Genomic DNA, 49,467 nt, shown 5'->3' on the forward strand with positions numbered 1-49,467 from the left:
GTCCCGGAGAACCCTGCTCCCCGGCCGGTCACGGACCTCAACGTCACCTCGTCGGTGTTGTCACTCTCATGCTACGAGTGCCAGCCTCATGTTTAGCACTCGGGGTGGTCGAGTGCAAACAGTTCCGCGCCAGGCCGGTACGAGCACGAGTGCCGCGGCTACTCGATGAGCCTGACCGGCTCACCCTCGATCTTGGCCGTCCACGTGGTGGAGTCGTTCACAGAGGACCCGGAACCGAAGTCGACCTCCACGCGGAACCAGCAGCCACCAGCACTGCTCGTGTCGCACGTGTACGTGCTCGGGATCGGGACTCGGATCTGCTGGGACTTCCCGTTCCATCCAGCGGCGCTGGAGATACCGGTGATGCGGCAATTCGTCAGCGCACCCGTGACCTTGCCGGTGCCGCGACAGCCCGGGATGTTCGAGGCCATGTTCGAGTCGGTGGGTGGAACGACCCGCATGGTGCCGCCGGTCGCCGCCTCACCGACGTCGAAGAACCCGAACACCAGCGTCTTGCCCGCGGCGGCCGGGATCACGCGGACCAGGTTGAAGACGGTGGTCGCACCGGTGGCGTTGGCATAGATCGGCATCCGCTCCCACGCCGAGACCGAGATCGCGCCTGCCCCCACCCCCGATGAGAACGCGCGGATCGCAAACCGGTTGGCGCCCCCGCCGCCGACGCTGGTGTCGTCGCCGGTCTGGGTGAACACCTGGGTGTTGCCGGAGTAGCCGCCGTTCCCGTCGGGCGTGCTGGTGCTCAGCTCCACGTTGGTCCGCACCTGGATGAAGTGGTCCCCGGCCTCGGAAGGCGTGAAGGTGCACATCGGGACCCACTGGTGGAACACCCGCGCGAGGTTCTGGTTGTAGGCGCTGCTCGTGCTGCGGAGGGCACTGCGGCTGAGGTCGGACGCGGCGTACCCCGGGTACTGGCGCACACAGGACGTGATGGGCGGCGCCTTGCGGGCGTCGTTCAGGTCGGTCGGCCCACGCAGCCCGAAGGAAGTCACCGTCGGCGCGGTGGTCGTCGCTACGTCACCGGTGCAGAACGTGTTGGTCGACGTGCTCGACAGCTTCCTGTACCGGTTGATGGCGTCGGTCGTCGCGTAGGGGTTCCAGTTGTTGTTGTCCACGGCGCTGCCGCTCGGCCCGGTCTCGCAGTAGTCGCCCTGCGCCACGAAGGCGGGGTCGTAGAGCTGGATCGTCACGGGCTTGCCCACCGCACCGGGTCCGATCCGCACCAGGTAGAAGTAGCCCTGGGGATCGAACTCCAGGTTCGTCGTACCGTCGCACCCGTCGACCCCGCTGGTGCAGGTGCGGGTCATGAACTGGTCGCCGTTGCCCTTGGGCCAGTCGGGACCTCCGATGTTGCTCCAGAACTCCGGGTTGGTCGAGCACGTCGCGCCCGAAGGCACCAACAACTGGCTCGCCACAGGTGGGCGCCCCGGTGTGCCGGCCGGCTCGTTCCCCATGGTGTTGCACGGGCTGCCCATCGGGGCAGGCCCGTTGTAGTCGGCCACGGCGGTCCGCGCCAGCACCGTGTCCACGACGCCGATCGCAGCACCGAAGCCGTTGCCGACCTTCGATGCGACGGTGACCTCCAGCTGGGTCGGCTTCTCACCGACCGTGACAGTGACGCTGCTGGCTCCCGTGTTGGGGAAGCCGTTGTCCTCGGCGATCTCGATCGCACGTTGTCGCGCCTTCTCGAAGTCGTCGGGCATGTACGTCACCCCCGCGGTCGCCGCGGCGTCGGCCGCGGCCTGGACACGCTCGAGCTCGACGTACCACCGCGCGACGTCGACCGAGATCGCGGCCAGCGGTAGCGCGAGGGCCGCCACGAACGATGCCACCAACACCGCGGCGGCTCCGACCTGGCTCTTGACGCGCCTCCTAGCCATGGCGCTGGTCCTCACGCATGTGCGTTCGCCGTGCCGGGCTTGCACCGGTCGGCCTCGAGCGGCTCGAACTGCATGACGGTGCGCTCCTGCATGGTCATGCCGTCACCGAACATCCCGGTCAGCCAGGTGTGATCTGCCTGCATGCCGATCCCGACCGTGTGACGACCGGGGTCGTTGACGCAGGCATTGACGCTGGCGGAGGCCCAGCTGCCCGATGAGTACCGGAACTTGCCGAGGCCTGCATCCCACACGTAGATCACGCAGTTCGAGCTGCACGTCAGGGTGGACTGGCCCAGGGGGAAGCCGTTCGTGCCGGCTTCGTACACCATCAGCCACTGGATGTCCTCGCGCGGCATGGCAGTACCCGCCTGCTGGATGGTGTCAGCCGCAGCCTGAGCGAACGCGGGGACGCTTGTCGGCGTGCACGGCGGCGGGCTGGGATCGCTCGCCTCACACGTCCCGGGCCCGGCGTCGGCGGCAGCGGACGCGGTGCGCGCGCCGGCGCGGACGCTGCTGCTCAACGAGGAGTAGTCACGCATCAGGAAGGTCATCTCGATGATGCCGAGCAGCAGGATCACCAGGATCGGCACGACGAGCGCGAACTCGACAGCGGAGGCGCCCCGCTCGTCGGTGCGCCTGTCCCCGCATTTGGTTGTTCTGCCCACGCGAGTCTCCCCCGCCAGTCACGGACGACGACCCGCAGGTCGGCGCTCCCACCCGTGAACTCCGAAGGTTAGGGACGCCTCATCCGGCACCGCAGACGAAACCGAGACATTTTGCCTGGCGAGTGAGCACCGGTGCTCAGGCGGGCGGGCAGGGTGCGGCCCATGCTGACCGCATGACCACCTCACCGACTCTGGACCGGCCGCCACTGCGGCCCGCCAGCCCCTCTCAGCTCAGCTGGCTCCGCACCGAGCTGGCCGCCTGGCAGCACGAGGGCCTCATCGACCCTGCGCTCGCCGCTACGCTGGCCGCCCGCTACCACGAGTCCCGGCGGTTCTCGGTCGGCCGGCTCCTGCTCACCCTCGGCGCCGTCTTCGTCGGCGTGGGGCTGATCTGGCTCGTCGCAGCCAACCTGGACCAGCTCCCACCCACCCTGCGGTTCGTCGCCGTCGCCGCCATCTGGGTGGCGCTGCTGGCGGCCGGTGAGGCGTTTGCTGCGCGACACCAGCGGCAGCCGGGCATCCCCCGGCCGCTGGTGTTCTCGGTCCGGCTGTTGGCGGCGCTGGCCCTGGGCGCGGTGATCTTCCAGGCCGCCCAGAGCTTCCAGGTCCCTGCATACGAGCCCCGCCTCGTGGGGCTGTGGGCCGCCGGCGCCCTCGTTCACGCCTACGTCGTCCGCGGTGCGGGTCCGCTCCTCGTGGCGCTCGCCGCCGGTAGCACCTGGTTCGTCTGGCAGGTCCTGTGGGATCAGCCGAGCGGGCTCGGCGCAGTACTGGCGCTCGCCGTCCTCGCGTGCGTCGGCGTGGCGGCGGCGTCGCTCCACACGACCGGTGCTGCGGGCGAGCAGGCCAACGATCGGTTCGCGGCCCCGTGGCGTGAGGTCGGCGCGGTGTTCGCGCTGGCGGCGCTGTTCGTGGCGGCGCTCCCCTTCGTGGGGCTCGCGGACTTCGAGTGGAACGCGTGGCTGGTCGGTGGCCTCGTCGTCGCCGGCGTGATCACCGCCGTGGCGCTCGGCCGGGCCGGAACGGCGATCGACCGGATGGAGGCGGTGGCCGGTGTCGCGGTCGCGGTCGTCGCGATCGCCCTCGCCGCCTGGGAGACCAGCTCGGACGTCGACCTGGTCGGGCCGGCCGAATGGGCCCACGCGGCGGTCAGCGTCACGGCGTACGTCGCAGCGGCGATCGGCGTGGCACTGCTCGGGACCCGACACGACAGCTGGCGGCTGACCGCGTCGGCGACCGGGGCGTTGGTGGTCTTCACGACGTTCCAGAGCTTCGCCGTGTTCGCTCCGATCATCGAGGGCGCCTGGCTGTTCGTCGTGCTGGGCCTGATCTTCCTGGGCACCGGCTTCACGTTCGACCGAGCCCGCCGGCGCCTCGCCGCGGCTCTGGAAGGAGAGGTCCGATGATCAGCATGGTCCGCAAGGTCGGTGTGGTGTCCGTGACCGGGCTGGCGCTGGCTGCGGTCGCCGTCTACCCCCAGCTGTCGGCGCGGCTCACCGGTGAGGAGATCCGGCTCCGGGTCGCGCCGGTCGACCCGATCGATCCGTTCCGGGGCGCGTACGTCGACCTGCAGTACCCGGACCTCCGGCTCGGTGGCCCGGACCCGCGCGGGATCGACGACGGGGACTCGGGCGACGTGTACCTCACGCTCCGCCCGAAGGGCGACGTCTGGGTCGCCGACTCGTGGACCCGCACCCGACCCGAGGACGGCACCTACCTCGCGTGCACCGACCACACCTGGCGGGTGCGGTGCGGGATCGAGAGCTGGTTCCTGCCGCAGGACGAAGCGGCCGAGATGGAGGAGGCCGTCGGCGACGGCGCGATCGCGACCGTCCGGGTCGACGACCGCGGGCATGCAGCGCTGGTGGACGTCGAGGGCTAAACCCCACTGCCTCGTGTGCCTGAGAGTGCGTCAGAGCGCACTCTCAGGCACACGCCGCGGTCAGGGGCTGCGGTCAGGAGCCGCCGGCCACGGCCGGGATCACCGAGATCTGGGTCCCCTCCGGCGTCGGGGTCTTGAGGTTGTCGAGGAAGCGGACGTCGTCGTTGCCGACGTACACGTTCACGAACCGGCGCAGCTCGCCGCTCTCGTCGACGATCCGGCCCTTGAGGCCGTTGAAGTTGCCGTCGAGGTCGTCGAGCACCTCCGCAAGCGTGGTGCCGTCGGCGGTCACTTCGGACTCGCCGTCGGTGTAGGTGCGCAGGATGGTCGGGATGCGGACGGACACGCTCACGGTCTCTCTCCTCTGCTGCGTCGGGTCACGCGATGCCGGTCGCGGCGAACGCGGTGTAGGACGGGTCGATCGTCGCAGCCGCACCGACCTGGTCGGCCACCGCGTCGAGCGTCTTCAGGCCCATCCCGGTGTTGATGATGACAGTTTCCAGCGACGGGTCGAGCTGGCCGGTCTCGACGAGCTTCTTGAGCACCGCCGTCGTGGTGCCGCCGGCGGTCTCGGTGAAGATCCCCTCGTTCCGGGCGAGCAGCAGGATCCCGGCACGCACCTCGTCGTCGGTGACGTCCTCGACCGCGCCGCCGGTCTGCCGGCAGATGTCGAGCACGTAGATCCCGTCGGCGGGGTTGCCGATCGCCAGGCTCTTGGCGATGGTGTCGGGCTTGACGGGTCGGATCGCGTCCACGCCGGCCTTGTACGCCGTGGAGACGGGCGAACAGCCGGCGGCCTGTGCCCCGAACACCCGGTAGGGCTTGTCCTCGACCAGCCCGAGGGCGATCAGCTCCTGGAACGCCTTGTGCACTTTGGTGAGCTGGGACCCCGACGCCACCGGGATCACGATCTGGTCCGGCAGCCGCCAGCCGAGCTGCTCCGCGATCTCGAACCCGAGGGTCTTGGAGCCCTCGGCGTAGTAGGGCCGGACGTTGACGTTGACGAACGCCCAGCCGTCCTCCTCACCGGCGATCTCCGAGGCCAGCCTGTTGACGTCGTCGTAGGACCCGTTCACGGCGACCAGGGAGTCGGTGTACACGGCGGAGTTGACCTGCTTGGGCTTCTCCAGGTCCGCGGGGATGAACACGACCGTCTTGATGCCGGCGCGGGCGCCCGCCGCGGCGACGGCGTTGGCGAGGTTGCCAGTGCTCGGACACGCGAACACCTTCGCGTGCAGCTCGCGGGCCGCGCTCAGGGCACAGGCGACGACCCGGTCCTTGAACGAGTTGGTCGGGTTCGTGGAGTCGTCCTTGACCCAGAGCGTCTCGATGCCGAGCTCGCGCCCCAGGTTGTGGGCCCGGAGGAGGCGGGTGAAGCCGGGCTCGGTGTTGGGCGAGCTCTCGATGTCGGTCGGCACCGGCAGCAACGCCTTGTAGCGCCAGATGTTGCGCGGACCGGCCTCGATCTCTTCGCGGCTGACGGCGCGTTCGCCGTACGCCACCTCGAGCGGGCCGAAGCACTCGGGACAGGCGTAGAAGGGGCCGAGCTCAACCTCGTGACCGCACTCGCGGCACGACAACGCGCGGGCGTTGCCGAAGGCGCCCTCGCGGAGCCCGGGTCGGGTGGTGGTGTCGGCGTCCTGGGTGACCTCGGACAACGTCGCGCTCACGGATTCCTCCTCCTCATCTTCCCCGGACGACTCTCGTCCGGGCCGGAATTGGCACCGTTTCCGCGACCGGATGGATGTGGAGCTGGTCGTGGCGGTTGCCGGGACGTCGACGGGCCGTTCCCTCAGTCCCTCTCGATGAGCTGGTCAGGACTCTACGGGAGCCGTCTCACGATGCGTACGGCGGTCCCGAATGCTGGATAGGCGGCGCTGCCTCGGCCGGTAACGGACCCGTGGTGGCGCTCCGACCCCGTTGCACCGGGGTGGGAGCGCTACGGAGGCGCCGTTACGCAGTGGTGGTGGCGCGCCGGGTCAGGTCGCGAAGCAGGTCCAGGACCCCGGTCGGGCCGGGGACCAGGACGTCGGCGCGGGCAGCGAGGGCGGACTCCTCCTCCGAGAGGGAGCACACGAGGAGGGTCGGCAGTCCCTGGTCGCGCAGCTCCGTCACGGCGTCGAACGCCTCCAGGTCGCCGAGGTCGTCGCCGGCGAACAGCACCCCACCGGCCTCCTGCTCCGACACCAGGGTGTGCACGGCGTGCCCCTTGGTCATGCCCGGAGACCGGACCTCGATCACGTTGCGGCCGGGCTCGAGCGTCAGCCCGTGTCGGTCGGCCAGCGAGCGCAGCGGCTCGAGCAGCCGATCGAAGGCGGCGGTCGGATCGGGCAGTCGGCGGGTGTGCACGGCGACCGCCAGTCCCTTCTCCTCGACGTACGCCGCCGCGGCATCGGACCGGCGCAGCACTCCCGGCAGCTCGCGCTCGAACGACGACAACCCCTGGGGCGGGCGTGGCGACACGATCCGTCGCTGCGTGGACGACCACCGCTCGTTGCCGTACTGGCCGAACACGAAGAGCTCCTTTCCGCCAGCGTGGATCTCACCGCCGACCTCGTCGAGACCACCGAGCGCGATCGCCTGCCGGGCTGGGCGACCGGTGATCACGGCGACGGCGCGCACGACCTCGGCGAGCTGCACGAGGACGGCTGGGGCATCGGGGTGGATGTAGGCCTCCGACGGCTCGTCGACGATCGGCGAGAGGACTCCGTCGAAGTCCAGGCCGACGACGACACGGGCAGCGGCGGCGACCAGGTCGGCGTACCGCTGCTCGGCCTCCGGCGAGGTGAACTCCATGAGCTCACCCAACCACGCGGCCGGGCAGTCGGGCCGAGGGATCAGGCGACGTCGGCGGTGAGGACCACCGTGAGCCGGTCGCGGCGCATCGGCCCGGTGGCCGGCATCGTGCGCTCGAGGCCGAGGTCGAGCGCGAGCAGCTTGGCGGCCGCCTTGAGCCGCTCGGGGTAGTAGACCGTGGACGCCGGGATCGTGCCGTACCAGTTGTCGGACCCGACGACCTGCCAGCCGACGTCGGTCGCGACGCCGGCGACCCGGCTGGCGAGGCCGGAGATCCCGGAGTTGTTGTAGACCTCGACGTAGACCTCGCCACGGACGACCTGCGGCTCGATCGGCTTCTGCTTGGCGGTGGGCAGCGGCTGCTCGGGCGTGGGCTCTGGCGTGGGCTCGGTCTGCGACGGCGTCGACACCGTACGGACCTCACGCTCGGTCGGCGGTTGGTCCTTGGTCGCGACGTAGGCGATACCGGCCATCGCCACGGCGATGACGCTCAGCATGGCTACCGGCGAAGGGAAGGCGACGCCCCGCTGGCCCCGCGTCGACCGGATCCCGGGTTTCCAGGCTCGCTTCGCTCGCACCTCAACCACCAGCTAGACCTCGAAGCCGAGGCGGCGCGCGGAGCGCTGCCGCTGCCGGGCAGCCCGCAGCCGTCGCAGCCGGCGGACCAGCAGCGGGTCGGCCTCGAGAGCCTCCGGCCGGTCGATCAGGGCGTTGAGGACCTGGTAGTAACGGGTCGAGCTCATGTCGAACTTCTCGCGGACCGCGGTCTCCTTGGCGCCGGCGTACTTCCACCAGTGGCGCTCGAACTCCAGGATCTCGCGGTCGCGGTCGCTCAGGCCGGGCTGCTCGCCGGCCGAGTGGCCGTGGAGTGCGTTCGCGGCGTCCATGCGGTGGGTTCTCCTGGTCGGTCCGGGGTCGTGCGCCCACTGTAGGTGACGAACCACAACGATGTCATTCGTTCCGGCGCGAGTCGCCCAGCGGGTGTCGAGCGGGGTCTCGAGCGGGTCTCGAGCGCCGTGCCGATCGGGTGAGCAGGCCGTTCTCGGCGCCCCCTAGGGTGGAAGACGTGACCCAGTCCGACCAGCTCGTCATCGTCGCGAACCGGCTGCCGGTCGACCGGGTCGAGCTCCCGGACGGGTCACCCGGGTGGCGACGCTCTCCCGGCGGCCTCGTGTCGGCGATGGATCCGGTGATGCGCACCCGGAACGGCGTCTGGATCGGGTGGCCCGGCGGTACGGAGACCGACCTCGAGCCGTTCGAGGACGACGGCCTGTCGCTCGTGCCGATCTCGCTGACCGCTCAGGACGTCGAGGAGTTCTACGAGGGCATGTCGAACGCGACCCTCTGGCCGATCTACCACGACGTCGTCGCGAAGCCGGAGTTCCACCGTGAGTGGTGGGACTCCTACGTCGACGTCAACCGTCGGTTCACCGAGAGGGCCGCCGAGGTCGCCGAGCAGGGGGCGACGGTCTGGGTGCACGACTACCAGCTCCAGCTCGTCCCCCAGATGCTGCGCGAGCTGCGCCCGGACCTGCGGATCGGGTTCTACCTGCACATCCCGTTCCCGCCTGCCGAGCTCTTCGCCCAGCTCCCCTGGCGGCGGCAGGTCCTCGAGGGGCTGCTCGGCGCCGACCTCGTCGGGTTCCAGCTGCCCGGCGGGGCGGCGAACTTCGTCCGTCTCGTGCGGCAGCGGGTCGGCCACAAGACCCACCGCGACATCGTCTACCTCCCGGACGGTCGGAAGGTCCGGGCGGCTGCGTTCCCGATCTCGATCGACACCCGGGCGTTCGAGGAGCTGGCCCGCCGCGAGTCGGTCGTCGAGCGCTGTGCGGAGATCAGGAGCGCGCTGGGCAGCCCCACGAAGGTGTTCCTCGGCGTCGACCGGCTGGACTACACCAAGGGGATCATCGCCCGGTTGCGCGCGTTCAGCGAGCTGATCACCGACGGCTCGCTCGACGCGGACGAGGCGGTCTTCGTGCAGGTGGCGACGCCGTCGCGGGAGCGGGTCGCGCAGTACCGACTGCTGCGCGACGAGATCGACCGGCTGGTGGGTCGGATCAACGGCGACCTCGGACGGATCGGGCAGCCGGCGATCCACTACCTCCACTCGTCGTACCCCCGGGAGGAGATGGCCGCGCTCTACCGGGCCGCCGACATCATGGTCGTCACCCCGTTCCGGGACGGCATGAACCTGGTCGCCAAGGAGTACGTCGCCTGCCGCTACGACGACGACGGCGCCCTGGTGCTGTCGGAGTTCGCGGGCGCCTCCAACGAGCTGCGACAGGCGTGGCTGGTCAACCCGTACGACATCAACGGCATGAAGGCCGCCCTGCTCGAAGCCTGCCGCGCCGACGACAAGGCACGGTCGAGGCGGATGAAGGCGATGCGCCGGACCGTCCTGAGGAACGACGTCGCCGCCTGGGCGGACGGGTTCCTCGAGAGCATGGCGGAGGTCGGCCGCAGCGAGTGAGCGCGCGATGACCATCGAGGTCTCCACGGACCCGGACCGGCTCGACGTCGACCGGATCCACCGGTGGCTGTCCGAGGACGCCTACTGGGCGCTGGGCCGGCCGCGCGAGGTCGTCGTGAGGTCGATCGCGGGGTCGGTCAACTTCGGCGCGTACGTCGGGGACGAGCTGGTGGGCTACGCCCGGCTGGTCACCGACCGGGCGACGCACGCCTGGCTGTGCGACGTGTACGTCGACCGCCCGCACCGAGGGCGGGGCGTGGGCTCGGCGCTGCTCGCCGCGGTGGACGAGCAGCTGGCGTCGTACGGCGTCGGGCGGGCCGTGCTGGCCACGCACGACGCCCACGACGTCTATGCCCGGTTCGGCTTCGCGCCACTGACCCACCCGGAACGGTGGATGGCGCGGAGCTACCAGGAACCGCGGCCGTGAGAGTCCCGACCGTGACGCGTGACCCCCGAACCCGGCACAGTCAGACCAGGCTCTGCGTCATCAGCCGCTCGATCTCCGCACGGTCGGTTGCGGAGGGCTGGCCCCACCCGGGTCGGTAGCCGTAGACCTCGCCGAGCGACCTCGACGACAGCACGCCGTCGAGGATGTCGATGTCGTTCACGTCGATCAGCCCGGGGTGGACCACGCCGCACGCCTCCGAGACCTTGAGCAGGTCGCGGCGGAGGGTCCTGATGTAGTTCGCGACCCGGATCGACTTCAGGGTCGGGTCGAGGCCACGGGTCAGCCACGCGTTCTGGGTGGCCACCCCGGTCGGGCAGTGGTCGGTGTGGCACTCCTGCGCCTGGATGCAGCCGAGGGCCAGCATCGCGCCACGCCCGGTGTTGATCAGGTCGGCGCCGAGGGCCATCGCCACGATCGCGTTCTCCGGGAGCCCGAGCTTGGCAGCCCCGATGAACGTGATGTCGTCGGTGAGGCCCTTCTCCGCGAAGAGCTTGTAGACGGTCGTGAAGGCGAGCCGGAAGGGCAGCGCCACCGAGTCGCTGAACACCAGCGGCGCCGCTCCCGTGCCGCCCTCGCCCCCGTCGATCGTGATGAAGTCGACCGCGCGCTCCTTCGACATCTGCTCGGAGAGCTGGTGCCAGAACTGCATGTTGCCGACCGCCGACTTGATCCCGACCGGAAGGCCGGTCTCGCTCGCGACCAGCTCGACGAAGTCGAGCATGCTGTCGACGTCACGGAACACCGAGTGCCGCGAGGGGCTCGAGCAGTCCACCCCCATGGGGATGCCGCGGATGTCGGCGATCTCCTGGCTGATCTTGGCTGCCGGCAGCATCCCGCCCAGGCCGGGCTTGGCGCCCTGGCTGAGCTTGATCTCGATCGCGCAGACCGGCGCGGAGGCCACCACGTCCTTGAGCCGGCCGAGGTCGAACTCACCCTTTTCGTCACGGCACCCGAAGTACGACGTTCCGATCTGGAACATGATGTCGCCGCCGTGCCGGTGGTGGGGCGACAGGGCGCCCTCGCCGGTGTTGTGGAAGCAGCCCGCCAGCTTCGCTCCCTTGTTCAACGCCTCGACGGCGGGAGCGGAGAGCGAGCCGAAGCTCATGCCCGAGATGTTGACGACCGAGGTCGGGCGGAACTTGAGCCGACGGCCGCGGGCGCCGCCGAGCACCTTGGCGGACGGGATCGGGATGTCCTCGCCGATGTGGACCCCGGTGTGCGGGACGACCTCGGAGAACGTGCGGTGCCTGATGATCGGGTAACCGACGGTGTGCTCGACGTCGTTGTCCGTGCCGAACCCGAAGTAGTTGTTCTGCAGCTTCGCGGAGGCGTACACCCACCGCCGCTGGTCACGGCTGAACGGCCGCTCGTCGTCGTTGTCGGTGATGATGTACTGGCGCAGCTCGGGCCCGATGCTCTCGAGCATGTACCGCAGGTTGGCGATCACCGGGAAGTTGCGCTTCAGCGCGTGCTGCTTCTGCACGAGGTCGTGGACCGCGACCGCGCCGATGGCGGCGGCCCCCGTTGCGGCGATGGCCTTCCAGCTCATGGCCTGTGTCTACAGCGGCGCGTCGGCCCTGTCGAGGTCGGGTACCTTGCGAAGCATGGATCTGGTCCCGAAGCCCGATCAGGTCGTGGCCGCGGCGGGGAACGTGGCGCGCCAGGTTCTCTACGGCGGTCTGGCAGACCTGCGCCCGATGCGGCGCGACCTGGTCGGCGAGGGGACGCTGCGCGAGGTCTACCACTACCGACCCGCCGGCACGGACGGGACCGGCGACCCGGTGCTCCTGGTGAGCCCGCTCGCGGCGCCTGCCCGGTGCTTCGACCTGCGCCGGGGCTGCTCGCTGGTGGAGCACCTCGTGGGGGGTGGCCGTCCGACGTACCTCGTGGAGTACGGCGCGGTGTCGCTCAAGGACCGCAACCTCGGCATCGACCACTGGGTCGACGACGTGCTGCCCACGGCGATCCGCGAGGTGTCGGCGCACGCGGGGGGTCGGCCGGTTCACGTCGTCGGGTGGTCCCTCGGTGGGATCTTCACGCTGCTGACCGCAGCCGACGACCCCGGCCTGCCGATCGCGTCGCTCGCCGTCCTCGGTACGCCGATCGACGTCAGCCGGGTCCCCATCGTCGCCCCGCTGCGACCCCTCCTGACCCTGCCGTCCGGGTGGGCCCCTCCGGGTCGCGGGATCGTCACTCGCGCCTACCAGGTGGTCGGGGGCGCGTCCAAGCCGCTGGTGGGGTGGGCCTTCCAGCTCTCGTCGTTCCAGAGGCTGGTGACCAAGCCGCTCGCACTCGCCGTGAACCTCGACGACGCGGACTTCCTGGCTCAGGTCGAGGCGGTCGACCACTTCAGGGACCAGATGGTCGCCTACCCCGGTCGCACGTTCGGGCAGCTCTACCACCGGTTCATGAAGGGCAACGCCCTCGTCGAGGGCGAGCTCGACCTCGGTGACCGGAAGGTCCGGCTCGCCGACGTCACGGCGCCGGTCCTGGTCTTCGGCGGCGCGACCGACGGCATCTCGCCGATCGCGGCGGTGACGCCGGTGGTGCCGCTGCTGAGCGGATCGCGAGAAGTCCGGTTCGAGGTCGTGCCAGGCGGCCACCTCGGCGCCCTGACCGGCCGCGCCGCGCGTACGTCGACCTGGCCGGTCATCGACGAGTGGCTCGACCAGTGGTCGTCCGCGGAGCAGGGAGCGCCCGGCCCGCCGCGGTCGCGTGGACCGTCCCGAGGGACGATCGGCTCCAACCCGAGGCGACGCCACGGATCGGCCGGCTCCCGCGCCCTGTCCCGCTGACGCGGGTGCGCGAATTCACCGAACCCACCCGGCACTAGTCTGCCGACATGCCGGCCAGCGAGACCCTGCCGCGGGGCGTCAGGTTCGGGTACGGGTCAGGGTCGGTCGCGACGGGCGCCTTCGGCACCGTCCCGGGCCTGATGCTGCTGCCGTACCTCACCGACAGCCTCGGGATCGCCGCCGTGTGGGCCGGCGTCATCGTGTTCGCACCGAAGGCCTGGGACGTGGTCCTCAACCCGATCGCCGGCCGGATCAGCGACCGTACCGTCGACGAGCGCGGCCCCCGGCGGCCGTGGCTGCTGAAGGCGGGGCTCGCCCTGGCAGCCTGCTTCGCGCTGATCTTCGCGGGCCCGGACCTCGGGTCGCAGGGGTTCGACGCCCTGTGGGTCCTCGTCTGCTTCTTGGCCGCCGCGTCGGCGTACGCCTTCTTCCAGGTGCCCTACGTCGCGATGCCCGCCGAGATCACCGACTCCTACGACGAGCGCACCCGGCTCATGACCTGGCGGGTCGCCATCCTCGCGTTCACGATCATGCTGGCCGGAGCCACTGCCCCGTTGATCCGGGACGCGGTGGGCGGCCGTGCGGGATACCGGGTGATGGGGGTCGTGATGGCGGCCGTGATCCTGGTCGGCGTGATCAGCGCCTACCGCGGCACCCGCGCGGCTCCGGTCGGTGCCGTCCGACCCGGCGCCGGGACGCTCGCCGACCAGCTGCGCGTCGTCGCCGCCGCACCTGACTTCCGGGCGCTGCTCACCACCTTCGTCATCCAGGCGCTGGCGACCGGCTGCATGCTCGCCGGCGTGGACTACCTGGCGACCGACGTGCTCGGCCAGAAGGGCGCGGGCACGATCCTGTTCGTGTGCTTCGTGGGGCCCGCCCTGGTGCTCACCCCCGTCTGGGCTCGCCTGGGGCGGCGGATCGGCAAGAAGCAGGGGTACGTCGCCGCGTCGCTGGTCCTCGCAGCCGGCGCCGCTCTCGCGGTGCTGGCCGACGATGCGCCGGTGGCCGTGGTGTTCGCGGCCACCGCGCTGGTCGGCGTCGGCTACGCCGGTGCCCAGGTGTTCCCGATGGCGATGCTGCCGGACGCGGCCGCGATCGACTCCCGGCGTACCGGCAGCAACCGGGTCGGTGTCTACACCGGCGTATGGACTGCCGGCGAGACGCTCGGGCTGGCGCTCGGACCGGGCGTGTTCGCGCTGGTCCTCGCGGCCGGCGGTTACGTGTCGTCCACGACCGGCGTCGCGCAGCCGGAGTCGGCCGTCACCGCGATCGTGCTGGGGTTCTCGTTGTTGCCGGCAGCGCTGGTGCTGGCGAGCCTGTGGTGGTTGCGCGGGTACACGCTGGACGCGGCCACGGTCGACCAGGAGGTGGCGGCATGAACGACGTGCTGGCGCGGCTGCGCGCCATGCAGGCCAGGGACCTGCCGGTGCACGGCGGGCGCACCCTCGCCTACGTCTTCGACTCCGGGCTCGCCGACGTCGACGAGGTCGGACGGGCTGCGGTCGCGGCGTACGCGGGCGCGAACGGGCTGGACCCGACCGCGTTCCCGTCGCTGCTCGCGATGGAGAACGAGGTCGTGGGCTTCGCGTGCGACCTGCTGGACGCACCGGCCGGCGCGGTCGGGTCGGTGACCTCGGGCGGCACGGAGTCGTGCCTCCTGGCGGTGCAGGGTGCGCGCGACGCCCGGCCCGACGTGCCCGACCCGTCGATCGTGGTGCCCGACACCGTGCACGCGGCGTTTCACAAGGCGGCGCACTACTTCGGGCTGCGCACCGTCGTGATCCCCGTGGGGGACGACTTCCGCGCGGACGTCGCTGCCATGACCGCAGCTCTCGACGACTCCACCGTGCTGGTGGTCGGATCGGCGCCGTCGTACGCGCACGGCGTGGTGGACCCGATCACCTCACTGGCTGACGTCGCGGCGGCGCGCGGGATCCGCTGTCACGTCGACGCCTGCATCGGCGGGTGGGTGCTGCCGTACGCCGCCCGGGTCGGCCGCGACGTACCGCCGTGGAGCTTCGCGGTTCCCGGCGTCACATCGATCTCGGTGGACCTGCACAAGTACGGCTACGCCCCCAAGGGCACGTCGGTGCTGCTGCATCGCGAGCCCGGGCTGCGACGACCGCAGTTCTTCGCGTGGGCCGGCTGGCCGGGCTACACGATGCTCAACTCGACGATGCAGTCGACGAAGTCGGGCGGGCCGCTGGCCGGCGCGTGGGCGGTGCTGCAGACGCTCGGCGACGAGGGGTACGCCGGGCTCGCCGCTCAGGCCTTCACGGCGGTGGACGAGATCGTGGCCGGTCTCTCGGCGCCGCTCGCGCTGGTCGCGCCCCCCGATTCCACCCTCGTGGCCGTGGCCACCGACGCCAGCTGCGACCCCTTCACGATCTGCGACGAGCTGGCGACGCGCGGCTGGTTCGTGCAGCCCCAGATGTCGTACGCCGGGCGGCCGGCGACCTTGCACCTGTCGGTGTCGGCGTCGACGCCGGCGGCGGAGTTCCTGGCCGCGCTGTCGGAGTCGGTCGCCGCGGCGGTCGCCGCCGGACCCGTCACCGTCGACCCCGAGGTGGTGGCGTTCATCGAGGCGCTCGACCCGGCCGCGCTGACCGACGAGGACTTCGACGGCCTGCTCGCCGCGTCCGGCCTGGTCGGTTCGTCCGAGGACGGCGCCCTGGCGCTCCCCGACCGGATGGCTCCGGTCAACGCGATGCTCGACGTTGCCTCCGCTGCGATGCGCGAGGCGCTGCTGATCGCGTTCCTCGATCGGCTCAGCCGCCCGGCACGTCGGTGACCTCGGCCGACCCCGAACCGCAAGCCAGCCCCGGATCCGGTCACCGGCCGCCGACCTTGACACCCCACCCGACGTTGAGCGGTGCGGTGACGATGGCCGCCTCGTCCGCGCCCGCCCGCTCGCGGATCATCTCCTCCAGGGCCGAGCGGATCGTCGTCCTGTCAGCCTCACCGGCACCGACCTCGTCCAGGATCATTCCCGTGATCGGGTTGCTGTAGAGCATCCAGTTCCACAGGTCGCGCCCGTTCGGCAGCTCGAGCCGTTCCTGGTGTGTGGTGTCCACGTGGACGTCCTGCAAGCCGGCATCGGCGAGTCGCTCCCGCAGTACGGCGGGGTCGGACACCTGGAACTCCAGTGGCGGCGGATCCGGCAGCCCCTCGAAGTCGGGAGCGACGCGCTGGAGGGCGGCGATGAAGAACTGCAGTGCCTCGAACTGCGCGGGCGACCCGTACGCAACGATCAGGACCCGGCCACCGGGCTTGGTCACCCGCACCATCTCGTGCAGGGCAGAGGCCTGGTCGGGCACGAGCATCACTCCGAACTGGGAGCCGGTCACGTCGAACCGGTCGTCCTCGAGATCGAGGTCGTGGGCGTCCATCACCCGTGCACTGGCGTTGGCCAGGTTCTCAGCGCGCACGCGTTCCTCGAACCGGGCCACCATCGCGGGTGCCCAGTCGGTGCTCAGGACCGTCGCCCCGAGCCGAGCCGCGGCGAGACCGAGTCCGCCCGGGCCGCCGGCCACATCCAGGAAGGTGTCGCCGGCGCGGAGGCCGACGAGATCGAGGGCGGCGGCGGAGACCGGCTGTTCACCGGGGGCGACGTGCTCGGCGTACCCGGTTGCGATCGCGTCCCATGCCTCGGGGGGAGCGAACTCGGCGTGCTCGGCGGTCGAGGTCTGGTCGTCGATGGTCATGGTCAGTGCCCTCCCTCCGTGGAGTGGTAGCTGACGCCGTGCGGGCCCTGCGTGCGCACGTCGGCGTCATGGGCCTGGACCACGTCGCGGGCGGTGAGGGGCTCCTCAGCGGTGTGGACATCGAGAAACAACGGCATGGGTTCATCCTTCGCGGTAGTTGGGACCGCCGACACTAGGAAGCGAGCCGGTGCGCACGCATCGGAAGAACGACCCATCCGGGCCGGCAGCCGAGATGGGTCGTTGCACTCAGCGGCACTAGCGTTCTCGCCATGAGCACGCTGGCGGGCCTGGTCGACCGGGGACTGGTGGCCGCCGACTGGGCCGAGGCGCTGGCGCCGGTCGAGGAGCGGATCGCCGCGATGGGCCGGTTCCTGCGCGAGGAGCTGGCGGCGGGCCGGTCGTACCTCCCGAACGGCGACCAGGTGCTGCGCGCCTTCCAGCGGCCGCTCGGCGACGTACGGGTGCTGATCGTCGGTCAGGACCCGTACCCGACTCCCGGGCACCCGATCGGGCTGAGCTTTGCGGTCGCCCGCGACGTGTGGCCGCTGCCTGCCAGCCTGCGCAACATCTACGTCGAGCTGCGCGACGACCTCGGCATCGTCCCGCCGAAGCACGGCGACCTCACGGCGTGGGCCGACCAGGGGGTGATGCTGCTCAACCGGGTGCTGACGGTGCGACCCGGCGAGTCGGCCAGCCACCGTGGTCGCGGCTGGGAGGAGGTCACCGAGTGTGCGATCCGGGCGCTGGCCGGCCGCGGCGGTCCGCTGGCAGCGATCCTCTGGGGTCGCGACGCGCAGTCGCTCAAGCCGCTGCTCGGACCGGTGCCGTGGGTGGAGTCGGTGCACCCATCGCCGCTGTCGGCCCACCGGGGCTTCTTCGGGTCAAAGCCGTTCAGCCGAGTCAACCGGATGCTGGCGGACCAGGGCGGCGATCCGGTTGACTGGGCCGAAGGGTGGGAAAAAGTTGAACGTTGAACTATTGTGGTGGACATGACTGTGACCAGCCCGGGCCGGATGCCCGCCCTCTACATCGGCCATGGCGCTCCGCCGCTGCTCGACGACCCGGTGTGGTCGGGCCAGCTCGCGGCCTGGGCTGCCGACCTCCCGCGCCCGAAGGCGATCCTGATCGTCAGCGCCCACTGGGAGTCGGCGCCGGTGATGCTGTCGGCCAGCGGCGTACCGCTGATCTACGACTTCGGCGGCTTCGCCCCCAAGTACTACAACGAGAAGTACTCGCCCCCGGACGCCTCGGCACTGGCGCAACGGATCGCGGCGATGATGCCGGCGGACGAGCCCGTGCACCAGCACCCGAGCCGTGGCCTCGACCACGGCGCCTGGGTGCCACTGAAGATCATGTACCCCGACGCCGACATCCCCGTGCTGCAGATGTCGCTGCCGACGCAGGACCCGGTCCGGCTGCTCCGGCTGGGCGAGCGGCTCCGTCCGCTGCGGGACGAGGGCGTGCTGATCATCGGCTCCGGCTTCCTCACCCACGGCCTGCCGTTCCTCACCGACTGGCGGATCGACGCGGCCGTCCCGGGCTGGTCGTCGGACTTCGACGCCTGGGCCGGTGAGGCGCTCGCGCGCGGGGACGTCGACGCGCTGGCCTCGTACACCTCGCAGGCGCCGGGCATGCCCTACGCCCACCCGACCGTCGAGCACTACACCCCGCTCTTCGTGACCCTGGGTGCCGCGAGCGACCCGGAGCAGCCCGGCCGGCAGGTGATCGACGGCTTCTGGATGGGCCTGTCCAAGCGCTCGCTGCAAGTGGCCTGACCTCGCGCGTCTGCGAGGATCGACGGGTGCGCATCCTGTCGATCCAGTCCCACGTCGCGTACGGCCACGTCGGCAACAGTGCCGCGGTCTTCCCGCTGCAGCGGCTCGGTCACGAGGTGTGGCCGGTGCTGACGGTGAACTTCTCCAACCACACCGGGTACGGCGCCTGGCGCGGTCCCCTGATCGACCCGGCCGACGTGGCCGCCGTCGTGACCGGCATCGAAGAGCGCGGGGTGCTCGCGACCTGTGACGCCGTGCTGTCGGGCTACCAGGGCAGCCCGGCCATCGCCGACGTCGTGATCGACGCGGTCGCGCGGGTGAAGGCGGCCAACCCGGCCGCGACGTACACCTGCGACCCGGTGATGGGGAACGCGACGTCCGGCTGCTTCGTGAACCCCGAGATCCCGCCGATCATCCGCAAGCGGGTGGTGCCGGTGGCCGACGTCATCACGCCCAACCAGTTCGAGCTCGGGTTCCTCACCGACACGACGCCGACCACGCTCGACGAGGTGCTGAGCAGTGCGGACCTGGCGCGTTCGATGGGCCCCTCGACGATCCTCGTGACCAGCGTCGAGACCGGCGACGGCACGATCGGCCTGATGGCAGTGACCGGCGACGGTGCCTGGCTTGTGCAGACCCCGCGGCTGCCGATGAAGGCCAACGGGTCCGGCGACATCACCGCCGCCCTGTTCGCGGCCCACCTCCACGACACCGGCGCTCCGGACGCCGCGCTGGCACGCACCGTCAGCTCGGTGTACGCCGTCCTGAAGCAGACGTTGGAGTCGGGCGAGCGGGAGCTGCGGCTGGTCGACGCCCAGGCGGCGATCGCCTCGCCGGCCTGCGAGTTCGAGGTCCGCCAGATCCGCTGAGCCGCGCCAGACACCGCCAGACACCGCGGCGTGCGCCTGAGAGTGCGCCATGGCGCACTCGCAGGCACACGCGGCGGTAGTGGAGCCGCGTGACGGGATCGAACCGACGACCTTTCGCTTACAAGGCGAATGCTCTACCAGCTGAGCTAACGCGGCGCGCGGGCCATCGTAGACGCCGCCTAGGGTGATCACCGTGGCCCACCTCGACGACTGGCCGGCGCTGGCCGAGCTCGCCGACCGGTACGGGGTCTCCCGTGAGTACTGGGACTGGCAGGGCCATCACGTGCAGGTGCCGGTGGCGACGGTCCAGGTCGTGCTCGAGGCGCTGGGTGTCGACGCAAGCACCGAGGAAGCGGTCCGTGCCGCGCTCGCAGACGTCGACCTCGGGCCCTGGCGGCGGATCCTGCCGGCGGTGACGGTGGGGCGGGCCGGTCATCCCGTGGAGGTGCTCGGGCACGTGCCGCACGGGGAGCCCCTCTCGATCCAGGTGGTGACCGAGGACGGCACGACGGTCGACGCGATCCAGGTCCAGCACCTCACCGGGCCGCGCGAGATCGACGGCCGGGTCGTCGGAGAGGCCCGGTTCGTGCTGCCGCCTGACCTGCCCACCGGCTACCACCGCTTGCGCGCTCGAAGCGGAGCGAAGACCCGGGAAGGGCTGCTGATCCTCGCCCCCGAGCGGATCGACCTTCCCGCTGGCCTCCCCCCGCAGGTGTGGGGACTGATGACCCAGCTCTACTCGGTCCGGTCACGTGACTCCTGGGGCGTCGGCGACCTCGCCGACCTCGCCGCTCAGGCCCGGTGGGCCGCCGGCCTCGGCGCCGAGTTCGTGCTCGTGAACCCGTTGCACGCGGCCGAGCCGGTGCCGCCGATCGAGGACTCGCCGTACCTGCCGACCTCGCGCCGCTTCCTCAACCCGCTCTACCTGCGTGTGACCGACGTCCCCGAGCTCGCAGGGCTGCCGCCGGAGCAGCGCGCCCGGGTCGAGGCGTACGCCCGCGACTACGACGACGCCGACGGCCTGATCGACCGGCAGCCGGCGTACGCCGCCAAGCTCGCCGCCCTCGAGCTGATCCAGACCGCCGCGCGATCCCCCGAACGGCAGCGGGCGTACGAGCAGTTCCTCGCAGCGCAGGGGCCGGAGCTGCGCCAGTTCGGGATCTGGTGCGCCCTCGCTGAGCAGGTGGGCAGCGCCGACTGGCCCGAAGAGCTGCGCGAGCCTGACTCGCCCGCCGTAGCGGTGATGTCCGAGCGACTCGCGGACCGGGTCGAGTTCTTCTGCTGGCTCCAGTGGTTGTGCGACCAGCAGCTGGCGGCAGCTCAGGCCGCCGCTCTCGACGCGGGCATGTCGATCGGTCTCGTCACCGACCTGGCGGTCGGCGTCCACCCGGCCGGCGCCGAGGTCTGGACGCTCGGGCCGGCGCTGGCCCGCGGGCTGTCGGTGGGAGCGCCGCCGGACGCGTTCAACCAGCGCGGCCAGGACTGGTCGCAGCCGCCGTGGCGTCCGGACGTGCTCGCCGAGCTGGGCTTCGCGCCGTACCGCGCTGTGCTGCGGGCAGCGCTCCGTCACGCGGGCGGCGTTCGGATCGACCACGTCATGGGACTGTTCCGCCTCTGGTGCATCCCGGAGGGCGCCGCGCCCGCAGAGGGCGCCTACCTGCGCTACGACCACGAGGCGATGGTCTCGATCCTGCTGCTCGAGGCCGAACGTGCCGGGGCCTTTGTCGTGGGGGAGGACCTCGGGGTCGTCGAGCCGTTCGTGCGCGACTACCTCGCCAGCCGCGGCGTGCTCGGTACGTCGATCCTGTGGTTCGAGGCCGACGGTGGAGCGCCGCGCCCGCCCGAGTCCTGGCGTGAGCTGTGCCTCGCGACCGTCACCACCCACGATCTCCCGCCGACCGCCGGCTACCTCGCCGGGGAGCACGTCCGATTGCGCGACTCGCTCGGGCTGCTGACTCGGTCGGTGCAGGACGAGCTCGCGGTGGCCGTACACGAGCAGCAGGCGTTCCGCACCCTGCTGCGGGAGCGCGGGCTGGTGTCCGACGACGCCGACGAGGAGGAGATCGTCGCCGGCCTGCACGTCCTGCTCACGCGGGCGCCGAGCCGCCTGCTCGGCGTCTCCATCGCCGACCTGGTCGGCGACCGGCGTACCCAGAACCAGCCGGGCACCCACCGCGAGTACCCCAACTGGCGGGTCCCGCTCTCCGGTCCCGACGGCACCCCGTTGCTCCTGGAGGATGTCGTGGCGAACGACCGCGCCCGCCGGCTCGCTGCCCGGCTACGCGCGGCTGGCTAACGGTGCCGCGGGTGCGCTCCCACCCCGGTGCAGCGGGGTGGGAGCGCAGCGCAGGCACCGTTACCCGCGACCTGATCGCCACACGCCGCCGCTGAGTAGGGTCGACGCATGGCCCTCCGGATCGTCGCGAGTCGGCCCGACCCGGCGATCGTGACGTTGCCCTGGTCGAGCCCGCTCGAGGAGTGGGGTGACGAGCACGTCGTGCCGCTCCCCCGGGGTCTCTCCCGCCACGTGGTGCGGATCATCCGGCTGCGCGACCGCGTGTACGCGGTGAAGGAGACGCAGGAGGACATCGCGTTCCGGGAGTACCGGCTGCTCCGCGACCTGCAACGGATGGGGTTGCCCGCCGTGGTGCCGCAGGGAGTCGTGACCGGCCGCGAGGACGAGGACGACGAGCCGCTGCCCGCTGCGCTGCTGACCGAGCACTTGCGGTTCTCCCTCCCCTACCGCAGCCTGTTCTCCCACGGCCTGTCCGCCGAGAGCCTGCCGTCCCTGATCGATGCGCTGGTGGTGCTGCTGGTCCGGCTCCACCTCGCGGAGTTCTACTGGGGCGACGTCTCGCTCTCGAACGTGCTGTTCCGCCGCAGCGCGGGTGGCTTCTCGGCGTACCTCGTCGACGCGGAGACCGGCGAGCTCCGCCCCCAGCTGTCACCGTCCATGCGCGAGTACGACGTCACGCTCGGCTGCGAGAACGTCTACGCCGAGCTGCTCGACCTCCAGGCGAGCGGCTCCCTCGAGCCCGACGTCGAGGCGGCGGACGTGGTCGAGATGATCCGCACCCGGTACGACGCGCTCTGGGGCGAGCTCACCGGTGAGGAGGAGTTCCCGGCGAGCGAGCTGTGGCGGATCGAGGAACGGATCGAGCGCCTCAACGACCTCGGCTTCGACGTCGAGGAGCTCGACATCATCACCGACTTCGACGGCGACCGGGTCGTCATCCGACCACGTGCGGTGGAGCTCGGGCACCACACCCGCGAGCTGCACGGGTTGACCGGGATGTACGCCGAGGACGCACAGGCCCGCCGGATGCTCAACGACATCGCGAGGTTCACTGCGGCCCACGACCTCGGTCGCGAGGATCGGGCGCTGGTGGCGAACCGCTGGCTGACCGAGGTCTACGAGCCGTTGGTCGCGATGGTGCCGCCGGAGGCGCGCGGAAAGCTCGAGCCCGCCGAGCTGTTCCACGAGATCCTCGTGCACCGCTGGTACCTCTCGGAGCGCGCCGGCGCCGAGGTCGGCTTCCGCGAGACCGCCCGCGACTACATCGACACCGTCCTCGCCACGAAGCCGGACGAGGCGGTCGCTGCGCCGGGCCTCACCGCCGAGCAGAACCCGGGCGCGTGACGAGTCCCGCACCCTCGGGCTCGCTGTCGGTCCCGCTGTCCGACTCCGGGTCCGGTTCGCCGGGCGCGATCTCGACGTAGTCCCCGACCTCGAAGGTCCCGTTGGTCTGCAGCGTCACTGCCTGGATCGCGACGGGGGCCCCGTCCCGGTAGGTGATGAGCGAGACCATGGCGTCGCGGCGCGGCTTGCTCCCGATCGCGATGGCGTACGCCGCTCCGCCGGTGGTTCCGGTCGTGTACTTGTAGCCGACCGCGCCGTTCTCGCCGTCGATCCGATCCGGTCCGATCTTCACGTGCACGTGCCCGCCGACGACCAGGTCGACGCAACCTCGCGCCAGCGCGTCGGTGGCGAGGTTGGCGTCGTGGACGAGCACCGTGTTGATGCGCTCGTCGGCGGTGCACAGCTCCTCGCTCAAGAGCTCGCCGACCTCGGCGAAGCTCAGGCCGGTCTCGTCGCGCCAGTTGCCGAGCCCGCTGGACCTCGGGTCGGGTGCGCCGACCAGGGTCCCGCCGCCCGGCCCTTCCTCGACGTCACCGTCGAGCACCGTCCACCCCAGCTCGCCGAGGTAGTCGGCGACGAACCCGCCCCCGTCGTGGTTGCCGGTGGCGACGAGCTTGTCGTAGCCGTCGAACGCCGCGGTCACGGAGTCGAGGCTGAAGGCCTCCCATGCCTCGCCGGTCGACGTGTCGTCGCCGGCGTCCATCACGACGGTGGCGCCGGCGCGGTCGCCGATCGCCCGCGCGACCCGGTCCATCCCGATGTTGTCGTGCCGGTCGGAGACGACCAGCGCGACGGTCTCGTCCTCCTCGGGCTCCCGCAGCACGAGGTCCTCGGCAGCCGCGGCCGCCTCGTCGTAGAACTCCTTGCTGCGGTCGTACGTCGAGACGGCGCTCTCGATCAGGCGGCGCGAGTCGATCGCGCCCGTGTCGGTGCGGACCTCCACGCCGGCCACCGCCTCCGGAACCGCCACCGCGCCGGCGAGGTACTCGGGCAGGGTCACCCACGACTGCTCGTCGCGGATCGCCTCCTCGTCGCCCTCCCACGGCTCCCACGCCAGCACCCCTGTCACGACGGCCACGGCGATCACCGCCACACCGCTCGGGGTCCGGGCCGCCCGCCAGAGCTCACGGCGACGAGTCCGCCCCAGCAGCAGCCAGAACGCGACGGGCACCAGACCCACGACCATGCCGCGAACCGCCGCGTCGGTGGCCATGTCCCCGACGGCCGCCTCGACGCGTGCGATCGACCCCTCGGGCTGGCTCGCGATCAGGGCGTAGCGGTCGACCAGCTCGCTGAGGGTGTCGGAGTTGGTCTTGCCGAGCGTGACGTCCACGCCGATCCGACGCCCGGAGTCGACCCGCAGGTCCGGCAGCACCGGCCCGCTGTGCACCTCGACGTACCCGCCGAGCGTCGGGCGGATGACCGTGTCGTGACCCGCGACCACCGCCTCGCGCTCGGAGTTGAGGAAGAACCCGATCCCGGCCATCACTGCTACGGCAGCCCACACCACAGCCAGGCCGAGGCCGTGGAGGACCGGCACCGCGGCGCGCTTCACCGCCTCGTCCGGGCCTGCGCGATCGCGTAGAGCGTCACCGACGCGGCGACGCCGGCGTTGAGGGACTCGAGGTCGTTCGCCATCGGGATCGACACCAGCTGGTCGCACGTGTCGGCCACCAGCCGGGAGAGGCCGCCGCCCTCCGCGCCGACGACCACCACGAGCGGTCCTTCGGCCAGCCCGTCCGGCGCCGTGAGATCGGTGAGCGACACGTCGCCGTCGGCAGCCAGACCCACCACCATGCAGCCCGCCTCCTGGTAGGCCTTCAGCTGACGGGTGAGGTTGACCGTCCGCGCCACCGGAATCCGCGCTGCCGCACCGGCGCTGGTCTTCCACGCGCTCGCCGTCATCGTGGCGGCCCGCCGCTCGGGGATCACCACGCCGTGCGCACCGAAGCCACTGGCGCTGCGGACGACGGCACCGAGGTTGCGCGGGTCCGTCACCTGGTCGAGCGCCACCACCAGCGGCGGCTCCAGCTCCTCGGCCGCGCGTGCCAGGAGATCGTCCGGGTGGGCGTACTCGTACGCCGGGATCCGCGCCGCGAGGCCTTGGTGCACCGCCCCGTCGGTGAGCCGGTCGAGCTCGGTCCGGGTGATCTCCAGCAGGCTGACGCCCTGCTCGGCCGCCAGCTTGAACGCCTCACGCAGCCGGCTGTCGCGATCGGAGCCCTCGGCGACGTACACCGCCGCGACCGGGACTCGTGCCCGGAGCACCTCCACCACGGAGTTCCGGCCCGCCACCCACTCGGCGTCCGAGACGACCGGGCGTCGTCTCGGGCGTGCGGACTGTGCCCGCTCCGCCTGCTGCTTGGCCTTGAATGCCTTGTGGTTGGGGCGATCCTTCGCCTTCGGCGTGGGCCCCTTGCCCTCGAGCCCGCGGCGGACGCGGCCACCAGACCCCGCGGTCGGCTTCTTGCTGCTCTTGCGGACCGAGCCCCTGCGTTGTGAGTTACCAGGCATCGGTCACACGCTCCACTTCGGGCCGTCGGGGGTGTCCTCGATCTCGACGCCGGCGGCCTTGAGCCGGTCGCGGATCGCGTCGGCACGCGCCCAGTCCTTGTCGGCTCTCGCCTGGGCGCGTTCCTCGAGCAGACCCCGCACCAGCGAGTCGACGACGCCGGTGAGCTTGTCGTCGCCGCCGTTGGTGGCGAAGTCGCGCGGATTCAGACCGAGCACGTCGAGCATGCTCACGACCTGACCGTAGGCGGCGCCGAGCTCGGCGGACGGTCCGTTCGCCAACAGCCGGTTGCCCTCCCGCACGGTCTCGTGGATCACCGCGACGGCCGCGGGCGTCCCGAGGTCGTCGTCCATCGCGGCGACGAAGCCGGGCGGGTAGTCGGCGACCCAGCCTTCGACGTGCGGAGCGGCGCGGTCGAGGAAGGACTCGATCCGGCGGAACGACGTCGCCGCCTCCTCCAGCGCCTCGAACGAGAACTCCACGGTCGAGCGGTAGTGCGCGCTGACCATGTAGAACCGCAGCTCGACGCCGCGCACGCGCTGGAGCACGTTGGGCACCAGCAGCGAGTTGCCGAGCGACTTGCTCATCTTCTCGCCGGCAGTGGTGATCCAGGCGTTGTGGAGCCAGTACGACGCGAACGGGTCACCGGCCGCCCGCGACTGCGCCTGCTCGTTCTCGTGGTGGGGGAACCGCAGGTCGACGCCGCCACCGTGGATGTCGAAGGCCGGTCCCAGGTACTTGCGCGCCATCGCCGAGCACTCGATGTGCCAGCCCGGTCGGCCGGGTCCGTAGGGCGACGGCCACGCGGCCGTCTCCGGCTCGGACTCCTTCTTGTGGCCCTTCCAGAGCGCGAAGTCGCGCGGGTCGCGCTTGCCCCGCGGGTCCGCGTCGCCGGCCGGCTCCATGTCGTCGATCCGCTGCCGTGTGAGCTCGCCGTAGTCGGGCCACGAGCGGACGTCGAAGTAGACGTCGCCGGAGCCGTCCTCGGCGGCGTAGGCGTGCCCGGTCGCGACCAACCGGCCGATCAGCTCGAGGATCTCGGGGACGTGACCGGTGGCGGCCGGCTCGTAGGTCGGCCGGCGGACGTTGATCGCGGCCAGCACGTCGTCGAGCTCGTGGTGCATCCGCTGCGCGAGCTCGTACCAGTGCAGGCCCTGGTCGGCCGCCTTGGCCAGGATCTTGTCGTCGATGTCGGTGACGTTGCGGATGAAGTCGACCTCGTAGCCCGACCGCTCCAGCCAGCGTCGCAGCACGTCGAAGTTCACGGCCGACCGGACATGGCCCACGTGTGGCTCCGACTGCACCGTGAGACCGCAGACGTAGATGCCCGCCTTGCCCGGCCGGAGCGGGACGAAGTCGCGGACGTCGCGTGTCGCGGTGTCGTAGAGGCGCAGGGTCACCGGGCGATTCTACGGGCGGGGCCGCGATTCCGATGATCGTCGGAATCTGTGACTCGTGGGACAGGAGTGAACGATCGGCGTACCCTCGACGGGTGCTTCCCCTCCTCCGTCGGCTCGCCCCCGTCCTCGCGCTGGCGCTGGTCGTCCCCGTGCTCATGACGACCGCCGCCGAAGCCGCTCCGGCGAGACGCAAGATCCAGTACGCCGAGTGGCGGGGGGCGACCCTGTCCGAGGGAAGGTTCGCCGGCACCGTGCTGCACAAGGGCCGGGTCCGGATCGCCGAGCCGGTGGCGAGGCGCACCTACGGCGGCACCACGTACGACGTCGGCCGGTGGGTCTCACCCTGGCACGAGCCCGGCTTCGCCCTGACCGAGCTGATCGCGTCGTGGCAGGCGACCACGCCCGGCAACAGCTGGGTCGAGGTGCAGGTCCGCGGCCGCACCGCACAGGGCAGGCGCTCGAGCTGGGACACGTTGGGGCGCTGGGCCGCCGGCGACCGGCACGTCCGACGTACCTCCGCGGGCGCGCAGGGTGACGACCTGGCTGACGTCAACGTCGACACCTGGCAGGTGCCCGGAGGCGTCACCGCATGGCAGCTGCGGATCAGCCTGATGCGCGCCGGCAAGGCCCGCCCGACGGTGCGGGCGCTCGGGGCCGTGGCCTCGCGGCTCCCGGACGTCGACGACGTGACGACCTCGCAGCCTGGAGTCGCCAGCGGCCGCGACCACGTCGTGCTCGACGTGCCCCGCTACTCCCAGATGGTCCACTCCGGTCACTACCCGCGGTGGGGTGGCGGCGGCCAGGCGTGGTGCTCCCCCACGTCGCTCTCGATGGTGCTGGGCTACCACGACGCCCTGCCCCGGCCGGCGGCGTACTCGTGGGTGCCGGACGGTCACCCGCAGCCGTGGGTCGACCACGGGGCGCGGATGACGTTCGACCACGCGTACGACGGAACCGGGAACTGGCCGTTCAACGCGGCCTACGCCGGCAACCGGCTCGGCGTCACGGGGAGCGCCTACGTGACCCGGTTGCGCACCCTGCGCCAGGCTGAGCGGTTCGTCGCTCGCGGAGTGCCGCTGGTGGCGTCGATCTCCTTCGGTGCCGGGGAGCTGGACGGTGCCCCGATCTCGTCGACGAACGGCCACCTGCTGGTGATCGTCGGGTTCACGAGGTCCGGGAACGTCGTGGTCAACGACCCGGCCGCGCGGCGGAACAAGGGCGTGCGGCGGACCTACGACCGCGGCCAGTTCGAGGACGCCTGGCTGCCGACCTCCGGTGGCGTGGTCTACGTCGTCACTCGGGACGCGGGCTGACCGGAGCCCTTAGCGCCCCTCGGCGCTGAACTCGACCTCGTGCCAACCGGTGGCGCCGTCGGGCACCACGTCGCGCTCGACGCCGGTCTGGACCTCACCGTCCGCGCTGATGGCCCGGACCCGCAGGACGTGGTCGCCAGGTGCGACCGTGATGGTGCCGGCCCACTGCACCCACGTGTCGATCGAGGGCGCCTTGCCCAGCGACGTCGCCTCCCAGCCGCCACCGTCGAGACTGATCTCGACCTGGCGGATGCCGACCTGCTGCTGCCATGCGACACCGCCCACCCGGAGCTCGCCGGCCTCGACGCTCGCACCGTCCCTCGGCACATCGATCCGAGAGGCGAGCCGGACCGGGGCCTGCTCGGCCCAGCCCTTGCCCGTCCAGTACGCCTCGATCCGGTCGAAGCGCGTGACCTCCAGGTCGACGACCCACTTGCACGCTGACACGAACCCGTAGAGACCGGGCACGATGGTGCGGACCGGGAATCCGTGCTCGACCTGCAGCGGCCGGCCGTTCATGGCGATCGCCAGCATCGCGTCGCGTCCGTCGGTGAGAGCCGCGAGCGGCGTACTGCACGTCCACCCGTCGTCCGACGTCTGCAGCACCGCGTCGGCATCGGAGCTGACCCCCAGGTCGTCGAGGATCGTCGCGAGCCGGACGCCGCTCCACCAGGCGTTGCCGATCAGGTCGCCGCCGACCAGGTTCGAGACGCAGTTCAGCGTCACCCACGCCTCCGTGCGCTTGCGGGCCAGCAGGTCCTGGAACGTCAGCGTGACCTCGCGATCGACCATCCCGTGGATCCGCAACCGCCACTCGTCCGGCACGATCGTGGGGAGGGCGATCGCCGTGTGGATCAGGTAGAAGTCGTCGGCGTGCGTCAGCCAGGGTGAGACGCCGTCGAGGCCGACCTTCGTCGCGGGCGGCACGGACGGCTCGCTGACACCGGTCAGCCGCAGCAGTCGGCGGCTGGCCTCCACCCGACGCCGGCCACTGCCCCAGAGCCGGCCCAGCACACCCAGGCCGAGCGAGATCACCGCGACCCCGGCGGCGCCGAAGAGGAACCCGCGGCGGGTCCCGAGCCCGGCGGCCGATTCGACCGGCTCCGGCGCGGGCGACTTGATCCGAGCGGTCAGGGCGCTCAGCACCAGCAGCCAGGTCACGAAGCCCACGGCGACCGGCAGGTACGACGTCGTGGTGGGCGCCTCCTGTGTCGCCACCGCGGCCGCGCCCACTGCCGCGAGAGCGCCGAAGAGCAGCACCGGCGCCCACCAGCGCCGGGCCGCCAACCGGCCGGCCCAGGCGAACAGCGCCGCCAGCACCACGAGGACCCCCGCCACCAGCACCGGCTTGTCGTTGAAGCCCAGGAAGCCGATGGCTTGCTCGACCACCTCACCGGGCGTCAGCCGGATCACCAGCTCTGCCACAGCGACGACGGGTGAGGTGCGCACCGACATCACGTTCGCCACCGCGTAGCTGGTGGCGAGCCCCGCCGCACCGGCCACGAGCCCGGCCAGGGACCACGCGCCGCGGATGGTGCTCATGAGGGCAATTGTGGCTCAGGCATGATCGTGCTGTGCAGAACGACCCAGGGAGCCCGCCGCCCTCCGTGGCGCGCGTCGGGATCGGCACTGACGTCCACCGGCTCGTCGACGGCGCACCCATGCACCTCGCGGGGCTCGCCTGGCCGGAGGAACCGCAGGGCCTCGAGGGCCACTCGGACGCCGACGTCGCGGCCCACGCCGCCTGCGACGCACTGCTGTCCGCGGCCGGGCTCGGTGACCTCGGCAGCAACTTCGGGACGGCCGAGCCGAGGTGGGCCGGCGCCTCGGGCGTCGTACTGCTGGCCGAGACCGCGCGCCGCGTGCGCGAGTCCGGCTTCGAGATCGGCAACGTCGCGATCCAGGTGGTCGGGAACCGGCCCCGGCTCGGACCGCGCCGGGCAGAGGCGGAGACCGCCCTCGGCGACGCCGTCGGTGCGCCCGTGTCGGTCTCGGCCACCACGACCGACGGGCTCGGACTCACCGGTCGCGGCGAAGGAGTCGCGGCGATCGCCACCGCCCTGCTCCACCGCCCCGCCTGACCGTCGACGCAACCCGCCCCGACCGTCCACTCCCAACCGGCGCCTCTGGCGCGGACACCGAGGTCGATGCAGACTGTGCAGCCTGATCAGCCGTTCAGCCGTAGCTCGGGTGGCCGTCGCGTGACGTTCGAAGACACCCGGGAGGCGCCGTGTCGATGTTCCTGTTCCACCTCGGCGGCCGGATCGCGAGGCACAGAGGCGCCACGGTGGCTGTCTGGTTCCTCGTGCTGGCGGCACTCATCGGTGGCTCCCGCACCCTCGGCACCGACTACGACGACACGTTCGTCCTACCGGGGGCCTCCTCCCAGGCCGGCCAGGACGTGCTGGCCGAGCGGTACGGACTGACCGGCACCAGCGGACAGGTCCTGGTGACCGCCGGCGCCGGCACGATCTCGGACGGTCGCAATGCCGACGAGGTGGCCGACCTGGCCACGGCGATCGACGCCCTGGACGATGTCTCGGCAGGCAACCCCCTCGTCGGCGACTACCCCGTCGTCTCCGACGACCAGCGACACACGATCATCCAGGTGCGGTTCGCCTCGCAGAACCCCGAGGACCACCTCCTGGACGAGGTCACGGACGCCGCAACACCTGCCGCCGGCAGCGACCTGGACACCTCGATCGGTGGTGACGCCTTCAAGGACAGCTCCGAACCGAGTCGAGTCCCCGAGCTGCTCGGGCTCCTGGTGTCCTACGTGATCCTGGCCGTCACCTTCGGCTCCCTCCTCGCGGCCGGCATGCCGATCTTCTCCTCGCTCGTGGGAGTCGGGGTGACGCTCAGCGCGGTCGTGGTGATCACCCACGTCACGACCGTCTCGAGCAGCGCGCCGACACTGGCGGAGATGCTCGGTCTCGCCGTCGGCATCGACTACGCGCTGTTCATCCTGTCGCGGCACCGGCGCAACCTGGCCGACGGACACTCCCCGACCGAGTCGATGTCGCGGGCCCTGGCGACGGCCGGGAGCGCCGTCGTCTTCGCCGGCGCCACGGTCGTCATCGCGCTGATCGGGCTCACGGTCGCCGGCATACCCGTGCTGACCGTGATGGGGCTGGCCGCCGCCGGAGCGGTCTCCACCGCCGTACTGGTGGCGCTGACGCTGTTGCCGGCCATCGCGCTCCTGCTCGGCGAGCGGTTGCGACCCAAGCCCCGCAGGGCACCCAAGCCGCGCAGGAAGGGCAAGCCGCCGAAGGTCGGCTTCGGCACCCGTTGGGTGCGAGCCGTGACGCGGGTCCCGCTGCTCACCATCGCCGCCGTCCTGGTGCTGCTCGGTCTCGTCGCCCTCCCGGCGGCCCAGCTCGACCTCGCGCTCCCCGACAACAGCACTGCGCCGGGGGAGAGCCAGGCCCGTCAGACGTACGACGAGATCACGGCGGCATTCGGAGCCGGCTACAACTCCCCGCTCTCCGTGACGGCCGACATCATCACCAGCACCGACCCGACGACCACGGTGGACGACCTGGCCACGAAGGTCAGCGAGGTACCCGACGTGGTCGCCATCCTGCAGGCGACTCCCAACCCTGGAGCCGACACCGGCCTGGTCGCCCTGATCCCCCGGGAGGGTCAGACCGCGGAGTCCCCTGCCGACCTCGTGCAGGAGCTGCGTGATCGCGGTCCGCAGTGGGAGAGGGAGCTCGGACGGGTGCCCGGGACGGCGCAGGTCTGGGAACGGCGACCGGCTGAGTCACCTCACGACGCACGAGACCCCCGGGTCGCCCCGGGGGTCTCGTGGTCGTTCGTGGCTCGGTGAGCCGTGGGTCAGGAGGCGAGCACCTCGTCGAGGATGGCCTCGGCCTTGTCCTCGTTGGTGTGCTCGGCCAGCGCCAGCTCGGAGACCAGGATCTGCCGGGCCTTGGCCAGCATCCGCTTCTCGCCCGCCGACAGGCCGCGGTCACGCTCGCGGCGCCAGAGGTCGCGCACGACCTCGGCGACCTTCATGACGTCGCCGCTGTGGAGCTTCTCGAGGTTGGCCTTGTAGCGGCGCGACCAGTTGGTCGGCTCCTCGACGTGCGCGGCACGGAGCACGTCGAACACACGGTCGAGGCCCTCCTTGTCGACGACGTCACGAACACCTACGAGATCGAGGTTGCAAGCCGGTACCCGGACCACCAGGTCCTGCTGGGCGACGATCCTCAGAACGAGGTACTGACGGTCCTCTCCCTTGATCTTCCGCATCTCGATGTCCTCGATGACTGCGGCCCCATGATTTGGATAGACAACCGTTTCGCCGACGGTGAAAGTCATATGTGAAGTACCCCTTTCCAGGCCTCCATCGTAACACGGCACCGGTTGGACCTCCGAAGCGTTTGTGCAGGTCAGGACGGCAATCAGGGCTTGACAGAACGGCTCCTGGTGTGGTGGAGCCACCGTCGCGACGGGGAGCTGGCAGGTCCCGTTGGCCGGGACCGTCGACTTCTGTGACCGCCGCAGCGCCGGTGGTCGATACTGCGGGGCATGGCCAGCACGAGCTCGGACGGTCCGGCCGTCGACGGCGACACCCGCAGGTCGTGGCGTCACTGGACGCCGCTCCTCCTGCTGCGCGCGTCCCACCCCCGGCTCGGGCTGATCAGCGCGCTCGGGCTCGCCGGCGCCGCCGCTCTCAGCGGTCGGCCGACCCGTGAGGTGGGGATGGTCCTGGCCACCGTGTTGGCCGGGCAGGCGATCCTCGGCTGGCAGAACGACCTGGTCGACCGTCACCGCGACGCCGCCGACGGCCGCGACGACAAGCCGATCGGGCAGGGGCTGCTCGCGCCCGGAGACGCGACGTTCGCGATGGCGTGCGCCGCCCTGGCGGTCGTGCCGCTCGCCGTGTCGCACGGCGTGTGGGCCGGGCTGAGCTATCTGGGCTCGCTCGTGATCGGGCTGATCGGCAACGTGTTCCTCCGCAACGGTTGGCTCTCGTGGCTGACGTGGGCGGCGTCGTACGGGCTCTACCCGGCGTTCCTGGCGTACGGCGGCTGGGCCGGAGAGGGCCGCACCAGGCCGCCCGAGTTCTCGGTGCCCGTGCTCGCGGCGCTGCTCGGGGTCTGCGTCCACGTGCTGGTCTCGCTGCCCGGGCTGGTGCGCGACCACGAGCACGGCGTCCGGCACCTGCCGCTGCGCCTGGGGCTGCGGATCGGAGCGGCCAGGCTGCTGTGGGCGACGATCCTGGTGACCGCGTTGGTGCTCGCCGGTCTCTTGGCGACGGGCGCGCAGGTCGGCCTGCGGCAGTGACACCGGCGCGGCCCGCTAGCATGCGCCCATGCAGAAGACCCGACGCTCCTGGGCGCTGGCGGTAGGTGCACTGCTGCTGGCGGCGCCGCTGTCCTCGTGCGGCTTCGACAACGCCACCGAGAGGGTCTACACACCGGCCGTCGGAGCCAACAACCGGGACGCGTCGATCGACGTGCTCGGTGCGGTGATCGTCTCGGCCGAGGAGGGCTCCGGCACGTTCGTTGCGACGTTCGTCAACAACGACCAGGAGGAGGACGGAGTCGTCGAGGCGATCACGCCCGACGACGACACTGTCCAGTTCGACTTCTCGCCGATCACGGTCGAGCCCGGCGGCCTGGTCAACCTGGCCGCCGAGGACGAGGAGGGCGTCCCGGTCGAGGGTGAGATCGCGGCGGGCGACATGGTGCCACTGAGCATCCAGATCTCCGGTGGCGACCTGCTGCAGATGATCGTGCCGGTCGTGTCCAACTGCAACGAGTTCGAGGGCATCGACGGCACCGGCGGCGAGTGCGAGGTCGCCGAGCCCGAGGGCGAGCACTGATGACCCACACGCTGATCCTGCTTCGGCACGGCGAGAGCGAGTGGAACGCGAAGAACCTCTTCACCGGGTGGGTCGACGTCGACCTGACCGAGAAGGGCCGGGCGGAGGCCGTCAGCGGTGGGCGACAGCTCCGCGAGGCCGGGCTGCTGCCCGACGTCGTCCACACCTCGCTCCAGCGGCGCGCGATCACGACCGCCCACCTCTCGCTCGACGCCGCCGATCGGCACTGGATCCCGGTGCGGCGGTCGTGGCGCCTCAACGAGCGGCACTACGGCGCGCTCCAGGGCAAGGACAAGAAGCAGACCCTGGAGGAGTACGGCGAGGAGCAGTTCATGACGTGGCGGCGCTCCTTCGACGTGCCGCCGCCACCGCTCGACGACGACAACGAGTACTCCCAGGTCGGTGACCCGCGGTACGCCGATCTCGGCGACGAGATGCCGCGCACCGAGTGCCTCAAGGACGTCATCGTGCGGATGCTGCCCCACTGGGAGTCGTCGGTCGTGCCGGATCTTCAAGCGGGCCTGACGGTGCTGGTCGCGGCGCACGGCAACAGCCTGCGCGGCATCGTGAAGCACCTCGACGGCATCAGCGACGACGACATCGCCGGCCTCAACATCCCCACCGGCATGCCGCTGGTCTACCGCCTCGACGAATCCCTGCGGCCGACGGTCGCCGGCGGGGAGTACCTCGACCCCGAAGCGGCCGCTGCCGCTGCGGCCGCCGTCGCCAACCAGGGCCGCTGACACCGTCCGAGCCGGAGCGTCCCCGTCGGGCCGGAGTTTCGAGGCTCAGGCCTCGACGGCCTTCGCAGGTCAACCGCCGGCAGAGTGGGGGCGGCGGAGGAGGCGCGGCAGTCGCGCGGCTCCCGGCGCCCGCTCGTCGGAGGCGAGCACGTCCCCGGGGTTGTAGATCGAGCAGCGCTGCAAGGACAGGCAGCCGCACCCGATGCAGGAGTCGAGGCCGTCGCGCAGGCTCTCGAGCGCTGCGATCTGCTCGTCGAGGCGACCGCGCCAGTGTCGACTGATCCGGGACCAGTCGGCCTTGGTCGGCGTCCGCTCACGAGGCAGCTGCGCCAGCTCCTCCCGGATCTCGTGCAGCGTCAGACCGACGTTCGCCGCGGCACGGATGAACGCGAGGCGGCGCAGCGTGCTCCGCTCGAACATCCGCCGGCCGCCCGGCGAGCGGCTGGCGTGGATCAGCCCCTCCGCCTCGTAGTAGCGCAGCGCAGAAGCCGCGAACCCCGAACGATCGGCCACCTCACCGACGGACAGTAGTTCTCGAGAATTCATTGGCTGCTCCTTGAACTCAAGTTCACTTGAACTTGAATACTCACAGTCATGACTCGAGAACTCAACCCCAAGACCGCACTTGTCACCGGAGGGTCCGAGGGCCTCGGCCTGGAGCTGGTCCGAACTCTGAGCGACCGCGGCTGGGACGTCGTGACCGACGCACGGAACGGAGATCGGTTGCACGCCAACCTCACGGACCTGCCGGCCCGTTCCCGGGTCCGGGCGATGCCCGGAGACGTCGCGGACGCGGTCCACCGCGGCCTGCTCGTCGACCTGGTGGCCGAGCTCGGTGGCCTCGACCTGCTGGTGCTCAACGCCAGCACGCTGGGGCCGCTACCGATGCGGCCGCTGCGGGACCTGACCGCGGTCGAGCTGGGCGACACCATCCGAGGCACGGCGGGCGCGAACGCGGCCCTCATGATCGAGCTGACCGACCAGCTGTTGCGCCGGGACGGCGTCGTCGTCGGGATCTCCTCCGATGCCGCCGTGGAGCACTACGAGACCTGGGGTCCGTACGGCGCCGCCAAGGCGGCCCTCGACCACCTGGTCCAGACGTTCGGCGCCGAGACCGGCCTGGCGGCGTACGCCGTCGACCCCGGCGACATGCGCACCCGGATGCAACAGGACGCCTTCCCGGACGAAGACATCGCCGACAGGCCGCTGCCCGCCACAGTCGTCCCTCGGCTCCTCGCGCTCGTGGCGCAACGTCGACCGAGCGGGCGTTACCGGGCCTCCGACATCGAGCTGCCCGCCCGCGAGGACGTGGTGGCGTGACGACGCTGACGCTGCGTCCCACGACCACCTTCCAGGTGCCGACGACCGCCTTCGCCGACGCGCCCGCGGAGCGACGAGGTGTGCCCCGGGACGAGGTCCGGCTGCTCGTGGCCGGCCCCGGTGGGGTGCGACACTCGCGGTTCGCCGACCTGCCAGACCACCTGCGACCGGGTGACCTCGTCGTGGTCAACAACTCGGCCACGGTCCCCGGTCAGCTCGACGCGACCTGGGAGCGGGGCGAGTCGAGCGTGCCGGTCGTTCTCCACGTCGGCTCCCGCCTCGACGACCTCACGCGGGTGGTCGAGCTGCGCACGGCGCCGGACGCGGGGCGCGCGGTGCTCGACGCCGAGCCCGGCGAGGTGGTGCGCGTGGGGGGCGCGACCGCGACGTTGGTGGCGCCCTACCCGGAGGCCGACTCCTCCCCCACCGGGTCGGGCAACCGGCTGTGGCGCGCCCGGGTGGAGGGCGACCTGGCCGGCCTGCTGCGGCGCCAGGGTCGACCGATCAGCTACGGCTACCTCAGCGACCACTTCCCGTTGTCGGCGTACCAGTCCGTCTTCAGCACGGAGTCCGGCAGCGCCGAGATGCCGTCGGCCGGGCGACCGTTCACACACGAGGTGATCACCAGGCTGGTCGCGAACGGTGTAGGCGTCGCTCCGATCACCCTGCACACCGGCTTCTCGTCGCAGGAGGCCGGCGAGGCACCCCAGCCGGAGTGGTTTGCGGTGCCGGCCGCGACTGCGCGACTGGCGACCTCGACCCGGGCCGCCGGCGGCCGGGTGGTGGCCGTGGGCACGACCGTGACGCGCGCCCTGGAGTCGGCCGTCGACGGGGATCGTGTCGTCGCACGGCACGGCTGGACCGAGCGAGTCGTGACCCCGGCGGACCCACCGCAGGTCGTCGACGGCCTGGTCACGGGTTGGCACGACCCGGGCGCGTCACACCTGCTGCTCGTGGAAGCCGTGGCCGGCCCCGCGCTCACGCAGGTTGCGTACGACGCGGCGACCGCCGAGGGGTACCTCTGGCACGAGTTCGGTGACGCGGCCCTGCTGCTGCGGCGGTGAGGCGGTCAGGCGTCGACCGGCTGCTGGCCGGTGACCACGAAGACGATCCGGTGGGCGACGGACACCGCGTGGTCGGCGATCCGTTCGTAGTAGCGGCCCAGCAGCGCCACGTCGACCGCAGGCTCCACTCCGGAGGACCACTGGCCCGACAGCAGGTCGCGGAAGCTCTGACGCCGCAGCCTGTCCATCTCGTCGTCGTCGCGACCGAGCGCCATCGCAGCCTGCACGTCGCGATCGGTGATGATCTGGGCGAGTCGGGCCACCATGTCGCGCGCGACATCCGCCATCTGGGACATCGTGGGCCTGATCTCGTCCGGCACCGCGAGCTCGGGAACGCGCAGCCGCGCGATCTTCGCGACGTGCACCGACAGGTCGCCCATCCGCTCCAGCTCGCTCACGATCCGCAGCGCGGAGATGACCACCCGGAGGTCGCCGGCGACCGGTTGCTGCAGTGACAGCAGGGTGAAGCAGGTCTCCTCGACCCGCTCGCGAGCCGCGTCGATCTCCGCGTCGCCGCTGATGACCTGCTCCGCCACCCGGGCGTCGCCCTCCAGCAGGGCGATGCTCGCGAGCGCGACCGCGTTCTCGACGCGCCGGCAGATGCCGGCGAGGTCGACGAAGACCGCGTCGAGCTGGTCCTGGAACGCGTTCCGCATGGCCGGACCCTAGGGCGCTCAGGTGAAGGGACGGGGCCGCTGCGTGAACGCACGGTGAACAGTCGTCGATGGTCTGGCCCGAGCCCGGGGTCCCGGCGGAACGGCTGCGTACGCTTGACACCGTGGACGGCACGCTCTCGACGCTGCTCGCCGCGCTGCTCGGCGCCGGCGTCGCCGGGGTCGCCGTGTACGCGTGGTCGCTGAGCGACCGGTTGCGCCGCCAGGCTCCGCCCGTCCCGGATCCGGTCCTTCCGCCCGGGATCGGCACCGTGCTGTCGGTGCTCCGCAGCAGCGCGGTGGTCGTCGGTGAGGACGGCGTCGTCGTCAAGGCGAGCGCCCCGGCGTACAGCCTCGGGCTGGTCCAGGGCCACCGGCTGGCGCCGGTCGAGCTCGCCGAGATGGTGGAGCAGGTACGCCGCGACGGTGACATCCGCGAGACCGAGCTGCTGTTGAGCCGACCCGACGGGCTGTCGGCCCGCAACGTCGAGGCCCGGGTGGCGCCGCTCAGCTCCCGCCTGATCCTCGTGCTGGTCGACGACCGCACCCGGGAGCGGCAGGTCGAAGCGGTGCGCCGCGACTTCGTCGCCAACGTGAGCCATGAGCTGAAGACCCCGGTCGGCGCGATCCGGCTGCTCGCCGAGGCCGTCCGCGACGCTGCCCACGACCCCGAGGCGGTGCAACGGTTCGGCGGCCGGATGATGACCGAGTCGGACCGGCTGACCCGACTCGTGCAACAGATCATCGAGCTGTCCCGGCTGCAGGCAGCCGACCCGCTGGGACAACCGCTGCCGGTGCAGATCGATGAGGTCGTCAAGAACGCGATCGACACGTGCGCGATCGACGCCGATGCCGCCCGGATCACCGTCGTCAGCCGTGGCGCCTCCGGCCTCGAGGTGCTCGGCAACGCCGAACAGATCACGGCCGCTGTCGCCAACCTGGTCGCCAACGCGATCGCGTACTCGGAGGCCGGGTCCACGGTGCTGGTGTCCACGAAGGGACAGCCCGAGAGCGTCGAGGTCTCGGTCGTCGACCAGGGCATCGGGATCCCCGAGCCGGAGGTGAGACGGATCTTCGAGCGGTTCTACCGGGTCGACCCGGCTCGCCACCGTTCCACCGGCGGCACGGGTCTCGGCCTGTCGATTGTCAAGCACGTCGCCGCCACCCATGGTGGCGACATCAACGTCTGGTCCGTGGAGGGGCAGGGCTCGACGTTCACCCTGACGCTGCCCCGCAGGAAGCAGGAACATCGACCGTGACCCGGGTACTCGTCGTCGAGGACGAAGAGAGCTACAGCGACGCGCTCTCGTACATGCTGCGCAACGAGGGGTTCGAGGTCGCGATCGCGACCAACGGCCACGACGCGCTGGCCGAGTTCGACCGCCACGGCGCGGACATCGTGCTGCTGGACCTGATGCTCCCCGGTATCCCGGGCACGGAGGTCTGCCGTCAGATCCGGACCACCTCGAGCGTGCCGGTGATCATGGTGTCGGCCAAGGACGACGAGGTCGACAAGGTGGTCGGCCTGGAGCTCGGCGCCGACGACTACGTCACCAAGCCGTACTCACCACGTGAGCTCGTGGCGCGGATCCGCGCCGTGCTCCGACGCGGCATCGAGCCTGACGCCGCGCCGACCACGTTGGAGGCCGGGCCGGTCCGGATGGACGTGGAGCGCCACGTCGTCACCGTCAACGGCGAGCAGCAGCGGCTGCCGCTCAAGGAGTTCGAGCTGCTGGAGATGTTCCTCCGCAACGCCGGTCGCGTGCTCACGCGGGGTCAGCTGATCGACCGGGTGTGGGGCTCCGACTACGTCGGCGACACCAAGACCCTCGACGTCCACGTGAAGCGGCTCCGCGCCAGGCTGGAGCCCAACCCCTCGGAACCGCGGCACCTCCTGACCGTCCGGGGGCTCGGCTACAAGCTCGACCTGTGACGGGGCGCTCGTCGGGCGGGGTACGGGGCGTCCGATGAGGCGGGTTTCGAGGCTCGGGCCTTGACGGCCCTCGCACCTCAACCACCGCAGGGGCCTTGACGGCCCTCGCACCTCGACCACCGCCGGGGTCGAGTGGCCGGAAGTCGTGGTGCGCCGTCCGAAAACCGCGTGTCGGCGCCCGGTCGTAATACCTAGGCTGGACCGGTGACCATAACTGTCCGCGACCCCGTCGCCGCGGTCCGTACGCCGGTGTGGAAGCCAGTCGCCGCGGCCTCGTTCACGTTGCTCACGTGGTCCTCCGCCTTCGTGGCGATCCGTCACCTCGGCCACGAGGTTCCGCCCGGCTCGCTCAGCCTCGGCCGGCTGCTGGTGGCCGTGGCCGTCCTCGGTGCCATGGTGATGGCGCAGCCGCGGCGCCGGGTGCCCACCCGACGCGAGTGGCCGTTGATCATCCTCGGCGGGATCAGCTGGATCGGCATCTACAACGTCGCCCTCAACGAGTCCGAGCGGCGGATCGACGCAGGCACGGCGGCGCTCATCATCCAGGTCGGCCCGATCCTCGTGGCGCTGCTGGCGACGTTCCTGCTGGGGGAGCGCCTCACTTCCTGGCTGGTCGCCGGGCTCGCCGTCGGGTTTGCGGGTGTCGTCCTGATCGGGCGCGTCTCGTCCTCCGGCGACAACGGCGACCTGATCGGCGTCGTGCTGTCCCTCGTGGCCGCCCTCACCTTCGCGGTCGGGGTGATCACGCAGAAGAAGCTGCTCGGGTGCGGCATGACCGCGTTGGAGATGACGTTCTGGTACTACGTCGTCGGCGCGGTGGCGTGCCTGCCGTGGGCGGTCGAGCTGGTGGGCGTCACCCAGCGCGCGTCGGCCGTCGACCTTGTGTGGATCGTGTATCTCGGCATCGTGCCGTCCGCGATCGCGTTCACCACCTGGGCCTACGCCCTCTCGCACTCCGATGCGGGCAAGTTCGCGATGACGACCTTCCTGGTGCCGTTCATCACCACCCTGATGGCGTGGTTGGTGCTCGGCGAGGTACCCGCGGCGCTCGCGTTCGTCGGCGGCGCTATGTGCATCGCCGGCGTCGTGCTCACCCGGCGCACGCCACGGCGGCGCCAACCGGCTGCAGCGGGCTGACGGCCGTCATTCGGACTGGGCTTCGAGCCAGCCACGGAAGGCGTCGAGGTTGCGGGTCGACTCGCCGCGGGCCGTCCGCCACTCCCACTCCTTGCGGATGGCGGTCCCGAAGCCGAGCTCGAGGATGGTGTTGAACGACTCGTCGGCGTAGGTCAGCACGGCCCCGAGCAGCCGGTCGAGCTCGTCGGGGGTCACGGTGGCCAGCGGCAGCCGGGCGTCGAGGTAGATGTCGCCGAGCGGGTCCAGTCCGAATGCCACGGCGAACATCTTGAGGTTCTGCTGGAGCAACCAGCGGTACACGACCTCGTGGTTCTCGTCCGGACGTCGGCAGACGAACGCGTGCACCCCCAGCGCGTGCGGTCCGACGTCGAGCCTGACCGGCACCTGGAGCTTGCGCTCCCCCGGCATGGTCACGCTGAAGATCCCGTCGCCGATCTCCTCGTGGTCGAGCTCGGCGTCCGCGAGGTACGCGCGCAGGAGGCCGGCGACGCCGGCCTGATCGGTCACACCCATACAGCCATGGTCTCGCGCGCGCGTCGGTAGACGTCCAGCGTGCGATCGGCCGTGTGCTCCCAGGAGAACGAGTGGGCGTGGTCGACGGCACCGGCGGCGAGCCGTTCGCGCAGAGCCTCGTCAGAGATCACGCGTCGCAGCGCGTCCGCCCACGCGGACGCGTCGTGGCTGTCGACGAGCAGACCGGAGACCTCGTCCTGGACGACGGTGGTGAGTCCGCCGACTGCGGCGGCGACCACCGGCGTACCTGACGCCTGCGCCTCGACCGCGACCAGTCCGAACGACTCGTTGTAGGACGGGACGGCGACCAGGTCCGCCGCGGCGCACCAGCGGCTGAGATCGGGCTGGGTCACCGGCGGCACGAAGCGCACGACGTCGTCCAGGCCGAGGTCCCGCGCGAGCTCCGCCAGAGACTCGGGATGCTCCAGCCCGCTCCCGGACGGACCGCCCACGACTGGCAGCACGAGGCGGGAGCGTAGCGACGGGTCGCGCTCGAGCAGCTCGGCCACCGCCCGCAGCAGAACGTCGGGGGCCTTCAGCGGCTGGATCCGGCCGGCGAACATGAGGACGTGCGCGTTCTCGGGCAGGCCGAGCTCACGCCGGGTCCGCACGCGGTCGTGCGGGCGGAAGACGTCGAGGTCGACACCCGGGTGGACCACCTCGACCCGGCCCGGGTCGGCGTCGTAGAGGTTGATGAGCTGCTTGGCCTCGAGGTCGGTGTTCGCGATCAGCATGTCGGCCGCCGCCACGACCTGCTCCTCGCCGATGATCCGGCCCTCGGGCTCGGGCTTGTCACCGTCGGCCAGTGCGTCGTTCTTGACCTTTGCCATCGTGTGCATCGAGTGGACCAGGGGTACACCCCAGCGGTCACGGGCCAGCGCGCCTACCTGGCCCGAGAGCCAGTAGTGGCTGTGCACGGCGTCGTAGTGGCCCAGCGGATGCCCGGCCTCCGAGCGGAGCACCTCGCGCGCGAAGACGCACAGCTGACCGGGCAGCTCGGCCTTGGTGAGGCCCTCGAACGGGCCGGCGTGGATGTGCCGGACGGTGACCCCCTCCCCCGCGGGGGCCACCGGCGGCAGCTCGGAGGTGGTGGCGCGCGTGAAGATGTCGACCTCGACCCCGCGGCGTGCGAGCCGCTTGGAGAGCTCGAGCACGTACACGTTCATGCCACCGGCGTCACCCGTACCGGGCTGGTCGAGCGGCGACGTGTGCAGACTGATCATCGCCACCCGCTGCATGCCGTGCTCCACACCGCCTCCTGACGTCCGGTCCGGTCGGTCCGGACACAGTGACCCGGAGGCGTAACCACTACTCGTGACGAATCATTCCGTCCCGCGTGTCGGGCGGAATGCCGGGTCAGTCGCGTGTCACCGCGCGTGGGAGCCGGGTCGACGGCGAGGTGCCGCGTCCTCGGTCCGGCGGCCTCCGGTGAGCGAGTACAGAGCCAGCGAGCCGACCAGCGCGACCGCGCCGAGCACGCCGTCGAGCATGATCGCCTCGGAGTCGCCCTTCACCACGGCGTACACCGACCAGACCAGCAGCGGGAACGCTGCCGCCACGATCAGGCGGAGCCAGGTCGCGCTGCGACTCACCAGCCCGCCGCCGGCGCACGCGAGGGCCAGTCCGAGCAGCCCCAGCCCGACCCAGTAGATCGGGTCGGACCAGGTCGGTTCATCACCCGCGAGGTCGGCCCCCCACCGTGCCACCCAGCACGCTCCACCGAGCAGTCCGGCGACCAGTGCGAGGACACGAAGAAACATGGCGCTCCTGGGGGTTGGCGACGCTCGATTCTGCCAAAGGGCAGAATCGCGCCCATGAGCGTACTCCGCACCGCCGTGGTCACCGGAGCCAGCAGCGGCATCGGGGCAGCCTCTGCCCGCGCCCTCGCGGGAGCGGGCTTCCACGTCGTCTGTGCCGCCCGCCGCAGCGACCGGATCGAGTCACTGGCGCAGGAGATCGCCGGGACCGCAGTGGCGTGCGACGTGACCGACCCCGCCTCCGTCGCCACGCTCGCCGAGGCTGTCGGCGACACACTCCACGTACTCGTCAACAACGCCGGCGGCGCGTTCGACGCCGACCCGGTCGAGCTGGCAGACGCCGAGACCTGGCGGGCGATGTACGACGTGAACGTGCTCGGCACGCTCCGCGTCACCCAGGCGCTGCTGCCCGCGCTGCGTGCGAGCGGAGACGCGCTGATCCTCAACGTCGGCTCCACCGCCGGCCGGGTCGCCTACGAGGGCGGCGGGGGGTACACCGCCGCGAAGCACGGGACGAAGGTCCTCACCGAGACGCTGCGGCTCGAGCTCTGCGGCGAACCGGTCCGGATCTCGGAGATCGCACCGGGCATGGTGCGCACCGACGAGTTCGCCCTGGTCCGCTTCGGCGGCGACGCCGCCAAGGCGGATGCCGTCTACGACGGCGTTGCCGAACCACTGGTCGCCGAGGACGTGGCCGACGCCATCGCCTGGATCGCCACCCGACCCTCCCACGTGAACATCGACGAGCTGGTGATCCGACCGCGGGCCCAGGCTGCCCAGCACAAGGTGCACCGCGTCACCTGACCGCGGCCCCGGAACCCGGGTGGCAGACTGCCACCGTGCAGACCATCGGACTCGTCGGCGGGATGAGCTGGGAATCAAGCCTCGTCTACTACCGCGACCTCAACCTCGGGGTGCAGGAGCGGCTCGGCGGCCTCTCGTCGCCGAAGCTGGTGCTGAGCACCGTCGATTTCGCGGAGCTCACGGCGCTCGAGGATGCCGAGCGCTGGGACCGGATCGGGCAGCTGCTCGGCGAGGCCGCCCAGGGGGTCGAGCGTGCGGGCGCGGACTTCCTGCTCCTGTGCACGACCACCTTCCACAAGGTTGCGGACCAGGTCGCCGCCGCCGTCGACATCCCGCTGCTGCACCTCGCCGACGTGGTGGCCGAGGCGGTCCGGGCGGCCGGCACGACCAAGGTCGGGCTGATCGGCACGGCGGTCGCGATGTCCGACCCGTTCTTCATCGACCGGATGGCCGGGCACGGGGTCGAGGTGGTCGTCCCGGCCCCGGCCCACCACGACTACCTCAACACCGCGATCTATGACGAGCTGGTCCACGGTCACGTGATCGACCGCACCCGCCGCCGCGTGGTGGAGATCATCGACGAGCTCTGGGACGACGGCGCCGAGGGGATCCTGGTCGGTTGCACCGAGCTGGAGCTGCTGATCCGTCAGTCGGACATCGAGCTCCCGGCGTTCCCCTGCACGACGCTGCACGTGAACGCCGCCCTCGACCGCGCCCTGGGGTGACGAGTCGCGCGTCAGGCAGCTGTGGATGACGCGCTCCTGCTCCCCGCCGTTCGTGCTGTGCTGCGCCCGTGGACCCGTTGCGACACCTCATGCTGGCGCCGGACTCCGCCGCGCGCATCGACCTGGTGACCGATCTCGCCATCCCGCTCGTCGCTGCCGAGGGCCTCGTCGCCGCCACACCACGCGCCATCGCCGAGCTCGCCGGATGCACGCGTCAGGCAGTTCACCAGTGGTTCGGTGACCAGACCGGCCTCCGCCACGTGGTGGCAAATCGGTTCACCGGTCGCTGGGCGCGGTGGGCCGAGATCCGCGTCCACCACTACGGCGTGCTGGGTCTCCTCCCGGACAGCCCCGATGTGCGCGACTGGACCCGCGTCTGGCTGGCACTCGCGGAAGCCGCGGGGCGGGACCAAACCGTCGCCGAGTGTGTCGCCGCGGGACGTGCCACGGAGCTCGACCTGGTCCGTGCTCGAGTGGGACAGACCACGGCCGACGCCGTGCACGCGCTCGTGGAAGGGCTGCGGTGGCGGACTGCGGCCGACAGCGACGACTTTCCGGCTGCGCGAGCCGTGACCATCCTCGCCTCCACTCTGGCGAGGCTCGGGCCCGAAGGGGCCCTCGGTCAGCTTGCTTGACGTCAAGCAAGTTCCGCAGGAGGGGGTCCGCGGGGCGCGCAGCCGCCAGACCATCCCCGCAACGCCGGCGGCGCACGGATGCGTCAGGGGTCCACAGGGCCCTCAGTCAGCTTGCTTGACGTCAAGCAAGTTCAGCCAAAGGGGGTCAGGTGTCCGACAGCAGCAGGTCCGCGAGCTCGGAGAGGTCGCGTGTGAGGTCCTGCTCGGGCACGTCGACCGGACCGTCTCCGCACAGCTCGAACCGGTACACGAACCGGTCGGGCTGCGGAGCTCCGCGAGCGAGAGCGGTGAGGTCGATCCGGTCCACGAGCAGCTGCACTTCGGGGACCCGGGGATCAGCGGAGTCGAGATCGAGCGCACCCCGGACGGTCAGCCCAGCGAACCCGCCGGACCGGCTGACGCGCACCAGCCGGTCATCAGGCGCGGGCGGAGGGGTCGTGCGTCTCGAACCGGGGGTCACGCCCACCTGCTCCCACGCCTCGCGGACCACCGTCTCGTGCTCCGCCCCACCGGTCCGGCGCGCGGCCGCGGTGGTGGCGGCGGCGAACGCGGAGAAGGCGGTGTCGGGGCCGACCGAGCCGCCGGTGAGCGCGTCGTACCAGATCCGGCCGGCGCCCTCGGCGGCGCTGCCGCCCGCGGAGAGGGCACCGATCGCGCGGGCGGCGAGGACGAATGCCCGGTTGGGGATGCCCGAGTTGATGTGAACGCCGCCGTTGTCCTCGGTCGTGTCGACGTAGTCGTCCATGTGCCTCGGCTGGGGGTCACGGCCGAGCCGTGGGTCATCGTAGGCGGTGCCGGGCTCGGCCATGTCGCGCAACGCACGGGCAGAGACGCCCTCGACGAAGATCTCCTGCCCGATCAGCCACGTCCCCTCGGCCGCGGACTGCCCGAGCACCCGCTGCTCGAGGCAGGCGGCGAACACGTCGGACACCGACTCGTTCAGCGCTCCGGACTGGCCCTGGTAGACGAGCCCCGCCGTGTGCCCGGTCACCGCGTGCGCGAACTCGTGCGCGAGCACGTCGACGGCTCGGGTGAAGGGGCGGAAGATCCGGCCGTCGCCGTCGCCGAAGACCAGATGCGTGCCGTCCCAGAAAGCGTTGGCGTAGGAACGGCCGTAGTGGACCGTCAGCAGGACCTCGGCGCCCTCGCCGTCGAACGACGCGCGTCCGTAGACCTCGTCGTACATCGCGAGCGTGGCGCTGATCCCGACGGCGGCCTCGTCGACGCCGGCGTCACCGCTCTCGGGCTGGCCGTCGCGGCGCACCGGCCGCCCGGGCAGCTCGGTACGGCCACCGGCGTCGTGCACGGCCCACCGGGCCCGCGCGGCCCGTCGAGGGTGGTCCGGGTGTCCGGGGGCGTCCGTCCGTCGGTGGCGCAGCTCGCTGTCGAGCCGACGCTGGTGCTCCACGAGCTCCGCGGACAGACCTCCACGACGGCCGATCTCCTCGAGGAGGTACGGAGGGATGAAGCGGCAGGTCCCGAGCGGAGTCATGGCTCCTGCCTAGTCGCGACCACCGACAGGAGCAAGCGGAGTCGGCGCCGCTCAGGCCTCCGCGGTCCCCTGGTGGTACCGCTGCCGCCAGCTGCCGCGCTCCCGCACCCACCACGAGCTGCGCAGCGTGCTCTCCCCGGACGCGGCGATCCCGCGCCACAAGAGCAGCACGGTGTCGGGCGCGACCCGGTCGACACGCACCACCTCGAGCTCGACACGCGTCGGCAGGGGTCCGATCTCGGCGAGGATCTCCTCGCGGGACCACAGCCGACCGGACCGGCCCACCTCCTGCCAGTCGGGATGGAGCAGAGCGGCGACCGCAGCCGGGTCGCCGCGCACCTCGTCGGTGAGCAGCGAACGCTCCAGCGCGACGATCCGTTCCTCGTCGGTGGCGGGCACGTCCTCGGCCAGTGAGAACAGGTCAGGGTCGGGCTCTGGTTCGCGCGTCACCTCGAAGGCGTGGGCAGAACGGCCACCCCCCATACCGGGACCCGGCTCGGGCTCGCGCCCTTCCTTGCAGGCGTACGCCGCGGCGTTGGCCAGTGCGTCGGCCTTCTCGTTCAGCTCGTGACCGGCGTGGCCCTTGACCCACTCGAAGTGCACGCGGTCGCGGCGGCCGTCCATCGCCGTGTCGAGCTCCTTGAGGATCTCGACGTTGGCGACCGGCTTTCCGTCCCGCTTCTTCCAGCCGCGTCGCTTCCAGCCGGGCATCCACTCCCGGATCGCCTTGATGGCGTACGTCGAGTCGCAGATCACCAGGAGGTCGTCGTCGAGGTCCGCGGTCTGCTGGAGCAGGTCGAGCACCGCGGTCAGCTCACCCATGTTGTTGGTGCCGTGGGCCCATCCGCCGCTGGCCCACCGGTCCTCGTCGACGTACCAGGCCCACCCGGCCGGACCTGGGTTCCCGAGCGCGGACCCGTCGGCGGCGGCGATGAGCGTCACCGCGGCATCGTGCCATAGCCTGTCTCGGCTATGCCGACCACTCACTCAGTCCCTCGAGGGTCCGTCCGTGCGGACCTGCGCAACGTCGCCATCGTCGCTCACGTCGACCACGGAAAGACCACCCTCGTCGACGCGATGCTCCACCAGGCCGGCGCGTTCACGGCGCACCAGGCCGAGGGGGTTGCCGACCGGGTCATGGACTCCGGCGATCTCGAGCGCGAGAAGGGCATCACGATCCTCGCCAAGAACACCGCCGTCCACTACACCGGGCCGAGCGCACCCGAGGGATTGACGATCAACATCATCGACACCCCCGGACACGCCGACTTCGGGGGCGAGGTCGAGCGCGGGCTGTCGATGGTGGACGGCATCGTGCTGCTCGTCGACGCCAGCGAAGGGCCGTTGCCGCAGACCCGGTTCGTGCTGCGCAAGGCCCTCAACGCCGACATGCCGGTCGTCCTGGTCGTCAACAAGGTGGACCGCTCCGACGCCCGGATCGCGGAGGTCGTCGACGAGACCTACGAGCTCTTCCTCGACCTCCTCGACGACTCACACAACCAAGACGCCCTCGACTTCCCGGTCGTCTACGCCAGCGCCAAGGCCGGGCGGGCGGCGCTGGAGGTCCCCGAGAACGGCGGGCTGCCCGCCTCCGAGGACCTCGAGCCGCTGTTCCGGACCATCCTCGACACGATCCCCGCCCCGACGTACGACGAGGGCGCCCCGCTTCAGGCCCACGTCACCAACCTCGACGCGTCCCCCTTCCTGGGCCGGCTGGCGCTGCTGCGGGTCCACCAGGGGACGCTCCGCAAGGGGCAGACGGTCGCCTGGATCCGACGCGACGGCACCAGCAAGAACGTCCGCGTCACCGAGCTGCTGGTGACCGAGGGGCTCGAGCGCAAGCCCGGCCAGGAGGCCGGACCGGGCGACATCGTCGCCGTCGCGGGCATCCCGGACATCACCATCGGCGAGACGCTCGCCGACCCGGAGGACCCGAAGCCGCTGCCGCTGATCCACGTCGACGAACCGGCGATCTCGATGACCATCGGCACCAACAGCTCGCCGCTGGTCGGCCGGGTCAAGGGCTCGAAGGTCACCGCGCGGCTGGTCAAGGACCGGCTCGACGCCGAGCTCGTCGGCAACGTGTCGCTGCGGGTGCTCCCGACCGAGCGACCCGACACCTGGGAGGTGCAGGGTCGCGGCGAGCTGGCCCTCGCGATCCTGGTCGAGCAGATGCGGCGCGAGGGCTACGAGCTCACCGTCGGCAAGCCGCAGGTCGTCACCAAGGAGATCGACGGCAAGGTCCACGAGCCGGTCGAGCGGCTCACGATCGACGCTCCCGAGGACTACCTGGGCACCATCACCGAGCTGTTGGCGACCCGCAAGGGCCGGATGGAGCAGATGACCAACCACGGCACCGGCTGGGTGCGGATGGAGTTCCTGGTCCCCGCCCGCGGCCTGATCGGGTTCCGCACCGAGTTCCTCACCGAGACCCGCGGCACCGGCATCGCCCACCACGTCTTCGAGAAGTACGAGCCGTGGTCCGGCGAGATCCGGTCCCGCGCGTCCGGGTCGTTGGTGGCGGACCGCAAGGGCGCCGCGACGGCGTACGCGATGACCAACCTGCAGGAGCGCGGCGTCCTCTTCGTCGAGCCGACCACCGAGGTCTACGAGGGGATGATCGTCGGCGAGAACTCCCGTGCCGACGACATGGACGTCAACATCACCAAGGAGAAGCAGCAGACCAACATCCGC

At 71.2% G+C, this 49,467-nt stretch carries 49 protein-coding genes, 1 tRNA gene and 1 riboswitch; of the genes, 27 read left to right on the top strand and 23 right to left on the bottom strand.

Annotated elements, in window-relative coordinates; translation table 11 throughout:
- Positions 1 to 158 precede the first annotated feature (158 nt).
- Together VFZ39_RS00895 and VFZ39_RS00900 are read right to left on the bottom strand one after the other, a co-directional pair.
- Complete coding sequence (locus VFZ39_RS00895) at positions 159 to 1,895, bottom strand: pilus assembly protein TadG-related protein (RefSeq protein WP_330863832.1); 1,737 nt, start codon at positions 1,893 to 1,895, stop codon at positions 159 to 161.
- 11 nt (positions 1,896 to 1,906) lie between these two features.
- Positions 1,907 to 2,560 (bottom strand): TadE/TadG family type IV pilus assembly protein, encoded by a 654-nt coding sequence (locus tag VFZ39_RS00900; protein WP_330863833.1) that lies wholly within the window; start codon positions 2,558 to 2,560, stop codon positions 1,907 to 1,909.
- A 173-nt stretch (positions 2,561 to 2,733) separates the two neighbouring features.
- Here VFZ39_RS00900 and VFZ39_RS00905 point away from each other — a divergent pair, with 173 nt between their 5' ends.
- Positions 2,734 to 3,966, top strand: a complete 1,233-nt coding sequence (locus VFZ39_RS00905) for a DUF2157 domain-containing protein (RefSeq protein ID WP_330863834.1) — start codon at positions 2,734 to 2,736, stop codon at positions 3,964 to 3,966.
- Positions 3,963 to 4,442: a GDYXXLXY domain-containing protein gene (locus VFZ39_RS00910; protein WP_330863835.1), complete on the top strand. Its 480-nt coding sequence runs from the start codon at positions 3,963 to 3,965 to the stop codon at positions 4,440 to 4,442. Before VFZ39_RS00905 ends, VFZ39_RS00910 begins: the two co-directional genes overlap by 4 nt.
- A gap of 73 nt (positions 4,443 to 4,515) precedes the next feature.
- Here the strand turns inward: VFZ39_RS00910 and VFZ39_RS00915 are convergent, their stop codons facing one another.
- The 5 genes from VFZ39_RS00915 to VFZ39_RS00935 all read right to left on the bottom strand — a co-directional run bounded on the left by VFZ39_RS00915 (position 4,516) and on the right by VFZ39_RS00935 (position 8,125).
- Complete coding sequence (locus VFZ39_RS00915) at positions 4,516 to 4,794, bottom strand: MoaD/ThiS family protein (protein WP_330863836.1); 279 nt, start codon at positions 4,792 to 4,794, stop codon at positions 4,516 to 4,518.
- Between the two features lie 25 nt (positions 4,795 to 4,819).
- A complete protein-coding gene (gene thrC, locus VFZ39_RS00920) occupies positions 4,820 to 6,112 on the bottom strand; it encodes a threonine synthase (RefSeq protein ID WP_330863837.1) in 1,293 nt (430 codons plus the stop codon).
- Positions 6,113 to 6,122: 10 nt separating this feature from the next.
- A riboswitch (SAM riboswitch) is annotated at positions 6,123 to 6,254 on the bottom strand.
- A gap of 141 nt (positions 6,255 to 6,395) precedes the next feature.
- Positions 6,396 to 7,238, bottom strand: a complete 843-nt coding sequence (otsB, locus tag VFZ39_RS00925) for a trehalose-phosphatase (RefSeq protein ID WP_330863838.1) — start codon at positions 7,236 to 7,238, stop codon at positions 6,396 to 6,398.
- Positions 7,239 to 7,279: 41 nt separating this feature from the next.
- Positions 7,280 to 7,735 carry a LytR C-terminal domain-containing protein gene (locus VFZ39_RS00930; RefSeq protein WP_330863839.1) on the bottom strand — a complete coding sequence of 152 codons (456 nt, stop codon included), beginning with the start codon at positions 7,733 to 7,735 and terminating at the stop codon, positions 7,280 to 7,282.
- Positions 7,736 to 7,828: 93 nt separating this feature from the next.
- On the bottom strand, positions 7,829 to 8,125 hold the full coding sequence (locus tag VFZ39_RS00935; RefSeq protein WP_330863840.1) for a DUF3263 domain-containing protein: 297 nt from the start codon (positions 8,123 to 8,125) through the stop codon (positions 7,829 to 7,831).
- A gap of 170 nt (positions 8,126 to 8,295) precedes the next feature.
- Between VFZ39_RS00935 and VFZ39_RS00940 the strand changes: the two genes are divergently transcribed.
- Both VFZ39_RS00940 and VFZ39_RS00945 read left to right on the top strand, forming a co-directional pair.
- The gene (locus VFZ39_RS00940) at positions 8,296 to 9,708 is read left to right on the top strand and encodes an alpha,alpha-trehalose-phosphate synthase (UDP-forming) (protein ID WP_330863841.1); all 1,413 of its coding nucleotides are present in this window, start codon (positions 8,296 to 8,298) and stop codon (positions 9,706 to 9,708) included.
- 7 nt (positions 9,709 to 9,715) lie between these two features.
- A complete protein-coding gene (locus VFZ39_RS00945; protein WP_330863842.1) occupies positions 9,716 to 10,135 on the top strand; it encodes a GNAT family N-acetyltransferase in 420 nt (139 codons plus the stop codon).
- A gap of 40 nt (positions 10,136 to 10,175) precedes the next feature.
- On the opposite strand, the gene VFZ39_RS00950 is transcribed toward VFZ39_RS00945, so the two are convergent.
- Positions 10,176 to 11,705 carry an FMN-binding glutamate synthase family protein gene (locus tag VFZ39_RS00950; protein WP_330863843.1) on the bottom strand — a complete coding sequence of 510 codons (1,530 nt, stop codon included), beginning with the start codon at positions 11,703 to 11,705 and terminating at the stop codon, positions 10,176 to 10,178.
- A gap of 55 nt (positions 11,706 to 11,760) precedes the next feature.
- On the opposite strand from VFZ39_RS00950, the gene VFZ39_RS00955 reads away from it, so the two are divergent.
- The 3 genes from VFZ39_RS00955 to VFZ39_RS00965 are packed head-to-tail and all read left to right on the top strand — an operon-like array spanning position 11,761 to position 15,742.
- Positions 11,761 to 12,951, top strand: coding sequence for an alpha/beta hydrolase (locus VFZ39_RS00955; protein WP_330863844.1), 1,191 nt, complete (start codon positions 11,761 to 11,763; stop codon positions 12,949 to 12,951).
- A gap of 47 nt (positions 12,952 to 12,998) precedes the next feature.
- Positions 12,999 to 14,330: an MFS transporter gene (locus VFZ39_RS00960; RefSeq protein ID WP_330863845.1), complete on the top strand. Its 1,332-nt coding sequence runs from the start codon at positions 12,999 to 13,001 to the stop codon at positions 14,328 to 14,330.
- Positions 14,327 to 15,742: a pyridoxal phosphate-dependent decarboxylase family protein gene (locus tag VFZ39_RS00965; protein WP_330863846.1), complete on the top strand. Its 1,416-nt coding sequence runs from the start codon at positions 14,327 to 14,329 to the stop codon at positions 15,740 to 15,742. Before VFZ39_RS00960 ends, VFZ39_RS00965 begins: the two co-directional genes overlap by 4 nt.
- Before the next feature lie 40 nt (positions 15,743 to 15,782).
- On the opposite strand, the gene VFZ39_RS00970 is transcribed toward VFZ39_RS00965, so the two are convergent.
- Together VFZ39_RS00970 and VFZ39_RS00975 are read right to left on the bottom strand one after the other, a co-directional pair.
- Positions 15,783 to 16,655, bottom strand: coding sequence for a class I SAM-dependent methyltransferase (locus tag VFZ39_RS00970; protein ID WP_330863847.1), 873 nt, complete (start codon positions 16,653 to 16,655; stop codon positions 15,783 to 15,785).
- A 2-nt stretch (positions 16,656 to 16,657) separates the two neighbouring features.
- On the bottom strand, positions 16,658 to 16,792 hold the full coding sequence (locus VFZ39_RS00975; RefSeq protein ID WP_330863848.1) for a hypothetical protein: 135 nt from the start codon (positions 16,790 to 16,792) through the stop codon (positions 16,658 to 16,660).
- A gap of 132 nt (positions 16,793 to 16,924) precedes the next feature.
- Here VFZ39_RS00975 and VFZ39_RS00980 point away from each other — a divergent pair, with 132 nt between their 5' ends.
- From VFZ39_RS00980 to pdxY, 3 genes are read left to right on the top strand one after another with little or no spacing between them, the layout of a single operon-like run.
- The gene (locus tag VFZ39_RS00980) at positions 16,925 to 17,629 is read left to right on the top strand and encodes a uracil-DNA glycosylase (RefSeq protein WP_330863849.1); all 705 of its coding nucleotides are present in this window, start codon (positions 16,925 to 16,927) and stop codon (positions 17,627 to 17,629) included.
- A 15-nt stretch (positions 17,630 to 17,644) separates the two neighbouring features.
- Positions 17,645 to 18,430 carry a dioxygenase gene (locus VFZ39_RS00985; protein WP_330863850.1) on the top strand — a complete coding sequence of 262 codons (786 nt, stop codon included), beginning with the start codon at positions 17,645 to 17,647 and terminating at the stop codon, positions 18,428 to 18,430.
- 26 nt (positions 18,431 to 18,456) lie between these two features.
- A complete protein-coding gene (gene pdxY / locus VFZ39_RS00990; protein WP_330863851.1) occupies positions 18,457 to 19,299 on the top strand; it encodes a pyridoxal kinase PdxY in 843 nt (280 codons plus the stop codon).
- 80 nt (positions 19,300 to 19,379) lie between these two features.
- Here pdxY and VFZ39_RS00995 read toward each other — a convergent pair.
- Positions 19,380 to 19,455: transfer RNA gene (locus VFZ39_RS00995), tRNA-Thr, on the bottom strand.
- Between the two features lie 37 nt (positions 19,456 to 19,492).
- Here VFZ39_RS00995 and malQ point away from each other — a divergent pair.
- Positions 19,493 to 21,595: a 4-alpha-glucanotransferase gene (gene malQ, locus VFZ39_RS01000; RefSeq protein WP_330863852.1), complete on the top strand. Its 2,103-nt coding sequence runs from the start codon at positions 19,493 to 19,495 to the stop codon at positions 21,593 to 21,595.
- Positions 21,596 to 21,703: 108 nt separating this feature from the next.
- Entirely contained in the window at positions 21,704 to 22,939 is a 1,236-nt protein-coding gene (locus VFZ39_RS01005) for a DUF4032 domain-containing protein (protein ID WP_330863853.1), read from the top strand.
- Here VFZ39_RS01005 and VFZ39_RS01010 read toward each other — a convergent pair.
- From VFZ39_RS01010 to cysS, 3 genes are read right to left on the bottom strand one after another with little or no spacing between them, the layout of a single operon-like run.
- Complete coding sequence (locus VFZ39_RS01010; RefSeq protein ID WP_330863854.1) at positions 22,911 to 24,494, bottom strand: metallophosphoesterase; 1,584 nt, start codon at positions 24,492 to 24,494, stop codon at positions 22,911 to 22,913. The two genes, VFZ39_RS01005 and VFZ39_RS01010, sit on opposite strands and share 29 nt — an antisense overlap.
- A complete protein-coding gene (gene rlmB, locus VFZ39_RS01015; RefSeq protein WP_330863855.1) occupies positions 24,491 to 25,453 on the bottom strand; it encodes a 23S rRNA (guanosine(2251)-2'-O)-methyltransferase RlmB in 963 nt (320 codons plus the stop codon). Before rlmB ends, VFZ39_RS01010 begins: the two co-directional genes overlap by 4 nt.
- A 3-nt stretch (positions 25,454 to 25,456) precedes the next feature.
- Positions 25,457 to 26,851 (bottom strand): cysteine--tRNA ligase, encoded by a 1,395-nt coding sequence (cysS, locus tag VFZ39_RS01020; protein WP_330863856.1) that lies wholly within the window; start codon positions 26,849 to 26,851, stop codon positions 25,457 to 25,459.
- Positions 26,852 to 26,943: 92 nt separating this feature from the next.
- Between cysS and VFZ39_RS01025 the strand changes: the two genes are divergently transcribed.
- A complete protein-coding gene (locus VFZ39_RS01025) occupies positions 26,944 to 28,164 on the top strand; it encodes a C39 family peptidase (RefSeq protein WP_330863857.1) in 1,221 nt (406 codons plus the stop codon).
- A gap of 9 nt (positions 28,165 to 28,173) precedes the next feature.
- Here the strand turns inward: VFZ39_RS01025 and VFZ39_RS01030 are convergent, their stop codons facing one another.
- Entirely contained in the window at positions 28,174 to 29,706 is a 1,533-nt protein-coding gene (locus tag VFZ39_RS01030; RefSeq protein ID WP_330863858.1) for a molybdopterin-dependent oxidoreductase, read from the bottom strand.
- Between the two features lie 32 nt (positions 29,707 to 29,738).
- Between VFZ39_RS01030 and ispF the strand changes: the two genes are divergently transcribed.
- Both ispF and VFZ39_RS01040 read left to right on the top strand, forming a co-directional pair.
- Positions 29,739 to 30,245, top strand: a complete 507-nt coding sequence (ispF, locus tag VFZ39_RS01035) for a 2-C-methyl-D-erythritol 2,4-cyclodiphosphate synthase (protein WP_330863859.1) — start codon at positions 29,739 to 29,741, stop codon at positions 30,243 to 30,245.
- Between the two features lie 155 nt (positions 30,246 to 30,400).
- Positions 30,401 to 31,993, top strand: a complete 1,593-nt coding sequence (locus tag VFZ39_RS01040) for an MMPL family transporter (protein ID WP_330863860.1) — start codon at positions 30,401 to 30,403, stop codon at positions 31,991 to 31,993.
- 8 nt (positions 31,994 to 32,001) lie between these two features.
- Here VFZ39_RS01040 and VFZ39_RS01045 read toward each other — a convergent pair whose 3' ends face one another.
- Entirely contained in the window at positions 32,002 to 32,487 is a 486-nt protein-coding gene (locus tag VFZ39_RS01045) for a CarD family transcriptional regulator (protein WP_180934452.1), read from the bottom strand.
- 210 nt (positions 32,488 to 32,697) lie between these two features.
- Between VFZ39_RS01045 and VFZ39_RS01050 the strand changes: the two genes are divergently transcribed.
- From VFZ39_RS01050 to VFZ39_RS01060, 3 genes are read left to right on the top strand one after another with little or no spacing between them, the layout of a single operon-like run.
- The gene (locus VFZ39_RS01050) at positions 32,698 to 33,456 is read left to right on the top strand and encodes a UbiA family prenyltransferase (protein WP_330863861.1); all 759 of its coding nucleotides are present in this window, start codon (positions 32,698 to 32,700) and stop codon (positions 33,454 to 33,456) included.
- Between the two features lie 28 nt (positions 33,457 to 33,484).
- On the top strand, positions 33,485 to 33,997 hold the full coding sequence (locus VFZ39_RS01055; RefSeq protein ID WP_330863862.1) for a hypothetical protein: 513 nt from the start codon (positions 33,485 to 33,487) through the stop codon (positions 33,995 to 33,997).
- Complete coding sequence (locus VFZ39_RS01060; RefSeq protein ID WP_330863863.1) at positions 33,997 to 34,740, top strand: phosphoglyceromutase; 744 nt, start codon at positions 33,997 to 33,999, stop codon at positions 34,738 to 34,740. Before VFZ39_RS01055 ends, VFZ39_RS01060 begins: the two co-directional genes overlap by 1 nt.
- A gap of 69 nt (positions 34,741 to 34,809) precedes the next feature.
- Here VFZ39_RS01060 and soxR read toward each other — a convergent pair whose 3' ends face one another.
- On the bottom strand, positions 34,810 to 35,286 hold the full coding sequence (soxR, locus tag VFZ39_RS01065; protein WP_330863864.1) for a redox-sensitive transcriptional activator SoxR: 477 nt from the start codon (positions 35,284 to 35,286) through the stop codon (positions 34,810 to 34,812).
- Between the two features lie 48 nt (positions 35,287 to 35,334).
- Between soxR and VFZ39_RS01070 the strand changes: the two genes are divergently transcribed.
- Positions 35,335 to 36,060: an SDR family NAD(P)-dependent oxidoreductase gene (locus VFZ39_RS01070; RefSeq protein WP_330863865.1), complete on the top strand. Its 726-nt coding sequence runs from the start codon at positions 35,335 to 35,337 to the stop codon at positions 36,058 to 36,060.
- Positions 36,057 to 37,124 carry an S-adenosylmethionine:tRNA ribosyltransferase-isomerase gene (locus VFZ39_RS01075; RefSeq protein ID WP_330863866.1) on the top strand — a complete coding sequence of 356 codons (1,068 nt, stop codon included), beginning with the start codon at positions 36,057 to 36,059 and terminating at the stop codon, positions 37,122 to 37,124. The genes VFZ39_RS01070 and VFZ39_RS01075 overlap by 4 nt, the downstream gene beginning before the upstream one ends.
- A gap of 5 nt (positions 37,125 to 37,129) precedes the next feature.
- On the opposite strand, the gene phoU is transcribed toward VFZ39_RS01075, so the two are convergent.
- The gene (phoU, locus tag VFZ39_RS01080) at positions 37,130 to 37,780 is read right to left on the bottom strand and encodes a phosphate signaling complex protein PhoU (protein ID WP_330863867.1); all 651 of its coding nucleotides are present in this window, start codon (positions 37,778 to 37,780) and stop codon (positions 37,130 to 37,132) included.
- 122 nt (positions 37,781 to 37,902) lie between these two features.
- Between phoU and VFZ39_RS01085 the strand changes: the two genes are divergently transcribed.
- From VFZ39_RS01085 to VFZ39_RS01095, 3 genes are all read left to right on the top strand, one after another.
- Complete coding sequence (locus tag VFZ39_RS01085) at positions 37,903 to 39,036, top strand: sensor histidine kinase (RefSeq protein ID WP_330863868.1); 1,134 nt, start codon at positions 37,903 to 37,905, stop codon at positions 39,034 to 39,036.
- Positions 39,033 to 39,710, top strand: coding sequence for a response regulator transcription factor (locus tag VFZ39_RS01090; protein WP_330863869.1), 678 nt, complete (start codon positions 39,033 to 39,035; stop codon positions 39,708 to 39,710). The genes VFZ39_RS01085 and VFZ39_RS01090 overlap by 4 nt, the downstream gene beginning before the upstream one ends.
- Before the next feature lie 204 nt (positions 39,711 to 39,914).
- Entirely contained in the window at positions 39,915 to 40,847 is a 933-nt protein-coding gene (locus tag VFZ39_RS01095; protein ID WP_330863870.1) for a DMT family transporter, read from the top strand.
- A gap of 6 nt (positions 40,848 to 40,853) precedes the next feature.
- Here the strand turns inward: VFZ39_RS01095 and VFZ39_RS01100 are convergent, their stop codons facing one another.
- From VFZ39_RS01100 to VFZ39_RS01110, 3 genes are all read right to left on the bottom strand, one after another.
- Positions 40,854 to 41,360 carry a YbjN domain-containing protein gene (locus tag VFZ39_RS01100; protein WP_330863871.1) on the bottom strand — a complete coding sequence of 169 codons (507 nt, stop codon included), beginning with the start codon at positions 41,358 to 41,360 and terminating at the stop codon, positions 40,854 to 40,856.
- Positions 41,351 to 42,598 carry a D-inositol-3-phosphate glycosyltransferase gene (gene mshA, locus VFZ39_RS01105; protein ID WP_330863879.1) on the bottom strand — a complete coding sequence of 416 codons (1,248 nt, stop codon included), beginning with the start codon at positions 42,596 to 42,598 and terminating at the stop codon, positions 41,351 to 41,353. The genes VFZ39_RS01100 and mshA overlap by 10 nt, the downstream gene beginning before the upstream one ends.
- A 129-nt stretch (positions 42,599 to 42,727) precedes the next feature.
- A complete protein-coding gene (locus VFZ39_RS01110; protein WP_330863872.1) occupies positions 42,728 to 43,120 on the bottom strand; it encodes a hypothetical protein in 393 nt (130 codons plus the stop codon).
- 54 nt (positions 43,121 to 43,174) lie between these two features.
- Between VFZ39_RS01110 and VFZ39_RS01115 the strand changes: the two genes are divergently transcribed.
- From VFZ39_RS01115 to VFZ39_RS01125, 3 genes are all read left to right on the top strand, one after another.
- Positions 43,175 to 43,921, top strand: a complete 747-nt coding sequence (locus VFZ39_RS01115) for an SDR family NAD(P)-dependent oxidoreductase (RefSeq protein ID WP_330863873.1) — start codon at positions 43,175 to 43,177, stop codon at positions 43,919 to 43,921.
- Between the two features lie 35 nt (positions 43,922 to 43,956).
- The gene (locus VFZ39_RS01120) at positions 43,957 to 44,646 is read left to right on the top strand and encodes an aspartate/glutamate racemase family protein (RefSeq protein WP_330863874.1); all 690 of its coding nucleotides are present in this window, start codon (positions 43,957 to 43,959) and stop codon (positions 44,644 to 44,646) included.
- Between the two features lie 68 nt (positions 44,647 to 44,714).
- The gene (locus VFZ39_RS01125) at positions 44,715 to 45,281 is read left to right on the top strand and encodes a TetR family transcriptional regulator C-terminal domain-containing protein (protein ID WP_330863875.1); all 567 of its coding nucleotides are present in this window, start codon (positions 44,715 to 44,717) and stop codon (positions 45,279 to 45,281) included.
- Between the two features lie 145 nt (positions 45,282 to 45,426).
- Here VFZ39_RS01125 and VFZ39_RS01130 read toward each other — a convergent pair whose 3' ends face one another.
- The gene (locus VFZ39_RS01130) at positions 45,427 to 46,773 is read right to left on the bottom strand and encodes a protealysin inhibitor emfourin (RefSeq protein WP_330863876.1); all 1,347 of its coding nucleotides are present in this window, start codon (positions 46,771 to 46,773) and stop codon (positions 45,427 to 45,429) included.
- Between the two features lie 51 nt (positions 46,774 to 46,824).
- Positions 46,825 to 47,715, bottom strand: a complete 891-nt coding sequence (locus VFZ39_RS01135) for a ribonuclease HI family protein (protein ID WP_330863877.1) — start codon at positions 47,713 to 47,715, stop codon at positions 46,825 to 46,827.
- A 30-nt stretch (positions 47,716 to 47,745) separates the two neighbouring features.
- Here VFZ39_RS01135 and typA point away from each other — a divergent pair.
- The coding region (typA, locus tag VFZ39_RS01140) for a translational GTPase TypA (protein WP_330863878.1) at positions 47,746 to 49,467 on the top strand (1,722 nt) is incomplete at its 3' end.

This window comes from Nocardioides sp. (assembly GCF_036374615.1).
In the GTDB taxonomy this organism is placed as follows: domain Bacteria; phylum Actinomycetota; class Actinomycetes; order Propionibacteriales; family Nocardioidaceae; genus Nocardioides.

Excerpts from the sequence above, each read along its gene's own strand:
- soxR (WP_330863864.1), bottom strand. The coding sequence starts at position 35,286 with ATGAATTCTCGAGAACTACTGTCCGTCGGTGAGGTGGCCGATCGTTCG.
- VFZ39_RS00945 (WP_330863842.1), top strand. The coding sequence starts at position 9,716 with ATGACCATCGAGGTCTCCACGGACCCGGACCGGCTCGACGTCGACCGG.
- VFZ39_RS01045 (WP_180934452.1), bottom strand. The coding sequence starts at position 32,487 with ATGACTTTCACCGTCGGCGAAACGGTTGTCTATCCAAATCATGGGGCC.
- VFZ39_RS01100 (WP_330863871.1), bottom strand. The coding sequence starts at position 41,360 with ATGGGTGTGACCGATCAGGCCGGCGTCGCCGGCCTCCTGCGCGCGTAC.
- VFZ39_RS00980 (WP_330863849.1), top strand. The coding sequence starts at position 16,925 with ATGAGCACGCTGGCGGGCCTGGTCGACCGGGGACTGGTGGCCGCCGAC.
- VFZ39_RS01060 (WP_330863863.1), top strand. The coding sequence starts at position 33,997 with ATGACCCACACGCTGATCCTGCTTCGGCACGGCGAGAGCGAGTGGAAC.
- otsB (WP_330863838.1), bottom strand. The coding sequence starts at position 7,238 with ATGGAGTTCACCTCGCCGGAGGCCGAGCAGCGGTACGCCGACCTGGTC.
- VFZ39_RS01050 (WP_330863861.1), top strand. The coding sequence starts at position 32,698 with ATGGCCAGCACGAGCTCGGACGGTCCGGCCGTCGACGGCGACACCCGC.
- VFZ39_RS01055 (WP_330863862.1), top strand. The coding sequence starts at position 33,485 with ATGCAGAAGACCCGACGCTCCTGGGCGCTGGCGGTAGGTGCACTGCTG.
- VFZ39_RS00910 (WP_330863835.1), top strand. The coding sequence starts at position 3,963 with ATGATCAGCATGGTCCGCAAGGTCGGTGTGGTGTCCGTGACCGGGCTG.
- VFZ39_RS01030 (WP_330863858.1), bottom strand. The coding sequence starts at position 29,706 with ATGAGCACCATCCGCGGCGCGTGGTCCCTGGCCGGGCTCGTGGCCGGT.
- VFZ39_RS00950 (WP_330863843.1), bottom strand. The coding sequence starts at position 11,705 with ATGAGCTGGAAGGCCATCGCCGCAACGGGGGCCGCCGCCATCGGCGCG.
- VFZ39_RS00970 (WP_330863847.1), bottom strand. The coding sequence starts at position 16,655 with ATGACCATCGACGACCAGACCTCGACCGCCGAGCACGCCGAGTTCGCT.
- phoU (WP_330863867.1), bottom strand. The coding sequence starts at position 37,780 with ATGCGGAACGCGTTCCAGGACCAGCTCGACGCGGTCTTCGTCGACCTC.
- VFZ39_RS01040 (WP_330863860.1), top strand. The coding sequence starts at position 30,401 with ATGTTCCTGTTCCACCTCGGCGGCCGGATCGCGAGGCACAGAGGCGCC.
- VFZ39_RS01130 (WP_330863876.1), bottom strand. The coding sequence starts at position 46,773 with ATGACTCCGCTCGGGACCTGCCGCTTCATCCCTCCGTACCTCCTCGAG.
- VFZ39_RS00965 (WP_330863846.1), top strand. The coding sequence starts at position 14,327 with ATGAACGACGTGCTGGCGCGGCTGCGCGCCATGCAGGCCAGGGACCTG.
- rlmB (WP_330863855.1), bottom strand. The coding sequence starts at position 25,453 with ATGCCTGGTAACTCACAACGCAGGGGCTCGGTCCGCAAGAGCAGCAAG.
- VFZ39_RS01005 (WP_330863853.1), top strand. The coding sequence starts at position 21,704 with ATGGCCCTCCGGATCGTCGCGAGTCGGCCCGACCCGGCGATCGTGACG.
- VFZ39_RS00905 (WP_330863834.1), top strand. The coding sequence starts at position 2,734 with ATGACCACCTCACCGACTCTGGACCGGCCGCCACTGCGGCCCGCCAGC.
- VFZ39_RS00985 (WP_330863850.1), top strand. The coding sequence starts at position 17,645 with ATGACTGTGACCAGCCCGGGCCGGATGCCCGCCCTCTACATCGGCCAT.
- mshA (WP_330863879.1), bottom strand. The coding sequence starts at position 42,598 with ATGCAGCGGGTGGCGATGATCAGTCTGCACACGTCGCCGCTCGACCAG.
- VFZ39_RS00935 (WP_330863840.1), bottom strand. The coding sequence starts at position 8,125 with ATGGACGCCGCGAACGCACTCCACGGCCACTCGGCCGGCGAGCAGCCC.
- VFZ39_RS00895 (WP_330863832.1), bottom strand. The coding sequence starts at position 1,895 with ATGGCTAGGAGGCGCGTCAAGAGCCAGGTCGGAGCCGCCGCGGTGTTG.
- VFZ39_RS00975 (WP_330863848.1), bottom strand. The coding sequence starts at position 16,792 with ATGCCGTTGTTTCTCGATGTCCACACCGCTGAGGAGCCCCTCACCGCC.
- VFZ39_RS01070 (WP_330863865.1), top strand. The coding sequence starts at position 35,335 with ATGACTCGAGAACTCAACCCCAAGACCGCACTTGTCACCGGAGGGTCC.
- VFZ39_RS00960 (WP_330863845.1), top strand. The coding sequence starts at position 12,999 with ATGCCGGCCAGCGAGACCCTGCCGCGGGGCGTCAGGTTCGGGTACGGG.
- VFZ39_RS01110 (WP_330863872.1), bottom strand. The coding sequence starts at position 43,120 with ATGTTTCTTCGTGTCCTCGCACTGGTCGCCGGACTGCTCGGTGGAGCG.
- VFZ39_RS01115 (WP_330863873.1), top strand. The coding sequence starts at position 43,175 with ATGAGCGTACTCCGCACCGCCGTGGTCACCGGAGCCAGCAGCGGCATC.
- VFZ39_RS00930 (WP_330863839.1), bottom strand. The coding sequence starts at position 7,735 with ATGCTGAGCGTCATCGCCGTGGCGATGGCCGGTATCGCCTACGTCGCG.
- VFZ39_RS00955 (WP_330863844.1), top strand. The coding sequence starts at position 11,761 with ATGGATCTGGTCCCGAAGCCCGATCAGGTCGTGGCCGCGGCGGGGAAC.